Origin of the sequence: Paraburkholderia sp. RL18-085-BIA-A (assembly GCF_046027075.1) — a bacterium.
In the GTDB taxonomy this organism is placed as follows: Bacteria; Pseudomonadota; Gammaproteobacteria; order Burkholderiales; family Burkholderiaceae; genus Paraburkholderia.
The window spans coordinates 1-57671 of the sequence record NZ_JARESU010000027.1 but is presented as its reverse complement, the minus strand read 5'-3'; the positions used below and the strand labels follow the sequence as shown (position 1 = coordinate 57671).

The 57671-nt window shown below is 64.7% G+C and carries 47 protein-coding genes and 2 pseudogenes (1 of these 49 running past the window's edge); 28 read left to right on the top strand and 21 right to left on the bottom strand.

Annotated features, from left to right (window positions below):
- The 10 genes from P0D89_RS19965 to P0D89_RS19920 form a co-directional block, all read left to right on the top strand.
- Positions 1-229: the 3' portion of a DnaJ family domain-containing protein gene (locus tag P0D89_RS19965; protein WP_408357622.1), read on the top strand. 173 nt of this gene lie to the left of the window's left edge; 229 of the gene's 402 nt are visible here — the last part of the coding sequence; its start codon lies beyond the left edge, outside the window; it ends in the stop codon at positions 227-229.
- 248 nt (positions 230-477) lie between these two features.
- Entirely contained in the window at positions 478-1005 is a 528-nt protein-coding gene (gene tadA / locus P0D89_RS19960; protein WP_408357717.1) for a tRNA adenosine(34) deaminase TadA, read from the top strand.
- A 27-nt stretch (positions 1006-1032) separates the two neighbouring features.
- Positions 1033-1959: a muramoyltetrapeptide carboxypeptidase gene (ldcA, locus tag P0D89_RS19955; protein WP_408357623.1), complete on the top strand. Its 927-nt coding sequence runs from the start codon at positions 1033-1035 to the stop codon at positions 1957-1959.
- A 333-nt stretch (positions 1960-2292) separates the two neighbouring features.
- Positions 2293-3033, top strand: coding sequence for a GntR family transcriptional regulator (locus P0D89_RS19950; protein WP_408357624.1), 741 nt, complete (start codon positions 2293-2295; stop codon positions 3031-3033).
- 375 nt (positions 3034-3408) lie between these two features.
- A complete protein-coding gene (locus P0D89_RS19945; protein WP_408357625.1) occupies positions 3409-4890 on the top strand; it encodes an NCS1 family nucleobase:cation symporter-1 in 1482 nt (493 codons plus the stop codon).
- Between the two features lie 26 nt (positions 4891-4916).
- Positions 4917-5792, top strand: coding sequence for an aspartate/glutamate racemase family protein (locus P0D89_RS19940; protein WP_408357626.1), 876 nt, complete (start codon positions 4917-4919; stop codon positions 5790-5792).
- A gap of 255 nt (positions 5793-6047) precedes the next feature.
- Positions 6048-6998: an allantoinase PuuE gene (gene puuE / locus P0D89_RS19935; protein ID WP_408357627.1), complete on the top strand. Its 951-nt coding sequence runs from the start codon at positions 6048-6050 to the stop codon at positions 6996-6998.
- The gene (uraD, locus tag P0D89_RS19930; protein WP_408357628.1) at positions 6995-7516 is read left to right on the top strand and encodes a 2-oxo-4-hydroxy-4-carboxy-5-ureidoimidazoline decarboxylase; all 522 of its coding nucleotides are present in this window, start codon (positions 6995-6997) and stop codon (positions 7514-7516) included. Before puuE ends, uraD begins: the two co-directional genes overlap by 4 nt.
- Before the next feature lie 94 nt (positions 7517-7610).
- Positions 7611-8624 carry an allantoicase gene (alc, locus tag P0D89_RS19925; RefSeq protein ID WP_408357629.1) on the top strand — a complete coding sequence of 338 codons (1014 nt, stop codon included), beginning with the start codon at positions 7611-7613 and terminating at the stop codon, positions 8622-8624.
- Positions 8621-9133, top strand: a complete 513-nt coding sequence (locus P0D89_RS19920; protein WP_408357630.1) for an ureidoglycolate lyase — start codon at positions 8621-8623, stop codon at positions 9131-9133. The genes alc and P0D89_RS19920 overlap by 4 nt, the downstream gene beginning before the upstream one ends.
- A gap of 116 nt (positions 9134-9249) precedes the next feature.
- On the opposite strand, the gene P0D89_RS19915 is transcribed toward P0D89_RS19920, so the two are convergent.
- The 4 genes from P0D89_RS19915 to uraH all read right to left on the bottom strand — a co-directional run bounded on the left by P0D89_RS19915 (position 9250) and on the right by uraH (position 12988).
- Positions 9250-10599 carry a type II toxin-antitoxin system HipA family toxin gene (locus P0D89_RS19915; RefSeq protein ID WP_408357631.1) on the bottom strand — a complete coding sequence of 450 codons (1350 nt, stop codon included), beginning with the start codon at positions 10597-10599 and terminating at the stop codon, positions 9250-9252.
- Positions 10596-10862, bottom strand: coding sequence for a helix-turn-helix domain-containing protein (locus tag P0D89_RS19910; RefSeq protein ID WP_408357632.1), 267 nt, complete (start codon positions 10860-10862; stop codon positions 10596-10598). The genes P0D89_RS19915 and P0D89_RS19910 overlap by 4 nt, the downstream gene beginning before the upstream one ends.
- Positions 10863-11142: 280 nt before the next feature.
- Complete coding sequence (locus P0D89_RS19905; protein WP_408357633.1) at positions 11143-12336, bottom strand: urate hydroxylase PuuD; 1194 nt, start codon at positions 12334-12336, stop codon at positions 11143-11145.
- 298 nt (positions 12337-12634) lie between these two features.
- Positions 12635-12988, bottom strand: a complete 354-nt coding sequence (gene uraH / locus P0D89_RS19900) for a hydroxyisourate hydrolase (RefSeq protein WP_408357634.1) — start codon at positions 12986-12988, stop codon at positions 12635-12637.
- Positions 12989-13538: 550 nt separating this feature from the next.
- Here uraH and P0D89_RS19895 point away from each other — a divergent pair.
- A complete protein-coding gene (locus tag P0D89_RS19895) occupies positions 13539-14933 on the top strand; it encodes an 8-oxoguanine deaminase (RefSeq protein ID WP_408357635.1) in 1395 nt (464 codons plus the stop codon).
- A gap of 90 nt (positions 14934-15023) precedes the next feature.
- Here P0D89_RS19895 and P0D89_RS19890 read toward each other — a convergent pair whose 3' ends face one another.
- The gene (locus tag P0D89_RS19890) at positions 15024-15956 is read right to left on the bottom strand and encodes a LysR substrate-binding domain-containing protein (protein WP_408357636.1); all 933 of its coding nucleotides are present in this window, start codon (positions 15954-15956) and stop codon (positions 15024-15026) included.
- Positions 15957-16206: 250 nt separating this feature from the next.
- On the opposite strand from P0D89_RS19890, the gene P0D89_RS19885 reads away from it, so the two are divergent.
- The 4 genes from P0D89_RS19885 (at position 16207) to P0D89_RS19870 (ending at position 21126) form a co-directional block, all read left to right on the top strand.
- Positions 16207-17808, top strand: coding sequence for an ABC transporter ATP-binding protein (locus P0D89_RS19885; RefSeq protein ID WP_408357637.1), 1602 nt, complete (start codon positions 16207-16209; stop codon positions 17806-17808).
- Positions 17809-17861: 53 nt separating this feature from the next.
- Entirely contained in the window at positions 17862-18968 is a 1107-nt protein-coding gene (locus tag P0D89_RS19880) for an ABC transporter permease (RefSeq protein WP_408357638.1), read from the top strand.
- A gap of 67 nt (positions 18969-19035) precedes the next feature.
- Positions 19036-19965, top strand: a complete 930-nt coding sequence (locus tag P0D89_RS19875; RefSeq protein ID WP_408357639.1) for an ABC transporter permease — start codon at positions 19036-19038, stop codon at positions 19963-19965.
- A gap of 66 nt (positions 19966-20031) precedes the next feature.
- Entirely contained in the window at positions 20032-21126 is a 1095-nt protein-coding gene (locus tag P0D89_RS19870; protein WP_408357640.1) for a BMP family ABC transporter substrate-binding protein, read from the top strand.
- Positions 21127-21277: 151 nt separating this feature from the next.
- On the opposite strand, the gene P0D89_RS19865 is transcribed toward P0D89_RS19870, so the two are convergent.
- Complete coding sequence (locus tag P0D89_RS19865) at positions 21278-21484, bottom strand: dodecin (RefSeq protein WP_408357641.1); 207 nt, start codon at positions 21482-21484, stop codon at positions 21278-21280.
- 210 nt (positions 21485-21694) lie between these two features.
- Here P0D89_RS19865 and P0D89_RS19860 point away from each other — a divergent pair, with 210 nt between their 5' ends.
- The 4 genes from P0D89_RS19860 (at position 21695) to P0D89_RS19845 (ending at position 26473) form a co-directional block, all read left to right on the top strand.
- Complete coding sequence (locus P0D89_RS19860; RefSeq protein ID WP_408357718.1) at positions 21695-22624, top strand: NAD(P)-dependent oxidoreductase; 930 nt, start codon at positions 21695-21697, stop codon at positions 22622-22624.
- 83 nt (positions 22625-22707) lie between these two features.
- Positions 22708-24300 (top strand): ABC-F family ATPase, encoded by a 1593-nt coding sequence (locus tag P0D89_RS19855; protein ID WP_408357642.1) that lies wholly within the window; start codon positions 22708-22710, stop codon positions 24298-24300.
- A 249-nt stretch (positions 24301-24549) separates the two neighbouring features.
- Positions 24550-25740, top strand: a complete 1191-nt coding sequence (locus tag P0D89_RS19850) for an NAD(P)H-dependent flavin oxidoreductase (protein ID WP_408357643.1) — start codon at positions 24550-24552, stop codon at positions 25738-25740.
- A gap of 100 nt (positions 25741-25840) precedes the next feature.
- Positions 25841-26473: an OmpW/AlkL family protein gene (locus P0D89_RS19845; protein WP_408357719.1), complete on the top strand. Its 633-nt coding sequence runs from the start codon at positions 25841-25843 to the stop codon at positions 26471-26473.
- Between the two features lie 140 nt (positions 26474-26613).
- Here the strand turns inward: P0D89_RS19845 and P0D89_RS19840 are convergent, their stop codons facing one another.
- On the bottom strand, positions 26614-26817 hold the full coding sequence (locus P0D89_RS19840; protein WP_408357644.1) for a DUF1289 domain-containing protein: 204 nt from the start codon (positions 26815-26817) through the stop codon (positions 26614-26616).
- Between the two features lie 177 nt (positions 26818-26994).
- Complete coding sequence (locus tag P0D89_RS19835; protein ID WP_408357645.1) at positions 26995-28299, bottom strand: Nramp family divalent metal transporter; 1305 nt, start codon at positions 28297-28299, stop codon at positions 26995-26997.
- A 534-nt stretch (positions 28300-28833) separates the two neighbouring features.
- On the opposite strand from P0D89_RS19835, the gene P0D89_RS19830 reads away from it, so the two are divergent.
- The 4 genes from P0D89_RS19830 (at position 28834) to P0D89_RS19815 (ending at position 32920) form a co-directional block, all read left to right on the top strand.
- A complete protein-coding gene (locus tag P0D89_RS19830; protein WP_408357646.1) occupies positions 28834-29934 on the top strand; it encodes a polyamine ABC transporter substrate-binding protein in 1101 nt (366 codons plus the stop codon).
- Between the two features lie 90 nt (positions 29935-30024).
- The gene (locus tag P0D89_RS19825) at positions 30025-31176 is read left to right on the top strand and encodes an ABC transporter ATP-binding protein (RefSeq protein ID WP_408357647.1); all 1152 of its coding nucleotides are present in this window, start codon (positions 30025-30027) and stop codon (positions 31174-31176) included.
- Positions 31173-32102 (top strand): ABC transporter permease subunit, encoded by a 930-nt coding sequence (locus P0D89_RS19820; RefSeq protein ID WP_408357648.1) that lies wholly within the window; start codon positions 31173-31175, stop codon positions 32100-32102. The genes P0D89_RS19825 and P0D89_RS19820 overlap by 4 nt, the downstream gene beginning before the upstream one ends.
- On the top strand, positions 32102-32920 hold the full coding sequence (locus P0D89_RS19815) for an ABC transporter permease subunit (protein ID WP_408357649.1): 819 nt from the start codon (positions 32102-32104) through the stop codon (positions 32918-32920). The genes P0D89_RS19820 and P0D89_RS19815 overlap by 1 nt, the downstream gene beginning before the upstream one ends.
- Positions 32921-32977: 57 nt before the next feature.
- Here the strand turns inward: P0D89_RS19815 and P0D89_RS19810 are convergent, their stop codons facing one another.
- The gene (locus P0D89_RS19810) at positions 32978-34381 is read right to left on the bottom strand and encodes a methyl-accepting chemotaxis protein (protein WP_408376998.1); all 1404 of its coding nucleotides are present in this window, start codon (positions 34379-34381) and stop codon (positions 32978-32980) included.
- 453 nt (positions 34382-34834) lie between these two features.
- The gene (locus P0D89_RS19805) at positions 34835-36325 is read right to left on the bottom strand and encodes a flavin-containing monooxygenase (RefSeq protein WP_408357650.1); all 1491 of its coding nucleotides are present in this window, start codon (positions 36323-36325) and stop codon (positions 34835-34837) included.
- Positions 36326-36451: 126 nt separating this feature from the next.
- Between P0D89_RS19805 and P0D89_RS19800 the strand changes: the two are divergent.
- Positions 36452-36671 (top strand): annotated as a pseudogene (locus P0D89_RS19800) (TetR family transcriptional regulator); the annotation flags it as partial.
- A 162-nt stretch (positions 36672-36833) separates the two neighbouring features.
- Here P0D89_RS19800 and P0D89_RS19795 read toward each other — a convergent pair.
- The 3 genes from P0D89_RS19795 to P0D89_RS19785 form a co-directional block, all read right to left on the bottom strand.
- The gene (locus tag P0D89_RS19795; protein ID WP_408357651.1) at positions 36834-38024 is read right to left on the bottom strand and encodes a tetratricopeptide repeat protein; all 1191 of its coding nucleotides are present in this window, start codon (positions 38022-38024) and stop codon (positions 36834-36836) included.
- 116 nt (positions 38025-38140) lie between these two features.
- Positions 38141-38821, bottom strand: coding sequence for a PspA/IM30 family protein (locus P0D89_RS19790; RefSeq protein WP_408357652.1), 681 nt, complete (start codon positions 38819-38821; stop codon positions 38141-38143).
- Positions 38822-39318: 497 nt separating this feature from the next.
- On the bottom strand, positions 39319-39960 hold the full coding sequence (locus P0D89_RS19785) for a hypothetical protein (protein WP_408357653.1): 642 nt from the start codon (positions 39958-39960) through the stop codon (positions 39319-39321).
- 505 nt (positions 39961-40465) lie between these two features.
- Here P0D89_RS19785 and P0D89_RS19780 point away from each other — a divergent pair.
- Together P0D89_RS19780 and P0D89_RS19775 are read left to right on the top strand one after the other, a co-directional pair.
- A complete protein-coding gene (locus P0D89_RS19780) occupies positions 40466-42967 on the top strand; it encodes a penicillin-binding protein 1A (protein WP_408357654.1) in 2502 nt (833 codons plus the stop codon).
- A 375-nt stretch (positions 42968-43342) separates the two neighbouring features.
- Positions 43343-44221 carry a lipid A biosynthesis lauroyl acyltransferase gene (locus P0D89_RS19775; protein WP_408357720.1) on the top strand — a complete coding sequence of 293 codons (879 nt, stop codon included), beginning with the start codon at positions 43343-43345 and terminating at the stop codon, positions 44219-44221.
- A gap of 480 nt (positions 44222-44701) precedes the next feature.
- On the opposite strand, the gene P0D89_RS19770 is transcribed toward P0D89_RS19775, so the two are convergent.
- The 3 genes from P0D89_RS19770 to P0D89_RS19760 are packed head-to-tail and all read right to left on the bottom strand — an operon-like array spanning position 44702 to position 50483.
- Entirely contained in the window at positions 44702-46222 is a 1521-nt protein-coding gene (locus tag P0D89_RS19770) for an efflux transporter outer membrane subunit (protein WP_408357655.1), read from the bottom strand.
- Positions 46223-46224: 2 nt separating this feature from the next.
- Entirely contained in the window at positions 46225-49353 is a 3129-nt protein-coding gene (locus P0D89_RS19765; protein ID WP_408376996.1) for an efflux RND transporter permease subunit, read from the bottom strand.
- Positions 49350-50483, bottom strand: a complete 1134-nt coding sequence (locus tag P0D89_RS19760; protein WP_408357657.1) for an efflux RND transporter periplasmic adaptor subunit — start codon at positions 50481-50483, stop codon at positions 49350-49352. The genes P0D89_RS19765 and P0D89_RS19760 overlap by 4 nt, the downstream gene beginning before the upstream one ends.
- A 219-nt stretch (positions 50484-50702) precedes the next feature.
- Here P0D89_RS19760 and P0D89_RS19755 point away from each other — a divergent pair, with 219 nt between their 5' ends.
- Entirely contained in the window at positions 50703-51320 is a 618-nt protein-coding gene (locus P0D89_RS19755) for a TetR/AcrR family transcriptional regulator (RefSeq protein ID WP_408357658.1), read from the top strand.
- 131 nt (positions 51321-51451) lie between these two features.
- Here P0D89_RS19755 and P0D89_RS19750 read toward each other — a convergent pair whose 3' ends face one another.
- Positions 51452-51664 carry a hypothetical protein gene (locus tag P0D89_RS19750; RefSeq protein ID WP_408357659.1) on the bottom strand — a complete coding sequence of 71 codons (213 nt, stop codon included), beginning with the start codon at positions 51662-51664 and terminating at the stop codon, positions 51452-51454.
- 258 nt (positions 51665-51922) lie between these two features.
- Between P0D89_RS19750 and gvmR the strand changes: the two are divergent.
- A pseudogene (gene gvmR / locus P0D89_RS19745) lies at positions 51923-52808 on the top strand (transcriptional regulator GvmR); the annotation flags it as partial.
- Positions 52809-53235: 427 nt separating this feature from the next.
- Here the strand turns inward: gvmR and P0D89_RS19740 are convergent.
- The 4 genes from P0D89_RS19740 to P0D89_RS19725 form a co-directional block, all read right to left on the bottom strand.
- Entirely contained in the window at positions 53236-53466 is a 231-nt protein-coding gene (locus P0D89_RS19740; protein WP_408357660.1) for a DUF2795 domain-containing protein, read from the bottom strand.
- 244 nt (positions 53467-53710) lie between these two features.
- Positions 53711-53965, bottom strand: a complete 255-nt coding sequence (locus tag P0D89_RS19735; protein ID WP_408357661.1) for a hypothetical protein — start codon at positions 53963-53965, stop codon at positions 53711-53713.
- A gap of 360 nt (positions 53966-54325) precedes the next feature.
- Complete coding sequence (locus P0D89_RS19730) at positions 54326-55663, bottom strand: C45 family autoproteolytic acyltransferase/hydrolase (RefSeq protein WP_408376994.1); 1338 nt, start codon at positions 55661-55663, stop codon at positions 54326-54328.
- A gap of 152 nt (positions 55664-55815) precedes the next feature.
- Positions 55816-57549: a ClcB-like voltage-gated chloride channel protein gene (locus P0D89_RS19725; protein ID WP_408357662.1), complete on the bottom strand. Its 1734-nt coding sequence runs from the start codon at positions 57547-57549 to the stop codon at positions 55816-55818.
- Between the last annotated feature and the right edge of the window lie 122 nt (positions 57550-57671).

Sequence of the window (57671 nt, the reverse complement as noted above, 5' to 3'; positions counted from 1 at the left end):
CGCCGTCGAGCAGTTGCGCGCATTGCGCGACCTGCAATCGGAGCTGAATGCCGTGAGCGACCAGGCCACCCGTTGCCGTCTGCAGGCGCGCATGCTGGCGCTCGACATGGCGCTTGAATCGCTGCGTGGCGGCCCGATGGTTTTGCCCCGCGAATATTGCCGGCGAATTGCCGAGCGGCTGTCGGAGCGCGCCGGTAGTCTCAATACGGCAGAAGCGGGTTCGCAGTGAGTGAGCCGTTTGTGCCTGTTATCCATGTTTTGCCGGATATGCCGGATTTGCCAGATGTTGCGCCAGCACGCTGTGCCGCGTCAGGCGCGCCGTCAAGTGGCTCCGGCGCAGCGCCAAACGCACCGGTCTCGCCTGACGCACTCGAATCCCCCTGCGGCGAGGCGGGCGGATCTTCGGCCCACGCCTGCGGCGCGTCTGTCGCTGCCGCGGTCAACGCTCCCACGCCAGTCGATCCGCTTGAGCCCCCCATTATTTCCGAACGCGATCGCCGCTTCATGGCGCTCGCCCAGGCCGCCGCCGAAGAAGCGCGCGCAGCCGGCGAAGTGCCGGTCGGCGCAGTCCTCGTGCGAGGCGAGGAAGTCGTTGCCAGAGGCTTCAATCATCCTATCAGTGCTCACGACCCGTCGGCGCATGCGGAAATGGTCGCGCTGCGCGCCGCCGCGCAAGCCGTCGAGAACTACCGCCTGCCGGGCTGCGAGCTCTACGTGACGCTCGAGCCGTGTCTGATGTGCGCCGGCGCGATCATGCACGCGCGCATTGAGCGTGTCGTGTTCGGCGCGCGCGATCCGAAGACCGGCGCGTGCGGCAGCGTCGTCGATGCATTCGCGAATCCACAGTTGAACCATCACACCACGGTGAGCGGCGGTGTGCTCGAAGCCGAATGCGGCGCCGCGCTCAAATCGTTCTTTGCCGAGCGGCGGCGCGCCATCCGTGAAGCACGCGCGGCGGCATGTGCCGCAGCAAACGGCGAATCCGCGCCCCCCGAGCCGCTCTAAAACAACCCCGTCCAACAGGTCTCGCCAATGACCGTTCATCGCACCTTCGAACTGATCGCGCCGTCCGGGTATCCGCATGACCCCGAGGTGCTGCATCGCGCGTTGCATCGTCTGCATGCGCAAGGCCATCGCGTCAGCGGCGAGGCGGCGGCGAAGCGCCGTTATCAACGCTTCGCCGGCACCGACGGCGAGCGCGCGGCCGATCTGAACCGGCTCGCGGACCCGTCGCGCGAGTTGCCCGACGTGGTGCTGGCGGTGCGCGGTGGTTATGGCGCAGTGCGTATCCTGCACGGACTCGACTACGAAGGGCTGCAAAGGCGGTTGACCGATCAGCCGGTCGCGCTGGTCGGACATAGCGACTTCACCGCGATCCAACTGGCGTTGCTGGCGCGCGCCGGCTTGAAGACGTTCGGCGGGCCGATGCTGATGAGCGATTTCGGCGCGGAGGAACTCAGCGAATTCACCATGCAGCACTTCTGGTCGGCGCTCACGAAGCCGACCCTGACGATTGCCAGCAATACCCCGCAGGCGCAGTCAGTCGACGCGTCGGGCGTGTTGTGGGGCGGTAACCTGGCGGTGGTGGCGTCGCTGATAGGCACGCCGTATATGCCGCCGGTGCAGGGCGGCATCCTGTTTGTCGAGGATGTCAACGAGCAGCCGTTCCGGATCGAACGGATGATTTATCAGTTGCACCTGTCAGGCATCCTCGCGCAGCAGCAGGCGCTCGTGCTGGGCGACTTTTCAGGCGGCAAGACCTACGACTACGACAACGGCTACGGCCTGCCCGCGATGATCGAGCAGGTGAGGTCGCTGGTCGGGATCCCGGTCGTCACGGGTTTGCAGTTCGGGCATATGCCCAACATGCTGACGTTGCCGGTGGGTGCGGACGCGCACCTCGTCGCCGACACGCATGGGTTCAAGCTGAGTTTGTCCAACTATCCGTGTCTGGGTTGAACTGGCGGCTACACTGCTGAACGGCCAGAGGAAGCGAAGCGGGCGTTGCCCGCTTTCTTCACCTTCTGAAAACGCAACTAACGGTCAAGTATCTCAAACTGCTCACAAGCAGAACGTGCGGTGAAGGTCTCCCATTTTGTTGACAAAACCAACCTCCAATAGACAGCTTGCGCATCACCTAATTAAACTGCTATTGAAGCGCCACAAGGCCGACGGCACACCCTGCCGCACCGCCAGCCGCGCCTCTCCCTGAAGATTGTCGAAATTCGAGATAAAAATTGTTGACAATCTTTATGTCCGTCCTATGATGACCAACATACCGAGACGCCAATCATGTCCGACACCGATCCAGCCGCCGCGAACAGTTCGAAGCCCGAAGCGATTGCCGAGCGCATCCGCGCCGCAATCCTCGAGCACCGGCTCGCACCCGGCGCCAAGCTGACCGAAGCGCAGTTGTGCGAAGTATTCGGCGTGAAGCGCGGCCCGATCCGCCAGGCGCTCGCGCAACTGGCGACCGACCACCTCGTCGATCTCGAACCGAATCGCGGTGCGTTCGTCGCGAGTCCGTCGCTGCAGGAAGTGCACGAGGTGTTCGAAATGCGCCGCATCATCGAACTCGCGGTGGTCGAAAAGATTTGCAGTGGTCACGGCATGCGGCGTTTGAAGAGCATCGGCAGCATGATCGGGCGTGAGCGCAAGGCGTTCGAAACACGTGATTTTCCGGCGTGGATCCGTCTGTCTGGCGAGTTTCACACCGAGTTGGCCGGGCTCGCCGGCAACACCGTGCTGTGCGATTGCCTGAGCGGACTGGTTGCCCGCTCGACGCTGATCTCTGCGTTGTACGAATCGCTCGGACGCAGCCCTTGCTCGTTCGAAGACCATGAAGCCATTCTCGCCGCGCTCGACGCCGGCGATGCGAAAGAGGCGGCGGCACTGATGTCGCGCCATCTGCAAAGCGTCGAGTTGAAGATGCTGGACCGCCCCGCACGTGGCGCGGCGGATCTCCATGAAGTGTTCGGCACCCTGAGCGGGGCGTCGAAAGATGCATCCAAAACCGGGTCCACAGCGGGCTGAGGCAGGCAGCAAGCGCGGACACGCGCAAATGCGCTGGCAAGCGCAAATCGGCGCGTGCCCACTCGCGGTGCGCGCTGCACTGAATTGAACTGAACCGAATCAGGCGTCGCAAGGCGGCTCGGCATGAGCGCTGCCGGCTTGCGTACGCACGTCCGTCGCCACGCGACCGACTTCGAGCAGCAACGCATCGCCGGGAATCCGCGGCGGCCGGCGATGCGATAACCACAAGTACTTCAGTACGGAGACACCCGCGGCACGGTCCACGCAGATGGCGCCGGCTTCCTCGATCCCGAACGGGCGAGGAGGGCGCGGCTGGCATGGCCGGTGCAACGTCCTTCGATGCGCTATCGACGGTCCCTATCTCAAGGAGGAATCATGGCTCAGTTCAGTGCAGCGCCCGGCAGTCCCTCGATGTCCACTTACGCCGACGGCGGCGCGCAGGCCGATCCGTCCATGCCCGCAGGCTACAGCGAGCGGCTCTACAACGCGGACCTCGCGCCGCTGCGTGATCAAACCTGGGGCGCCTACAACATCTTCGCGTTCTGGATGTCGGACGTGCACAGCGTGGGCGGCTATGTGTTCGCGGGCAGTCTGTTCGCGCTCGGCCTGACGAGCTGGCAGGTGCTGATCGCGCTGCTGGTCGGCATCACGATCGTCAACCTGCTGTGCAACCTGATCGCCAAGCCGAGCCAGGCGAACGGCGTGCCGTATCCGGTGGCGTGCCGCGCCACTTTCGGCGTGCTCGGCGCGAATATTCCCGCGGTGATTCGCGGCCTGATCGCGGTCGCGTGGTACGGCATTCAGACCTATCTGGCGTCGAGCGCGCTGGTGATCGTGGTACTCAAGTTCGTACCGTCGCTGTTGCCGTATGCGGATCTTCATCACCACGGCTTCATGGGCCTGTCGACGCTCGGCTGGGCCGGCTTCATGCTGCTGTGGGTGTTGCAGGCGCTGGTGTTCTGGCATGGTATGGAAACCATCAAGAAGTTCATCGACTTCGCCGGTCCGGCGGTCTACGTAGTGATGTTCATTCTGGCGGGCTACATGGTGTATCGCGCGGGGTGGCGCAACATCGGCATCAACCTGGGCGGCGTCAAATATCATGGCATGCAGGTGGTACCGGTGATGATCACGGCGATCTCGCTGGTGGTGTCGTACTTCTCCGGCCCGATGCTGAATTTCGGCGACTTTTCGCGCTACGGCAAAAGCTTTCGCAGCGTGAGGCGCGGCAACTTCTGGGGTCTGCCGGTCAACTTCCTCGCTTTCTCGCTGGTGACGGTGATCACGACCGCGGCCACGCTGCCGGTATTCGGCGAGCTGATCACGGACCCGGTCGAAACCGTCGGGCACATCGACTATCCGACCGCAGTCATCCTCGGCGCGTTGACCTTCACGATTGCGACGATCGGCATCAACATCGTCGCGAATTTCGTGTCGCCGGCATTCGACTTCTCGAACGTGGCGCCGCGCCTGATCAGCTGGCGCGCGGGCGGGATGCTCGCGGCGGTTGCGTCGATTTTCATCACGCCGTGGAATCTGTTCAACAACCCGGCCGTGATCCACTACACGCTCGATGTGCTCGGCAGCTTCATCGGACCTTTGTACGGGGTCCTGATCGTCGACTACTATCTCGTGAAGCGCCAGAAGATCGTGCTCGATGATCTGTACACGGTCGCGCCGACCGGCTCGTACTGGTATCGCAACGGCGTCAACTACCGGGCCGTGGCCGCGTTGCTGCCGGCCGCGCTGATCGCGGTGGTTTGCGTGATGACGCCGGCGCTCGACGGGATGGCGAATTTCTCATGGTTCATCGGTGCGGGTCTCGGCGCGCTGTTCTATCGCGCTCTCGCACGCTGAGTCCCGTTGCCGCAACAGGAGTTCTTATGCGCATCAAACTGATCAACCCGAATACGACCCAGCGCATGACCGAGGCGATGGGCCGCTGCGCTCGCGAAGTCGCCGCGCCCGGCACCGAAGTGATCGCGGTGAATCCGACCATGGGGCCGCCGTCGATCGAAGGCTATTACGACGAAGCGCTCGCCACGCCGGGCTTACTGGCCGAAGTCGCCGCGGGCGAGCGCGAGGGCTGCGACGGCTACGTGATCGCCTGCTTTGGCGATCCCGGTTTGTACGCGGCGCGCGAACTGGCGCGCGGCCCGGTGATCGGCATCGCGGAAGCGGCGATGCATGCGGCGAGTGTGCTGGCGCCGGGCTTCTCAGTGGTGACGACGCTCGCGCGCACCTGCGGGATGGCGTGGCATCTCGCCGAGCGCTACGGTATGAAGCGGTTTTGCCGCAACGTCCGCGCGACCGACGTCGCCGTGCTCGATCTCGACAAGCCAGGGTCGGCGGCGCGCCGCATCATTCTCGACGAATGTCGGCGCGCGCTTGCCGAGGACGGGTCGGATGCGATCGTGCTCGGTTGCGCGGGCATGGCCGAGTTGTGCGCGGAGATCGAGGACGCGCTCGGCGCGCCGGTGATCGAAGGCGTGACGGCCGCCGTGAAGTGGACCGAGGCGCTGGTCGCGCTGCGTCTGTCGACGGCCAAGCGCGGCGATTACGCGCGGCCGCTCGCCAAGCGCTACGACGGCGCGCTGGCGTCGTTCAGCCCGAGCGGGGCGGATCTGAATCCGCTGCCGCCGCGCGGCGGCGCCGACGCGTCTGCGGCGGTCGCGCAGGACGGCGCCGGCGGCACGCAGACCGTCGATCGGCTGCGGGTAAACACTGCCGAACCGGGGCAGTACATACATTCGGTCTGACACGCACTATCTGCCCGGGTGTATGGGCGCACCCGGGCGTTTTCGCTACACTGGTCCAACTCGACGCGAGTGCCGGCCGGGCCTCTTTGCCGAGGGTCCTGACGGGTTTGCAGCCCGCGCGGGCTCAGGCGCACCCGGCACCCAGGCTCAAGCAAGGCTCACGTGTTTGTCACCTGAGCGCCACATAAGCAGCACATGAGTGGCAAATGAGCGCCACGCGATTCTTACGTACCGTCACCACGCATTCGTCAAACCATGCCACTCGATTCGAACTACCCACGCGATCTGATCGGCTACGGCCGCCACCCGGTGCACGCCAACTGGCCGGGTCGAGCACGGGTCGCGGTGCAATTCGTCCTGAACTACGAAGAGGGCGGTGAAAATTGCGTGCTGCACGGCGATCCAGGCTCGGAGCAGTTTCTGTCGGAGATCGTCGGCGCGGCGTCCTTTCCGGCTCGCCACATGAGCATGGAGTCGATCTACGAATACGGCTCGCGCGCGGGCGTGTGGCGCATCCTGCGCGAATTTGAAAAGCGCAAGCTGCCGCTCACGGTGTTCGGCGTCGGCATGGCGATCGAACGGCATCCGGAAGTGGCGCGCGCGTTCGTCGAACTCGGTCATGAGATCGCGTGCCACGGCTATCGCTGGATTCACTATCAGGATGTGTCGCCGGAGCAGGAAGCCGAACACATGCGCCTCGGCATGGAAGCGATCGAACGCGTGACCGGCGAGCGGCCGCTCGGCTGGTACACCGGCCGCGACAGTCCGAACACGCATCGTCTGGTCGCCGAATACGGCGGCTTCCTGTACGACTCGGATTACTACGGCGACGATCTGCCGTTCTGGATGGACGTCGAGGTCAAAGGCGGGGCGAAGGTGCCGCAACTGATCGTGCCGTACACGCTCGACACCAACGACATGCGCTTCGCGAGCCCGCAGGGCTTCAACACCGCGGACCACTTCTTCACCTATCTGCGCGACGCTTTCGACGTGCTCTACGAAGAAGGCGACCAGGCGCCGAAGATGCTGTCGGTCGGCATGCATTGCCGCCTCCTCGGGCGTCCGGGGCGTTTTCGCGCGCTGCAGCGTTTTCTCGACCATATCGAACAGCACGATCGCGTGTGGGTCACGCGGCGCGTCGATATCGCGCGGCACTGGCGCGAACATCATCCTTACCAACAAGACAACCGCGAGGCGGCGGCATGAAGGCGATGCAATACACTCTGGATCAACTCAACAGCATTTCGGCCGACGCGTTCGTCGCGGCGCTGTCGGGTATTTTCGAGCACTCGCCCTGGGTCGCGGAAATTGCCGCGCGGCAACGGCCGTTTGCCAGCATCGACGAGCTGCATCGCAAGATGTCGGGCATCGTCGAAACGGCGGGCGACGATAAGCAACTGGCATTGATCAACGCGCACCCGGAGCTTGCCGGCAAGGCCGCGGTGCGCGGCGAGCTGACCGCCGAATCGACGCGCGAGCAAAGTGGCGCGGGGCTCGCGCAGTGCACGCAGGAAGAGTTCGACAAGCTGCTCGCGCTGAACAGCGCGTATCGCGCGAAGTTCGGCTTCCCGTTCATTCTCGCGGTGCGCGGCTATGACCGCCACGGCATCATCGCGAACTTCGAGGCGCGAGTGAACAACAGCCGTACCGACGAACTGCGCGCGAGCCTCGATCAGATCTACCGCATCGCACGTTTCCGGCTCGACGATCTGATCGACGCGTAGGCATCCGGCGCGTATCGGGCACGCATCACGCACGCGTCCCCGACCCCGCACGGAAACGTTTTTCCAGCACCAACATATATCAAGGACGACTAAGATGGCACTCCCGATTCTCGATCCCAACGCACCGGAATTCACGCGCCGCTATGTGAACCTGGCGGACCCGCGTCTGGGCGCGCAGGCGCTCGCGGCCAGCGACGATTTCTTCGCCCCGAAGGAACGCATGCTGAATCCGGAGCCGGCCGTCTTTATTCCCGGCAAGTACGACGACAACGGCAAGTGGATGGACGGCTGGGAAACCCGCCGCAAGCGCGCCACCGGCTACGACTGGTGCGTCGTGATGCTGGCGCGTCCGGGCGTAATCAAGGGGCTCGACCTCGATACCAGCCACTTCACGGGCAACTTCCCGCCGGCGGCATCGGTGGAGGCCGCGCGCGTGGTGGACGGCACGCCGAACCAGGCGACGCAATGGACCGAGGTCGTGCCGTCGACCACCTTGCAGGGCAATAGTCACCACTACGTCGAAGTCAACGACGCGAACGCGTACACGCACTTGCGCGTGAACATTTATCCGGACGGCGGCATTGCGCGTCTGCGTGTGTACGGTCAGCCGCAGGTCGACTGGGCCGGCGCGAGCCGCACCGAGCAGTTCGATCTGGCCGCGATGGAGAACGGCGCGTATCTGGTCGCGGCGAACAATCAGCACTTCGGCGCGGCGTCGACGATCCTGATGCCGGGCCGCGGCGTGAACATGGGCGACGGCTGGGAAACGCGCCGCCGTCGCGAGCCGGGCAACGACTGGGCGATCGTCGCGCTGGCGCAGCCGGGCGTGATCAGGAAGATCGAAGTCGATACGGCTCACTTCAAGGGCAATTATCCTGACCGCTGCTCCATCCAGGCCGCGTATGTGACGGGGGGCACCGACAGCTCGCTGGTCACGCAGGCGATGTTCTGGCCGGTGCTGCTCGGCGAGCAGAAGCTGCAGATGGACAAGCAGCATTACTTCGAAAGCGAGATCGCGGCGCTCGGTCCGGTCACGCATGTGCGCTTTAACATCATTCCGGACGGCGGTGTGTCGCGTCTGCGTCTGTGGGGCACGCTCGAATCATGAAAACGCTCGCCATCGAACCGCTGACGAAGGAAGCGTTCGCCGCGTTCGGCGACGTGATCGAACTCGAAGGCGCGAAGCAGATTCCGATCAACCTCGGCACGACGATCCGCTTTCACGATCTCGCGAAGGTGGATGTGACCGACGAAGACGGTCGCACGCTCGTGAACCTGTTTCGCGGCCAGCCGCGCACGCTGCCGTTCGAAGTGAAGATGCTCGAACGTCATCCGCTCGGCAGCCAGGCGTTCGTGCCGCTGAACGACAAGCCGTATCTGGTCGTGGTGGCGCCGGCGGGCGAGCTGGACGCGTCGCAGATTCGCGCATTTGTCACGAGCGGCTGGCAGGGCGTCAACTATGCGAAGGGCGTGTGGCACCATCCGCTGATCGCGTTGGGGGACGTGAGCGACTTTATCGTCGTCGATCGCGGCGGCGACGGGCTCAACCTGAATGAGCAGGATCTGGCCGAGTCGCTATGGCTCACCGAAGATGCGTTGAGCGCGGTCGCGGTCTGAGGCTGGCGGCTTCGTCGTAGCAAGCTTGCGTTGACGAACAAAAAGCCCATGGTGCATGCCATGGGCTTTTGTATTTGGGGACCTTCAAAGAGCAACGCGGGACCGTGCTTCAGTTATTAGCCGCGCTTGCCGAGCAGCGGTGAACGTCCAACCACTTCACGTGCCCGTTCAGGCGGCTCGGGATCGGAAAAGCCCGCGGCTTCGATCGCCGGTTTGAGTCCCTTGAATTGCAGGCTTTTTTTCGGTGAGCGCAACGACGCCATGCCGTCGTTCCACGCGTGCAGCATGTGTTTCGCAACCGTGCGCCACTGAGTTTCGTTACGCGCCGCTTCGATCATTTCATGGCCGACCGCGACGGCCGAATCGCACAGCGCTTCGACCATCTGCGCATACTGCCGCGGCGCGATGCCCATGCGCGTGTTGAAAAAACGCTCCAGCGTTTTGCCGGCCGCCCAGGTCTTGCGGCCGTCGATCGGCAGGCCCGGCGGGTTGGCCGCGAAACGCGGATAGGCCTGCGTCGTGACGATGTCGTAGACGGGCGTGAACGCCACGTCGTCGACCGACGTATAAAACAGCGCAACGTTCTTCGTATGGCAGTCCGCATTGCGCACGACGTAGTTCGTCAGCAGATGCCAGCCGAACCGCTGGAGTTGCTCGCGCATGCGGTCGCGATCGAGCAGGTACGCTCTGGCGGCGTTGAGCATTTTCTCGCTGGTCGAATTGTATTTTTCGTGCGGCGGCAAACCCAGCAGCCCGCACATGTCTTCAACGCCATACGCCGGCAGTCCTTCTCGATCCACGTCGAAGCGCTCGACGATCAGCGCCCGGCCATCGTCCGACATTTGCGTGCGCGCCACCGGCGCGACGCCGAGCCGTTCGAGTACGCGCATCGAATAGAACTCGTTGAAGCCGAGAAACGGCGTGCTGTCGTCCGAGCCTTTGACGATGTGATGGCTTGTCCGGATGGTCGGTTTGCCGAGCGGCGTCGGCGCAGCGGCGCCGGATGCGGCTTCCTGCGGCGCGATGAATTTCGGCACGACGCCCGAGATGGCCGCGCGCGCATATTCGCGTACCAGCTGCGCGAAATGTTCGGTGGTGTTGTCGCCGTGCAGGATGTCCTTTACGTCGAGCGCCTGCAGTTCGGTGCCCGGTGTGACGCCTTCGGGTGTCACGGTGACGCGGCCGATCCCCATTGCGCCGACCACGGCGAGCAGCGAGAGGTCGGTGCCGTCGAGCAACGGGCCGAACTGCTCGCGGATCAGATTCAGCAGATAACCCTCAGGCAGGTTCTGCCGGAAGAACGGATGCAGGTCGCGCGGCCAGCGCCAGGCTTCCTCGCGCACGGGCATGGTGAGGCTGACGAAGTCGGCCGGGCGCGCGTCGGCGTTGTATTTGAGGACGTAGTCGTCGCGCTCGCGAAACAGCGTGGCGACGGTCTTGCCCCGCACCTGGACGTCGAGCCTCATGGGTTCGCCTCCGGGCTGCGTTGTTCAGCGAGGATGTCTTCGAGCGTGCGCCCGTGTCCATGTGCGACGAACTTGAGGTCGTAGCCCGCCGCTTCGAGCAGACGCACCAGCACGGACACGCTCATGTCGTTTCTGGCAAGTGTTTCCATGCGCGCGACGGTGGTGCGCGCGACGCCGGCGCGGCGGGCCAGTTCTTCCTGCGACAGGTTGTTTTCGCGCCGCAGCGCTTTCAGCATGTCCGATACGTCGGCGAGATTCGTCATTTGTAGCCCCAAGGCGTCAGTTTTGACGGATTGCAGTCTTATTGTAGCCCATGAGACACAAAATGATGAGGCGATATTGTGTCCCAGAGGCTACATTTTGTGCATTTCAGAAGATTTTTGTAGCCCTTGGGCGACAAATCGCCCCTCGCGCGTCTTCAACGACAACGTCCGCTGGACGGCCGAAAAAAAACGGGCTTGCCGCTTGCGCGAAAAGCCCGCTTCATCCTGCTGCGTCGCCGGCAAGCCGGACCTCGAGTCCGGCCGGCACGCCTACTTACCCTTATTTCACCGCGCCGCCTTCGAACCATGCGGCGATCTTCATCCGTTCGTCGTCGGTCATGTGGGTGACGTTGCCGAGCGGCATCGCCTTCAACGTCACCGCCTGCTGATAGATCCGCTGCGCGTTCTGCGAGATCTCGTCCGGCGTATCCAGCAGCACGCCGGCCGGCGCGCTGCCCATCATCGTCGGATGCGCGGAGTGGCAAGCCACGCAGCGCTGTTGCAGTACCGGCGCGATGTCGGCCACCTTGACCGACGGCGCGTTCGCGGCCTGCGCTTGCGGCACGATCGGCTTGGGCATGGTCCAGAAGAGCGCGCCGAACATCAGCGCGATGCCGACCAGCGGCAGATACCACAGCACCTGACCACGGTGGCGCATCACGAAGAACTGGCGGATCAGCGCGCCGGCCAGCATGATGACCAGCAGCACGGCCCAGTTGTACGGATGCGTGTAGGTCATCGCGTAGTGGTTCGACAGCATCGCGAACACCACCGGCAACGTGAAATACGTGTTGTGCACCGAGCGTTGCTTGCCGCGCTTGCCGTAGATCGGGTTGGGCGTGTCGCCCTTGAGCATCGCGTCGACCATCTTGCGCTGGCCGGGAATGATCACGAAGAACACGTTGGCGGACATGATCGTCGCCAGCATCGCGCCCATGATCAGGTAGGCCGCGCGGCCCGCGAAGATATGGCAGGCGAGCCACGCCGCGATCAGCACGTACACGCCGACGCAGATGCCGAGCACCTTGTCCTTGTTGCCGAGGATGCGGCACAGCGAGTCGTACACGATCCAGCCGGCCGCGAGAAAGCCGAGCGCCGACGCGACGGCGACCACCGGACCCATGTCGAGCACGTTCTTGTCGATCAGATACGTGGATGGCGAGAACAGATAGAGCACGGTGAACAGGCCGAAACCCGACAGCCACGTGGTGTACGACGGCCATTTCGACCAGTGCAGATCATCCGGCATTTCCGGCGGCGCGACGGTGTACTTCTGCATGTTGTAGAAGCCGCCGCCGTGCACATGCCACAGTTCGCCGAACACGCCTCGCCGGCGCTGGTTCGGGTCGAGCGGCGGTTTCAGGCTGTTGTCGAGCGCGACGAAGTAAAACGACTCGCCGATCCACGCAATCGCGACGATGACATGGAACCAGCGGATCGCCAGGTTCAACCAGTCGGTAATAAAGCCTTCCATGAAACTCCTCCACTTCTGATTCGTTGTACGCGTGGCGACGTACGGCGCCTGGGCGGACCCGGTTGATGGGGCTCAAACCGGCACAGCATCACCGCGCCGACTGCGGGTTCAAGGACGCGGCGCGCTCATTTCGCACGGCGTCGTTCTTTTAATGGATCTCAGGTTCGGGTCGCTTCGCTTCGGTTCAGGTCGCGCGGTCGATTGCGTTTCGCGGGGGGCTCGGGGCTGTTTGCGGTTTTTTGCCATCAGCCGCGAGCCTCCGCGCAATGCAATCGAGCGCGTCCTGCGCGTTCGTCGCCTAGCTGCCTCGATACGTGCTGTACGACCACGGCGACACCAGCAGCGGCACGTGATAATGCGCAGCGGCATCGGCCACGCCGAAGCGCAGCACCACACGGTCGACGAAACGCGGCTGGGGCACCTTCGTGCCGATCGACGCGAAGTAGTCGCCCGCGCCGAACACCAGTTCGTATTCGCCCGCCACGAGCGCGTCGCCTTCCAGCAGCGGCTCGTCGCAGCGGCCGTCGTCATTGGTGACGGTGGTTTTGAGCGCGCGGCGCGTGTCGCCCGCGAGCGCGAAGAGTTCGACCTTGATGCCCGCGCCGGGACGGCCGTTCGCGGTGTCGAGCACATGGGTAGTGAGCTTTCCCATTCGCAATTTTCCTTGTGTGTTTGCGAGGTTTCGGCGGCAGCCCGATCCAGATACGTTTGCGGCGGATCGAGGCTCCACGTCAGTGGCTACATACCCGTCGGCGAATTGAAGCGAGCGCCGTGGCAACCATTGTAAGAAGGTTGCTCCGTTCAGCGCGCGCGAGATAGGAAAGATAATACCTGGCACATGACGGACAGCCTGTTGAAAGCCTCAGCGAATCGATTCGTTCCAATATTGAATCCGTTTCGATCGTAGCGGCGCCAAAAAAGGCCCACTATATCGGCGGCGTGAAGTTGGGTATCGCATTGGCGCGAGTTGCCACGCTTATTTTGGCCGTCGAAGGTTACACCTGTGCGCCGCGCAGACGAGCCGGAAGCGGTTCGAAGGCGGCACACGCGCCCCGAAGGAAGCCCCCTCGGGGCTCCCGAAGACGGCGCAACGCGCTGGGTAACCGGGCCAACGGCGTTCGACGGGACGCGACGGCACGGTTGACGTGCCGTCACATCGCGTTCGAACGACTTTGCACGCAAGCATGACAGCGGAGAAACGAATGACGATGGAACAGGCGGCGCAACAGCCGGGTAAGAAGAAAACGATGCTGGTCAAGCACGCCGACGTGCTGGTCACGATGGACGGCGCCCGGCGCGAATTGCGCGACGGCGGTCTATATATCGAGGACAACCGCATCGTCGCGGTCGGACCGACGGCGCAATTGCCGCAAACGGCCGACGAAGTGCTGGACATGCGTGGGCACCTGGTGATCCCCGGTCTGGTGAACACGCACCACCACATGTATCAGAGCCTTACGCGCGCGATTCCCGCCGCGCAGAACGCCGAGTTGTTCGGCTGGCTCACCAGCCTGTACAAGGTGTGGGCGAACCTCACGCCGGAGATGATCGAAGTCTCGACGCTGACGGCGATGGCCGAGCTGCTGCTGTCGGGTTGCACGACCTCGAGCGACCATCTGTATATCTATCCGAACGGCAGCCGGCTCGACGACAGCATCGCCGCGGCGCGCCGGATCGGCATGCGCTTTCACGCGGCGCGCGGCAGCATGAGCGTGGGGCAGAAGGACGGCGGCCTGCCGCCGGATTCGGTGGTCGAGCGTGAAGCGGACATCCTGAAGGACACCCAGCGGCTGATCGAGACGTATCACGACGAAGGGCGCTACGCGATGCTGCGCGTGGTGGTCGCGCCATGCTCGCCGTTCTCGGTGAGCCGCGACCTGATGCGCGAGTCGGCGGTGATGGCGCGCCAGTACGGCGTATCGCTGCATACGCACCTCGCCGAGAACGTCAACGACATCGCGTACAGCCGCGAGAAGTTCGGCATGACGCCGGCGGAGTATGCGGAAGATCTCGGCTGGGTCGGCCACGATGTGTGGCACGCGCACTGCGTGCAACTCGACGACGCCGGCATCGAACTGTTCGCGCGCACCGGCACCGGCGTCGCGCACTGTCCGTGTTCGAACATGCGGCTCGCGTCGGGCATCGCGCCGGTCAGGCGGATGCGGCTCGCGGGCGTGCCAGTGGGGCTGGGCGTCGACGGTTCGGCTTCGAACGACGGCGCGCAGATGGTGGCCGAAGTGCGTCAGGCGCTGCTGTTGCAGCGCGTCGGTTTCGGGCCGGATGCGATGACCGCGCGCGAGGCCCTGGAAATCGCGACGCTAGGCGGCGCGAAGGTGCTCAACCGCGACGACATCGGCGCGCTTGCGCCCGGCATGGCGGCGGACTTCGTGTCGTTCGATTTGCGTCAACCGCTCTTTGCCGGCGCGCTGCACGACCCGGTCGCGGCGCTGGTCTTCTGCGCGCCGTCGCAAGTGAGTTATAGCGTGATCGGCGGCAAGGTGGTCGTGAAGGACGGGCAGTTGACGACGCTCGAGCTCGGACCGGTCATCGAGCAGCACAACCGGCTGGCGAAAACGCTTTACGAAGCGGCGGCGTAACAGGGAAAAGCGGGAGCACAGAGCCGGGTTGCGGGCGGCCGTGCCATCGTCATGCACGGCATGGCCGCCCGCAACCGGCGGTGAAAAGCGTCAAGGCTTGTCGATCAGCGTTTTGGTCGCTTCGGCGACCAGGCTGCGCAGCCAGCGCACTTCATCGGAGTAATGCACGCGCTCGTGCCACAGCTGGTAGTACTGCATCGGCGGAAAATCGAGCGGGGCGGGCACCACGGTGAGTGGCAGGAATTTGGCGTAGTAATCGGCAAAGAGGCGCGTGGTCGTGAAGATCAGATCGGACTTGATCAGCACGTACGGCGCGAGATTGAAGTACGGCAACGTGACGACCACGTGACGCTTTAATCGCTCGCGCGCGAGATGCACGTCGATCGCGCCGCGCTGGCCCACCGAGTAAGGAGTCGGCGCGAGATGCGGCGCATTCAGATACTGGTCGAGCGTGAGGCCGCCGCGTTTGGCGAACGGATGCGTGTTGCTCATCAGGCAGACGATCTGATCGACGAACAGGTTCGACAGGTGCAACTGCTCCGGCGGCTCCGGCCAGTTGCCGACCACGATGTCGAGCTTGCCGTCCTCGAGGGCGAGTTCGTAGTCGAATGCGGGGCCCAGCGAGTGAAATTCGAGCGTCGCGTTCGGCGCGGCCAGGCGAAAGCGTTCGACCACCGTCGGCACGAACAGCACGTTCAGGTAGTCGGGGCAGCCGATCCGGTAGCAGCGGATCGACGTGGCCGGATCGAAGTTGTGCTGCTGGAACTTGATGCGTTCGATTTCGCGCAGCGCGTTCTGCACCGGTTCGAGCAGACGCAGGCCGTATTCCGTCGGCACCATGCCCGATTTGCCGCGCACCAGCAGCGGGTCGCCGGTGATGTCGCGCAAACGGCGCAGCGCCGCGCTGATCGCGGGTTGCGATTGATTCAGTTTGACGGCCGCGCGGGTGACGCTGCGTTCCATCAACAAGGTGTGCAAGACGCGCAGTAGGTACGTATCGATCGCCTCGCGTTGCTGGCTCATGACTTCTCCAAGTTATATGTTCTGGCTGATCGAACGGGCGTGGGGGCATATGGCTTTTAATATGAACGAAAAACCGCGTCAAGGGTGGCATACCCGCAGAGCACGCTGTGGCGCGGGTTTGCGGGAATTTTGGCGGCTCGACTGAGCGGGTCGAATTGGGTATTGTCATCCGGTTGTGGTGACGGATCATCCGCCGCGAAGGTGGATGGACGCGTCGTAACCGGCAGTCACTGACGTACTACGGAATCACATGAGCGACTCTTCTTATAGCGACGGCGCCGCCGCGCAGCCGGCGCCCAGGCCGGAACAGGCGGCGCCCCGGCTGATGCTCCTGGGCATCGCCAAACAGTATCCGGCCGTGCGAGCCAACGACGACGTCACGTTGATCGTCGCGCCGGGTGAAATCCATGCAGTGCTCGGCGAAAACGGTGCCGGCAAAAGCACGCTGATGAAGATCATCTACGGCGCGGTGCGGCCCGATGCCGGCGAGATTCGCTGGGAAGGCGAGGCGGTCGAGATCGCGAGCCCGGCGGCCGCGCGCAAGCTCGGCATCGGCATGGTGTTCCAGCATTTTTCGCTGTTCGAGACGCTCACGGTCGGCGAAAACATCGCGCTCGCACTCGACGAACCGTTCGATCTGAAGACGCTCTCGAAACGGATTCGCGAAGTGTCGGCCGACTACGGTCTCGACATCGATCCGCAGCGTCACGTGCATAGCCTGACGGTGGGCGAGCGGCAACGCGTCGAGATCGTGCGCTGCCTGTTGCAGAACCCGCGCCTCCTGATCATGGACGAGCCGACCTCCGTGCTGACGCCGCAAGCGGTGCGCAAGCTGTTCGCGACGCTGCGCCGGCTGGCGGCCGAAGGCTGCAGCATTCTCTACATCAGCCACAAGCTCGACGAAATCCAGGAGCTGTGCGACACCGCCACGGTGATGCGCGGCGGCCGCGTGACCGGTCATGTGAAGCCGAAGGGCGAGACGCATGCATCGCTCGCGCAATTGATGGTCGGCCATTCGCTGCCCGATTACACGCGGCGCGAACACAATCCCGGCGCCGTGCTGCTCGACGTGAAGCAGCTGTCGGTGGCAAGCGACGACCCGTTCGGCACCTCGCTGCGCGACGTGTCTTTCGGCGTGCATGCCGGCGAGATTTTCGGCATCGCGGGGGTGTCGGGCAACGGCCAGGCGGAACTGCTGTCGGCGCTGTCGGGCGAAAAACGCGGCGCGCGCGCCGACGCGGTGACGATTTGCGGCAAGCCGGCCGGGCGCCTGGGCGCGGGCGGCCGGCGCGCACTCGGCTTCGGCTTCGTGCCCGAGGAGCGCCTCGGTCGCGGCGCGGTGCCGGCGATGTCGCTGTCGGAAAACGCGCTGCTCACCGCGCACCGTCAGCAGATGGTGAGCTCGGGCTGGATCAAGGCGGGCGCGATGCGCGCGTTCGCCAAGCGATGCATCGATGCCTTCGACGTGCGTTGCGGGGGCCCGGAAGCGCTCGCGCAGAGTCTGTCCGGCGGCAATCTGCAGAAATACATCATGGGCCGCGAGATTCTGCAGGCGCCCAAGGTGCTGGTGGTCGCGCAACCCACGTGGGGCGTCGACGTCGGCGCGGCGGCGTTCATCCGCCAGCAGCTGCTCGATCTGGCGGCGCGCGGCGTCGCGATTCTGGTGATCTCGGAGGAACTGGAAGAGCTGTTCGACATCTGCGATCGCATCGCGGTGCTCGCCGGCGGCCGGCTCTCGCCGGTGCGCGCGACGGGCGCGACCAATGCCGAGGAAATCGGCCGCTGGATGGCGGGCCTGTTCGGTGGCCGCGAGGGCGCGGCGCCGTCGGCGGAACAGCCGGCGCACGCGTGAATCGCGCGAGGCTCGATCATTAGAACCAGAACCCCATAAATCACACGCTCCCCATGATTCTTCCCTATCGACTCGAAGCACGCGCGACGCCCTCGCGCACGATGCAGTTCGCCGTGCCGCTGATCGCCGCGCTGCTCACGCTCGCGATCGGCTTTCTGATCTTCAGCCTCGTGGGCCGCGATCCGCTGCAGGCGATGCACGCGTTTTTCATCGAACCGCTGTCCAGCGTGAACGGCTGGTCCGAACTGCTGCTGAAGGCGTCGCCGTTGTGCCTGATCGGCCTCGGCCTCGCGATCGGCTATCGCGCCAACGTCTGGAACATCGGCGCCGAAGGGCAGATGCTGCTCGGCGGCATCGCCGCGAGCGGCGTCGCGATCTACTTCGATCAGGCGACCGGCTGGTGGATCCTGCCGACCATGATGATCGCCGGCGTGCTCGGCGGCATGGCGTGGGCGGCGATTCCCGCGCTGTTGAAGAGCCGCTTCAACACCAACGAGATTCTCGTCAGCCTGATGCTCACGTATGTGGCCACGCAGCTGCTGATCTATCTGGTGAGCGGTCCGTGGCGCGATCCGCAGGGCATGAACTTCCCGCTTTCGGAAATGTTCAGCGGTGACGCGCTCTATCCGACGCTATACGGCGACTGGCACTGGAAATGGCTGCGCGGCACGCGGCTGAATGCGTCGGTGTTCATCACGCTGATGGCGATTCCGCTCGTGTGGCTCTTCATGCGTAAGAGCTTCGCGGGCTACCGGATGAACGTCGGCGGACTCGCGCCGCTCGCCGCGCGCTATGCGGGCTTCTCCGACAAGAAAACCATCTGGACGTCGCTGCTGATCAGCGGCGGCCTCGCGGGCCTCGCCGGGATGGGCGAGATCGCCGGTCCGATCGGCCAGTTGCAGGCGACGTGGTCGCCGGGCTACGGCTTCACTGCGATCATCGTCGTGTTCGTCGGGCGGCTGCATCCGGTCGGCATCGTGCTCGCGAGTCTGCTGATGGCGTTGCTGTATCTCGGCGGCGAAGCGGTGCAGACCTCGATGCAATTGCCGCAGGCGCTCTCCGGCGTGTTCCAGGGGTTGCTGCTGTTCTGCCTGCTGGGCGCCGACCTGTTCGTGAACTACCGGGTGCGCCGCCGAACGCTCGCCGCCGCGGCTCATTGACCCGGTCAATGAGCCGGCCACTGAGCGTCTCACCGACATTCGATTACTGATTTTCCGCCGGATCTCCATGGACATTCAACAAGCCAGCGCGCTCACCTCGAGCGCCGTCACCGCCGCGATCCCGCTGATGTTCGCGGGCGCGGGCGAACTCGTCACCGAGAAATCGGGCGTCCTCAACCTCGGCGTCGAAGGGATGATGCTGATGGGCGCAGTGACCGGCTACGCGGTCACGTCGATCAGCGGCAGCCCGTGGCTGGGCGTGCTCGCCGCGATCGCAGCCGGTCTCGCAATGGCGCTGCTATTCGCGTTTCTCACGCTGACCATGCTCGCCAACCAGGTCGCCACCGGCCTCTCGCTGACGATCTTCGGCATCGGTCTGTCCGCGTATGTCGGCAAGCCGTACACGTCGGCCGCAGTGCGCGCGACCATCGACACATGGGCCATACCCGGTCTCTCGAAGATCCCCGTTCTCGGGACGGCGTTCTTCAGCCTCACGCCGCTCGATTATCTGGCGTTCCTGATGTTCGCGGTGATCGGCTGGTTTCTGTACCGCACGCGCGCCGGACTGGTGCTGCGTTCGGTCGGCGAATCGCCGCAGGTCGCGCACTCGGTGGGCTTTCCGGTGGTCGGCGTGCGCTACGGCGCGGTGGCCTTCGGCGGCGGCATGGCCGGGCTCGCGGGCGGGTATTACTCGATCGTCAATCTGCATCTGTGGCAGGAAAATCTCACGTCCGGCCGCGGCTGGATCGCGCTCGCGCTGGTCGTGTTCGCGACGTGGCGGCCAGGGCGCCTGCTGATCGGCGCACTGCTGTTCGGCGCGGTGACCGGCCTGCAGTTTTACGCACAGGCGATCGGCGTGCCGGTGCCAACGCAATTCCTCGCGATGCTGCCGTACGTCGCGACGGTCGTCGTACTGGTGCTGATCTCGCACAATCCGAACACCATCCGCCTGAATGCACCTGCCTCGCTGGGCAAGCCGTTTTTCTCGGCGGGCTGATTGACTACCGATTGATCAGGCATCGACCACACGTTTCAGCCATTCGCTAACACCACAGGACCCAACATGAAGAGAAGAAATCTGCTGACCGCTTTCGCATGGGGCGCGGCCTCGCTCGCGCTCGCCGCGCCGCTCGCGCAAACCGCGCAGGCCGCCGACGCGCCGGGTGTCGCGTTCGTCTATCTCGGCAATCCGGGAGACGCCGGCTGGACCTTCGCGCACGACCAGGGCTCGAAGGAAGCGGAAGCGAAGTTCGGCAACAAGATCAAGATCACGCGTGTCGAGAACGTGCCGGAATCGGCCGACTCGGAGCGCGTGTTCCGCGATCTGGCGAACAAGGGCAACAAGATCATCATCGGCACGAGCTTCGGCTTTCAGGACTTCCAGTTGAAGGTCGCGAAGGATTTCCCGGATACCGTGTTCCTGCACGCGACCGGCTACAAGAAGGCGCCGAACTTCGGCACCTACGACGTGCGCATGTACCAGGGCGCGTATCTGGCCGGCGTCGCAGCGGGCTATGTGACCAAGACCAACACGCTCGGCTTCGTCGCGTCGGTGCCGATTCCCGAAGTGATCCGCAACATCAATGCGTACACGCTCGGCGCGCGCTCGGTGAATCCGAAGGTGCACACGAAGGTCATCTGGATCAACAGCTGGTTCGATCCGGGCAAGGAAAAGCAGGCGGCTGAAACCCTGATCGGCCAGGGCGCCGACGTGCTGCTGCAAAACACCGATTCGAGCGCGACGCTCGCCACTGCGTCGGAAAAACACGTGCACGCGTTCGGCTGGGATTCGGACATGAAGAAATTCGGTCCCGATGCGCATCTCGGCTCGGTGGTCGCGCATTGGGGCGTCTACTACACGGCGGCGATCCAGCAGGTGCTCGACGGCAAGTGGAAGAACGACCCGGTGTGGTGGGGCATTCCGCAGAAGGCCGTCAATCTGGAAGACCTGAACACGTCGGCGATCTCGGCTGACGCGCAGAAGCAGGTCGCCGCCAGGCGCGATGAACTGGCGAGCGGCAAGTGGGATGTGTTCACCGGCCCGCTCAAGGATCAGTCCGGCGCGGTGAAGGTGCCGGCCGGCAAGACCCTGACCGACCCGGAACTGCAACGTCTGAACTGGTATGTGGAAGGCGTGGACGGTTCGTTGCCGAAGTAACCGATGCCGATCAGCCAACGCTGAACGACTCATGATCGACCAGGCGGCGGCCTCAGCAACCGCTGCTTTGAGGAGCTGCGCCCAGTACGGACGCAGCTTTTTTTCGCCACGAATGACGTGCTGACGCGTCGACAAGCGCTGCCGCCGTGCGTCACTCGATCCGCAAGCCGACCTTGATCGTCACCTGCCAGTAGGTCACCTTGTCGTCTTCGATCTGGCCCCGTGTTTCCGTGACCTCGAACCAGTGCAGGTTACGCAGTGTCTTCGACGCTTTGGCGATCGCGGTTTTGACGGCGTCGTCGCTCGACACGGTCGACGAGCCGGTCAACTCGATCTGTTTGTAGACGTGCTCTGACATGAACTTCCTCCTTTGGTCTTCGTTGGTGTCCAGAAAGTATAGGCAACCCGCGACGCGACGCCTGCCCATTGCACTCGCGACGGCTGACGCACATCGTGTGCCCGGTATGCCGTGACCGTGACGGCATGCGGCCGTTATCATGTCCGCGCAACTCAATCTGACAGCCGACGAGGTTCGAAAGTGGAAATTGGTTTTTGCGGTCCCGGCCTGATGGGCGCACCGATGATCAGGCATCTGCTGCGCGCGGGGCACGCCGTGCATGTGTGGAACCGCACGCGGGCCAAGGCCGAGGCGCTGGAGGCGGATGGCGCGAGCGTGGTCGATACGCCGCGCGAGCTGGCCGGGCGCTGCGACACGGTGCTGCTGTGCGTCGCGGATGCGGCGGCGGTGGAAGAGACGGTGTTCGGCGCAGCGGGGCTTTTGAGCGCAGGCTCCGCCGCGTCGGGTCGGTTGCGCTGGATCGTCGACCACTCCAGCATTCCGCCGGCCGCCACGCGCGCGTTCGCGCAGCGCGCGGTGGCGTTTGCGGCTTCATTTGGGGGTCCGTCCGCGCCCGCAGTGGCTCGCGACGCTACCGGCACCGACGCCGCGCGCATCGGCTGGATCGACGCGCCGGTGTCGGGCGGCGTCGCGGGCGCGCACGCCGGCACGCTGGCGGTGATGGCCGGCGGCGCCGCGGCCGATGTCGACGCCGTCAAGCCGCTGCTCGACGCCTACGCATCGCGGGTCACACATATGGGCGAGGTCGGCGCGGGGCAAACCGCGAAGCTGTGCAACCAGACCATCGTCACCGCGACGGTGGCGGCGATTGCCGAGGCGGTGAGCCTCGCGCAGCGCAGCGGCCTCGACGCCGCGAAACTCACCGAGGGTCTCGCCGGCGGCTGGGCCGACTCGGTGCTGCTGCAGACCTTCGTGCCGCGCATGACCCAGAGCGGCCTCGCGCCGATCGGCGCGTTGCGCACCTTCCAGAAGGACGTCGACACGGTCGCGGCCGCCGCGTACGAGACCGGCACGCCGATGCCGCTGTCGTCGACGGTCCAGCAACTGCTGCGCCTGGGCGCGGCGATGGGGCTCGCCGAGGCCGACCTGTCGGCCTTCATCGACGTTCTGCAGACGCCGCGTGGTGCCGCTGGCGGGTAGCGCAAGGTGCGTGCGGGTTGAAATCGAGATAACCTGCTAAAATATTCGGTTTTTCGCCGATATCACATTCAAAGGGACGCGCCGTGCTGTCTACCGCCAATATCACCATGCAATTCGGGCCGAAGCCCCTCTTCGAGAACATTTCGGTCAAATTCGGGGAAGGGAACCGCTACGGCCTGATCGGTGCGAACGGCTGCGGCAAATCCACCTTCATGAAAATTCTGGGCAGCGACCTCGAGCCGAGCTCGGGCAACGTAATGCTCGAGCCGAACGTGCGCCTCGGTAAGCTGCGCCAGGATCAGTTCGCATACGAAGACGTGCGCGTGCTCGACGTCGTGATGATGGGCCACACCGAAATGTGGGCCGCGATGACCGAGCGCGACGCGATCTACGCGAACCCCGACGCCACCGACGACGACTACATGCATGCCGCCGAACTCGAAGCGAAGTTCGCCGAGTTCGACGGCTATACCGCCGAAGCGCGCGCGGGCGAGCTGCTGCTCGGCATCGGCATCGCGATCGAGGACCACAATGGCCCGATGAGCAACGTGGCGCCGGGCTGGAAGCTGCGCGTGCTGCTCGCGCAGGCGCTGTTCTCGAAGCCGGACGTGCTGCTGCTGGACGAGCCGACCAACAACCTGGACATCAACTCGATCCGTTGGCTGGAAGACGTGCTCAACCAGTACAACTCGACGATGATCATCATCTCGCACGACCGGCACTTCCTGAACCAGGTCTGCACGCACATGGCCGACATGGACTACGGCACGCTGAAGGTCTATCCGGGCAACTACGACGACTACATGCTCGCCAGCACGCAGGCGCGCGAGCGTCAGCAGAACGCCAACGCGAAGGCGAAGGAGCGTGTCGCCGACCTGCAGGACTTCGTGCGCCGCTTCTCGGCGAACAAGTCGAAGGCGCGTCAGGCCACCAGCCGTCTGAAGATGATCGACAAGATCAAGATCGAGGAATTCAAGCCGTCGTCGCGGCAAAACCCGTTCATCCGCTTCGAGTACGAGAAGAAGCTGCACAACATCGCGGTGGTGGCCGAGAAGATCTCGAAGAAGTACGAGCGCACCATCTTCAACGACTTCAGCGTCAGCGTGCAGCCGGGCGAGCGGATCGCGATCATCGGCGAGAACGGCGCGGGCAAGACCACGCTGCTGCGCTCGCTGCTTGGCAAGCTCACGCTCGATCACGGCACCGTGAAGTGGGCGGAGAACGCGAACGTCGGTTACATGCCGCAAGATACGTACGAAGAGTTTCCGGACGACGTCACGCTGATGGACTGGATCGACGGCTACCGCCAGGAAGGTGACGACGAGCAGATGGTGCGTGGCACGCTCGGCCGCCTGCTGTTCAACGCCGACGACATTCGCAAGTCGGTCAAGGTGCTCTCGGGTGGCGAGAAGGGCCGCATGATCTGGGGCAAGCTGATGCTGGGCCGCCACAACGTGCTGATGATGGACGAGCCGACCAACCACATGGACATGGAGTCGATCGAGTCGCTGCAGATCGCGCTCGACAAGTTCGAAGGCACGCTGATTTTCGTGTCGCACGACCGCGAGTTCGTGAGCGGGCTGGCCAATCGCATTATCGAAGTGAAGACCAATGGCACGCTGAACGACTTCGGCGGGAACTATGAGGACTTCCTGTTGAGCCAGGGCGTGCAATAAGCGTCCTCGACGCACACGCTGCCCGGCTTACGCAGCAGTCGCACTACACCGCAAAGCCCGCTTCTTCGAAGCGGGCTTTTTTGATTGCCCGCCCAAACGTGCATGGCATTCAAGATCCGCTTCATATGACCGGCATCAACCAAACGATGTGCGCGCCCCATTCATTCTCCACCGCCTTGACCTGACGCAAAGCAGTCCGCGCCCGACAGCCGATCATCAACGGCTTGAAAATTCGTCATCGGGCCGGTCATGCTCAACACTCACTCCTTCCCGCCGCTGATGATCCGCGGCCGCTCGCTGCTGCCGGTCGTGCAAGGCGGCATGGGCGTAGGCATCTCAGCCCACCGGCTGGCCGGCAGCGTCGCCCGTGAGGGTGCGCTCGGCACCATCGCCAGCATCGATCTGCGCCACCATCATCGCGACCTCGTCGAGCTGTGCCGCCAGTCGCCCGACACGGCGACGCTCGAACAGGCCAACCTGATCGCGCTGGAGCGCGAAATCCGCGCGGCCAGAGCCGTCAGCGAAGGGCACGGGATGATCGCCGTCAACGTGATGAAGGCGCTCAGCGCGCAGGCGGACTATGTGCGCGTGGCCTGCGAGAGCGGCGCCGATGCGATCGTGATGGGCGCGGGCCTGCCTCTCGATCTGCCGGACATGACCGAAGGCCGCGACATCGCGCTGATCCCGATCCTGTCGGATAGCCGCGGCGTCTCGCTCGTGCTGAAGAAGTGGATGAAGAAGGGCCGCTTGCCCGACGCGGTCGTGATCGAACATCCGGCGCACGCGGGTGGACATCTCGGTGTCGGCAATCTCGCCGACATGCATGACCGGCGCTTCGACTTCCTGCGGATCCTCGAAGAGCTCGAAACCGTGTTCGCATCGCTCGGCCTGAAGCGCCGGGACGTGCCGGTAATCGTCGCGGGCGGCATCAACAGTCACGCGGCCGTGCGCGAGCTGCTGAACGCGGGCGCGAACGGCGTGCAGCTCGGCACGCCGTTCGCCGTCACCGAGGAGGGCGATGCGCATCCGAACTTCAAGCGCGTGCTGGCCGACGCGACGCCTGACGACATCGTCGAATTCGTCAGCGTGACGGGGCTGCCCGCGCGCGCCGTGAAAACGCCGTGGCTGATGCGCTATCTGCGCCATGAAGCGAAGATCCGCGAGAAGGTCGGCGCGCTCAAGCACGCGTGCCCGACCGCGCTCGAATGCCTGAGCGTGTGCGGCTGGCGCGACGGGGTCGAGAAGTTCGGCCACTTCTGCATCGACACACGGCTCGCCGCGGCCTTGCGAGGCGACGTAGCCAACGGCCTGTTTTTTCGCGGCCGCGAAGCGTTGCCGTTCGGCACCGCGATTCGCAGCGTCCACGATCTGCTCGAACTGCTGCTGACCGGCGCGACGCGGCCGGCTGTCGCAGGGCGATGGTCGTTCTCGCTGGGTTGATACGGGGCAACGCGCTGCCTGACGGGAACTTCGACAATCTCCGCGCGAAATCGACCATTCATCACACGGGGAAGCACATGAAGTACTCGTTCAGAAAAAAATCCAGGCCGCCGCTGTTGCAGCGAGCCTGCTATGCGCGGCGGCGCTCGCGCCGCACGCGCACGCCGCCGGCGACGACGCGCTGAGCGGCATCCACGCAGGCGACGTGCTGGTGCGTCTGCGCGCGATCAGCATCGTGCCGAACGTGGACACCAGCCACACGCTGTCGGCGCTCACCGTGGGTGTCAACAACGCCATCGTGCCTGAGCTGGATCTGACCTACATGATTCGCGACGACCTGGGCGTCGAGCTGATTCTCGCCACGTCGCGCCATCAGGTGACGTCGAGCCTCGGCGGTCTGGGCGGCGTGAACGTGTTGCCGCCCACGCTGCTGCTGCAATATCACTTCAACCACGCGGGGCGCATTCGGCCGTATCTCGGTGCCGGTCTCAACTACACGCTGTTCTATAACAACGGGCTGAACGCGGGCGGTCAGCCAATCTCCATCAGCAATGACAGCTTCGGCCCCGCGTTGCAGGCCGGTCTGGACGTGCAGGTCACCAGGTCGCTGTTCGTCAATGCGGACATCAAGAAAATCTGGATGCACACGGATGCGTCGCTCGGCGACCAGCCGCTCGGCCGGCTGAGCATTGATCCGGTGGTCGTCGGTCTGGGCGTGGGGATGCGGTTCTGATTGGCGCGCGGCGCGAGCCGCGCTCGCCATGCAAAACGCCGGGGGGCAGCTCAGTTTCAGCTGCACCCTCGGCGGTTTTTGTCGCTTGCCGTTTTGAGGCGCAGCGCCCGTATCCATCGATAGGGGCGCTGCGCGAAAGACTACAGCCTGTCGTTCTGAAAGCGCATGGCCGTGCCTTCCCGCTCGATGCGCAGCCACACGGCGCGCTTTTCCTCGTCGCTCAGGAACACCCAGTTGGACACTTCGGCGGCGGTGCGGCCGCAGCCTTTGCAAACCTCGTCGAATAGCGTGGAGCACACGCCGATGCACGGACTGTCGGGAAGATCGTGGAGATTCGATGCCATCGGAAACCTTGGAGCGGAGAAGCGAAGTCCCGCTATGTTAACCGATGCGCGCACGGTGCGCGGAGGCGAGCAGCAGGGCCGAGATTCGAGTGTGCGTTGTTCGTGCGCGGTCAGCGGCAAGCGGCGGATCTTCCATAGACGGCCACGCGCCGGCAAGGTCGAGCCACGCGCCAAACACTACACGCCGAACGCCAGTTGCCACAGCAACGCCCCATTCAGCACCACGATGAACCCAGCGCACAGCCACGCCACCGCGAGCGGCACGCCGCGCACGCGCCAGCCGTGCATCAGGTCGGCGTTCGACGTGGAGCGGATCAACGGCACGACCGCGAGCGGCAATTGCAGGCTCAACACCACCTGGCTCGCCACCAGCAACTGGTTGGAGCCATGCTGGCCGAATAGCGCGACCGCGAACAGCGCCGGCCCGATCGCCAGCGCGCGCGTGAGCAGCGCACGCTTCCAGCGCGGCAGCCGGATCTGCAGGAAGCCTTCCATCACCGCCTGACCGGCCAGCGTGCCGGTGACCGTCGCACTCAGCCCGCACGCCAGCAGCGCCGCCGCGAACAGGATGCTGGCCCAGCGTGTGCCGACGAGCGGTGCGATCAGGCGGTGGGCGTCGGCGAGATCGGTCACGTCGCGATGGCCGCTTGCGTAGAACACCGCGGCGGCCACGATCAGCAGCGCGGCGTTGATCACGAAGGCAAACGAAAGCGATGCGAAGGTATCGATGTTGACCACCTGCAACGCGGCCTTGATCTGCGCGTCGCTGCCTTCGGGCGCGTGATGCTTGACGAGCGCCGAGTGCAGATAGAGGTTGTGCGGCATCACCGTCGCGCCGACTATGCCCGCCGCCAGCCACAGCATGCCCGCGTTGCGCAGCAACTCGACGCTCGGCGCGGTGCCGGCCAGCGCGGCGTGCCAGTCGGGCCGCGCGAGCGCCAGCTGAACCACGAAGCACAGGCCGACGAAGCCGATCAGCGCCGCGATCACCGCTTCGAGCTTGCGGCCGCCTTTCTGCTGGAGCGCGAGCAGGGCGAACGTGCAGACCGCCGACATCAGCACGCCGACTGTCAGCGACACCCCGAGCAGCAATTGCAGCGCGACGGCGCTGCCCACCACCTCGGCGACGTCGCACGCGATGATCGCGACTTCGCTGGTCAGCCACAGGAACAGGGTGCCGCGCCGGCCGGTACGCTCGCGGCAGATTTGCGCGAGATCGCGCCCGGTCACGACGCCCAGGCGCGACGACAGCCATTGCAGCAGCATCGCCATCAGGCTCGACAGCAGCACCATGCCGAGCAGGCGGTAGCCGTAGCCCGCGCCGGCGCCGAGCGCGGTCGCCCAGTTGCCGGGGTCGATATAGCCGACCGCGATCAACGCGCCCGCGCCGACGAACGAAAACCAGTGCGCAGGACGCGTCGGCCCGCCGTCCGGCAGACGCCGGCGGCGGTTGGGTCGCAGCGCGAACGGGTTGGTGTTCATCTATGCCTGAGGTTCGAGACCACATCCTCTCGCAAGCCATGTGCCCAGCGTGCGCTGGTGCGCGGCGCGGGCGGCCCGGAGCCGGTGCGGCGCCACAATAGGCGGCGTGGCGGCAGTCAGTCTCCTGACGGCTATTGTGCACCGTCGAACGGCTGGCGGCTCATGCCCGTCTCAGGCGAGGGTGGGAGCAATGCCGTCGGGTCTTGCATGGAGACATCGGCCGCAATCCGTAGGCAAGCACAAGCACATGTACGAGCACGCCACCAACCACCCAAGCCCCCCAACTTGACAACGAGATAACAACACGAGTGCCGCTCGCGTTTTTTTCGGGTAGACACGCGCCGATAACCCGCTAAAATTGCGCGCATTTTCCAATGGTGCGGCTTGAGCTGTACCGTTTGCGCGACAGTCGGGCGTTTTTTTTGGAGCGCGCAATAATTGATGGTAGTTTTCGGGTTTTTCAGGGGAGCCGCGCGCGATGGCGCGGTCTGAGTGACGACGGTCGGCGCGAGCCGGTCAGGATCGGAGAACAGGATGAAAAGACGGGTAGTGGGGCAAGTGGCCGCGCTGATGCTGTGCGCGATGCCATGGTTGACGGCCGCAGCGAAAGATACGCAACTGAACGTGTATAACTGGTCCGATTACATCGCCAAAGACACCATTCCGAACTTCACCAAGCAGTCCGGCGTCCAGGTCAAATACGACAACTACGACAGCGACGACACGCTGCAAGCCAAGCTCCTCACCGGCAATTCCGGCTACGACATCGTCGTGCCGACCAGCAACTACGCCGGCAAGCAGATCGCCGCGGGCATCTTCGAGCCGCTCGACAAGTCGAAGCTGCCGAACCTGAAGTACCTCGACCCGTCGCTGATGGCGCTCGTGGCCGGCGCCGATCCGGGCAACAAGTACACGGTGCCCTGGGCGTACGGCACGACCGGTCTCGCGTACAACGTCACCAAAGTCCAGCAGATTCTCGGCAAGAACACGCCGCTCGACAGCTGGGACATCCTGTTCAAGCCGGAAAACATTTCGAAGCTGAAGGCCTGCGGCGTGTCCGTGCTCGACGCGCCGGACCAGATGTTCGCCGCGGCGCTGCATTACATCGGCAAGGATCCGATGAGTACGAACCCGGCCGACTACCGCGCCGCGCTCGAGATGATGAAGAAGATCCGCCCATACATCACGCAGTTCAACTCGTCGGGCTACATCAACGACCTGGTCGGCGGCGACGTGTGCTTCGCGTACGGCTGGTCGGGCGACGTCGTGATCGCCAAGCATCGCACGGCCGAAGCGAAGAAGCCGTACAAGATCGAGTACTTCATTCCGAAGGGCGGCGCGCCGGTCTGGTTCGACGTGATGGCGATCCCGAAGGATGCGAAGCATAAGGAAGCCGCGCTCGAGTGGATCAACTACATCGAAACGCCGCAGGTGCATGCCGCGATCACCAACTCCGTCTACTACCCGAGCGCGAACCTCGAAGCGCGCAAGTACGTGGACAAGGACGTGGCGAACGACCCGGCCGTGTATCCGCCGCCTGAAGTCATCAAGACCCTGTTCCTGCTCAAGCCACTGCCGCAGGAAATCCAGCGGCTGCAAACGCGGCTGTGGACTGAGTTCAAGTCCGGCCGCTGACTCGCGGCAGCAGAACGGGTAAGCATCATCCTGAAGCCCTCGGTGTTCACCGGGGGCTTTGTTCGTCAAACGCCGGAGTGAAGCAGCATCATGATAAGTAGTGACCAGTCGGGCGCACTGGCCGCGGGCCTGAACGCCGTTACGGGGGACGCCGCGGACCAGTTCATCCAGATCGTCGACGTCGTGAAGAAGTTCGGCGAGACCGTGGCGGTCAAAGGGGTCAATCTGTCGGTGAAGAAGGGCGAGCTGTTCGCGCTGCTCGGCAGTTCGGGCTGCGGCAAGTCGACCTTGCTGCGCATGATGGCGGGGCTCGAGACCGTGACCTCGGGCAAGATCCTGATCGGCGGCGAAGACCTTGCGCAATTGCCGCCGTATCGCCGGCCGGTCAACATGATGTTCCAGTCGTACGCATTGTTTCCGCATATGACGGTGGAGGCCAACGTCGCCTTCGGTCTGAAACAGGAAGGCGTGCGGAAGGCCGAATTGAACGAGCGCGTGCAGACCGCGCTCGAACTCGTGCAGATGGGCCGCTTCGCGAAGCGCAAGCCGCATCAGCTGTCGGGCGGGCAGCAGCAGCGCGTGGCGCTGGCGCGTTCGCTCGTCAAGCGGCCCAAGCTGCTGCTGCTCGACGAGCCGATGTCCGCACTCGACAAGCAGATCCGCCAGCGCACGCAGATAGAGCTGGTCAACATTCTCGACAAGGTCGGCGTGACCTGCATGATGGTCACGCACGATCAGGAAGAGGCGATGACGATGGCGGACCGCCTCGCCGTGATGAGCGAAGGCCAGATCGTGCAACTCGGCACGCCGCATGAAGTGTACGAGTATCCGAACAGCCGCTTTTCGGCGGAGTTCATCGGCTCGACCAATCTGTTCGAAGGCCATACGGTCGAGGACGAACCCGACTACGTGTTCATCGAAACGCCCGACCTGCCGTGCCGTCTGTATGTGAGCCACGGCATCACCGGGCCGCTCGGCATGCCGGTGACCATTTCGGTGCGTCCCGAGCGCATCGCGCTTACGCGCAAGCCGCCCGAAGGCGCGTACAACTGGGGCAAGGGCGTCGTCACGAATGTCGCTTACATGGGCGGCTATTCGCTGTATCACCTGAAGCTCGACGGCGGCAAGACGGTGATCGCGAACGTGACGAGCCTCGCGCTCACCGAGATCGATCCGCCCACGTGGGGCGATGAAGTGTACGTGCGCTGGAGCGCGTCGGCCGGCGTGGTGCTGACGTCATGAAGCGCGTGCTCAATGCGTTCGTCAGCTGGCCGGTGCGGCGCTTTAATCTCACCGGCCGCAGCGCGGTGGTGGCGGGGCCGTTCGTCTGGCTGCTGCTGTTTTTCCTCGTGCCGTTCCTGCTGGTCGTGAAGATCAGCTTCGCCGATTCTCAGCTCGGCATTCCGCCGTACACGCAACTGGTCAACTTCGCGGAAGGCGCGATTCATATCACGCTCGACCTGTCGCATTACGCGTTTCTGCTGACCGACAGCCTCTATTTCGCGACCTATGTGAATTCGGTGGTGGTCGCCGCGATCTCGACCGTGCTGTGTCTGTTGATCGGTTATCCGATGGCGTATTACATCGCGCGTTCGAATCCGGCGAGCCGCAACGTGTTGATGATGGCGGTGATGCTGCCGTTCTGGACGTCGTTCCTGATTCGCGTGTACGCATGGATCGGCATCCTGAAGAACAACGGCTTGCTGAACAACTTCCTGATGTCGATCGGGCTGATCCATTCGCCGATCGAGCTGTATCACACGAACACCGCGGTCTATATCGGCATGGTGTATTCGTACCTGCCGTTTCTCGTGATGCCGCTGTACGCGCATCTGGTGAAGATGGACCTGACCCTGCTCGAAGCCGCGTACGACCTCGGCGCGAAGCCGTGGAAGGCATTCTGGCAGATCACGTTGCCGTTGTCGAAGAACGGCATCATCGCCGGTTGTCTGCTGGTGTTCATCCCGGCAGTGGGCGAATACGTGATTCCTGAACTGCTGGGTGGCGCGAACACGCTGATGATCGGCCGCGTGATGTGGAATGAGTTCTTCGACAACGCCGACTGGCCGATGGCCTCCGCGGTGACGTGCGCGATGGTGTTGCTGCTGCTGGTGCCGATGGCCTTGTTCCAGCACGCGCAAGCGAAGGCGATGGAGGAAAGGCGCTGATGAAGCCGAACCGGATTTTGCAGTTGATTGCCCTGGGGATCGGGTTTCTGTTTCTGTACATCCCGATCGTGAGCCTGGTGGTGTATTCGTTCAACGAGTCGCAGCTGGTCACCGTGTGGACGCGCTTTTCGACGCGCTGGTACGCGGCGCTGCTGCGCGATGACGAACTGATCGCGGCGGCCTGGCTGTCGTTGCGGATCGGCTTGCTGACGGCGTTCGCGTCGGTGATCATCGGTACGTGGGCCGGTTTCGTGCTCGCGCGCATGGGACGGTTCCGCGGCTTCACGTTGTATACCGGCATGATCAACGCACCGCTGGTGATTCCCGAGGTGATTCAGGGCATCTCGTTGCTGCTGCTGTTCATCGAAATGGCGAAGTGGTTGGGGTGGCCGGCGGGGCGCGGCATTTTCACGATCTGGATCGGGCACGTGATGCTGTGCATTTCGTATGTCGCGATCATCGTGCAATCGCGCGTGAAGGAGCTGCACCCTTCGCTCGAAGAAGCCGCGCTCGACCTCGGCGCCACGCCGCTGCGCGTGTTCTTCTTCATCACGGTGCCGCTGATTTCGCAGGCGCTGGTGTCCGGCTGGCTGCTGTCGTTCACGTTGTCGATCGACGATCTGGTGCTGTCCGCGTTCCTGTCCGGTCCCGGTTCGACGACGCTGCCGCTGGTGGTGTTCTCGCGCGTTCGGCTCGGGCTGAACCCGGAAATGAATGCGCTCGCGACGCTGTTCATCGCGGTCGTGACGGTTGGCGTGGTGGCGGCCAACTACTTCATGCAGCGCGCGGAGCGCAGGCGTGCTGTGATGGCGGTCTAAACCGACGTGCGTCGCGTGGACCGCACGTTCAGTGCGGCGCGCGACGCCCGCCCGCGTTCAAACCTTATAGCCAATCCGCACGCTGCCCCAATGCCGTCCGCCGACGAATACCGGCGCCGACGCATCCTTCATCAGCACGAACTGGCCGCCGCCCATGTCGCGGCGGTACGTCTGGAGTAAAAACTTCTTTGTATGCGTCGCAGCCGCAATCCCGGTGCGATCGTCGAACATGCGCCGGTTGCGGCAGTTCGCCATGTTCCACACGACGTCGTCGCGCGGCGGCAGCGAGAACTTCAGATTGTGAGTCGGCAGATAACCCCGCGCATCGACCGCGGCGCAGAACGCGACACGCGGATCGAGGTCGAGCAGAGGTTCCTGAATCGCGGGCAGCACGCGGTCCGTGAACGCGGTGAAGCGTGTCAGGAACTGCGGCGGGCTGGTCCCCGCCACCGGCACATAGTGCTGGTCGAACAGGTCTTCGAGCGATACGTCGCCGCGCGCCACCGCCGCTTCGAACAGCTTGCTTACGGCTGCGGCGGCCTGCTGCACCGCTTCGATGAAGCGCGTGTCGTCGGTTTCGACGCCGGTTGCCGCGGTCAGCTCGATCAGCGTCTCGGACACGCCAAGCAGATTGCCCAGACGGTCCTTCGCCTGCACGAAGTTTTCGCTCGAGTCCTCGACGCCGCTCGCCATTTCCAGCACCTGCGCTTCGAGCCCGTCGCACTGCGTTTCGATTTCGCCGGTCAGCGCCGCGATCTGGCCGGCCTCGTTGTTCAGATGCGCGATCGCGTCGCCCGTTGCATGCACGACGTCGCCGATCTTGCGCGTGCCTTCGCGCACGCGATGCGCCCGCGCGGTGTTCACCGAGCCTTCGTTGATCAGCTGTTCGGTCTGCTGCGTGATCTGCGCGAGAGTCGTCTCGATCTGCCCGGTGGCCTGCGCCGTTTTCGCCGACAGGTTCTTCACCTCGGCGGCCACCACCGCGAAGCTCCTGCCGGAGTCGCCGGCGCGGGCGGCTTCGATCGCGGCGTTCAGCGCGAGCAGATGAGTCTGGCGGGCGATCAGCGAGATTTCCTCGGACACGCGGCTTACATGCGCCAACGCGCTGCGCAGCGCGCCGATCTGGCTCTCGATCACCGTCACGCCTTCGACCAGCCTGTGAATGTCGGCGAGTGATGCTTCGAGCGTTTGCTGCGACTGCTGCACGCCGGTCGCGGCTTCGGCCGACACGTTGCTCATTTCGCGCGCGGCCGCGGCAATCCGGTGATTGCCCGCGAGCGTTTGCGCGGCGGACTCGCGCAGCGCCCGGCATACCTGCGCCTGACGCTGCACGCGAGCGGCGACTTCCTCGACGTGGCCCGATACGTCGCAGATCTCGATACCCAGTTTGCCGGCTTGCGCGGCAATATCGCCGACGACCGTGCGCGAACGGGCCGCTCGGCGAAAACTGAAACGCGTCATGGTCGTCTCCTTGATGGCGCGGGTGGGGCGGGGATGTGGGTGTGCGGGCGAGCCACTACCGGCGCGGTCACCCGGCGTCGATGCAGCGTGTTATCCGTGCATTTACGGCACGCTTTCAACCGACTTGATACGGGGTATCCCGCAGTCGTTATCATGTGCGCTCGTATCGAACCGCGGTTCGCAGCCCTTTCTTTTTCTTACCGGCAATCCATGATCGACTCTTTCGCACGCGTTTCGGGCTGGGAACAGCTCTATTACCTGTGGGAGCTGATCGTGCTGATCTGCAAGTTTCTGTGGGGGCTCCTGCGGTTGTTGGGCGGCGGGTGAGCGTGATTGGGCGGGCGAGCGCGGGTCAGGTGAGGGCAGACGTGAAGGCGGGCGGGATTCGCGCGCTGACGCTGCGCGCGGCACGCTGGTGAGGCCGAGGCGCGCGGCGGTGTCAACGCGGCGGTGTCAACGCGCGAAGCGATAATCGCCCGGCCGCACACGCCGGGTGCGTTTGCGAAAGATGAAAGTGAACCCCGGCCACAGCGCGGTGACCTTGCCGCTCTTCGTCTGATACCAGCTATGGCAGCCGCTGACCCACACGGAGCGCTGCATTTCCTTCTGCAGGCGCGCGTTGAAATCACGTTGCACGTCGGGCCGCAGATTCATGGTGCGGGCGTTGCGCTCGCGCAGAACGCGCAGGCAGTCGGCGATGTATTGCACTTGCGACTCGATCATGTAGATCATCGAGTTGTGACCGAGCAAGGTGTTCGGGCCGACGAGCATGAAGAAGTTCGGGAAGTTCGCGATGCTGACGCCGAGGTAGGCCTCGGGGCCGTCGCGCAGCCACATCGCGCCGAGGTCCGCGCCGTCGATTCCAGTCACCTCGAACGGCGCGCCGACGTCGTTGACCTGGAAACCCGTGCCGCAAATGATCGCGTCCGCGCGGCGATGTGCGCCGTCGTCAGTGATGATGCCGTCCGCGACGATTTCGCGGATGCCGGCCGTCACCACGTCGACATTCGGTTGGCTGACTGCGCGATAGTAGTCGCTCGACAGCAGCACGCGCTTGCAGCCGAGCCGGTAGTTCGGCGTGAGCTTCGCGCGCAATGCCGGGTCCTTCACGCAGTGTTCGAGGTAGCTCCGGCTCAACCTCATCGGCAGCGTCATCAGCTTCGGGTTGACCACGAATCCGAGCGCGCGCGATTCGAGCTGCCAGTAGATCGCACTGCGCACGAAGCGCTGCGTAAGCGGCAGATGGCGGAACAGCCAGCGCGCACGCGGAGCGACCGGCTTGTCGGGCTTCGGCATGATCCACGGCGCGGTGCGCTGGAACAGATCGAGGTGCGCGACGCGCGGCTGGATTTGCGGCACGAACTGGATCGCGCTCGCGCCGGTGCCGATCACCGCGACGCGTTTGCCTTCGAGTGCATACGTATGGTCCCAGCGCGCCGAATGAAACAGTTTGCCTTCGAAGCGCTCGAGCCCTGTGAGCCGCGGCATGGCCGGGCGGGACAGCGGACCGCTCGCGGCGATCAGCACATCGGCTTCGCTATATTCGCGCGTGCCGTTCGCGATGATCTCGATGCGCCACAGTTGGCGCACTTCATCGAAACGCGCCGCAGCCACTTTCGCGTTACAGCGCACGTAACGCGCCACCTCATACTTGCGCGCGCAATGCTTCAGATACGCGAGGATTTCCGGCTGGCCGCCGAACGCGCGCGACCACGCCGGATTCGGCTCGAACGAAAACGAATAGAGATGGGAGGGCACATCGCAGGCCGCGCCGGGATAGGTGTTGTCGCGCCACGTGCCGCCGATGTCGCCGGCCGCCTCGTAGACCGTGAACGAGGTGAGGCCCATTTGCTGAAGACGGATCGCCATGCCGAGCCCGGCAAAGCCACTGCCGACAATCGCAATGCGTGGCGCGACGGGCGGGGCAGAGAGGGTTGGCGTCACGGCTGTCTCCGGTACGGGGCGACGGGAGAAAACAGGGGTTTGAACGAGCGCGTCTACATGTGTCTACTCAGTGGCGTAACACGCAGGTAGACAACTGTACGCCTGGCGATAAGAACGTATAAAGCGATGTTGTCAAATGTCGTGCAACTGGAGTTGATGCCCGACGCTGGCGCGTGAGGTCGTCGATGAAGTCTGCACGAAGATCGTGCTGCAACTGTTTCATCTGTCGGCCGAATACATCGACGCGGATGTCGCGCGCCGCGCCGCGCTGGTCGATTACGCGGAACGTTTCATCCTCAGGCGGTTCGCGGGGTCGGTGCTGCTTGCGCAGCATCAGGCGGAGAGGGGGCGTCGGCGCGGGGCTGATGGAAGTCTCGCGAGCCGCCATCTCGTGAAGCGAGTTGGAGTCGGCAAAAAACAGGCTCCGTGAGGAGCCCGTTTTTGAATTGCCGTGTGACTGATGGTCGCTGACTGCCGCATGCCTCATGCGGCGCGATGTCGCCGATGCTCAGGTGTCGGTCCAGCCGCCGGAATCGTCATTGCTGCCCATGTCGACGCCGCCGCCGTTATCGCTCCAGTCGTTCGAGCCCTGGCCAAAGTCGAGACCACCGCCATTGCCGCCGTCGTTGCCGCGGCGACGCGCTTCGTCGTCGACGATCACGTCACGCTCCACCACGCGCTCACGTCCGGAGTTCAGCGCTTCGCCGAGCAGCACGCCCGTGAGCAGGCCGCCCATGCCGCCGCCGAAACCGCCGCCGCCTTGCTGCACGATCACCGGTGGCTGCTGCTGATACGGACCTTGCTGCGGATAGGGCGCTTGCGGCGGATTGCCGAAACGCTCGGCTTCCTGCGCATACGGCGACTGCTGGCTGCCGGCGGCTGGTGCGGCAGCCGGATCGGGCCGCCCATCGGCGCGCGCGCGCAGGCTGCCGATGCGCTGCTCGAATTCGTCGAGCTGATACGGCGGCAGCGGATTCTTGCCGTTCGACAAGGTTTCGACGACGCCGCGCAACTGGTCTTCGGTCGCTTCGACTTCCTTCTCCAGCGCCTCATGACCTGGCGCGGTGGAGAGCTTAACGTCGAGTTTCAGCGAACGCACGGCATTGAGCATCTCGGTCGCGCGCTTCAGTTGCACGCGACGATCGTCGTCGGCGCGCGTATCGTCTTGCGTGCGGGCACGGCGCAGCGTCCAACGCAGCACCAATGCGATCACGCCGATCAGAACGATGATACCGATCCACATACCTACCCCCGGGCCATGCCGTTGTTGCGCTTGCGAGATCATCGCCGACTGTTGCTGCACAGCAGGCGCAGTCTGCTGTACGAACGGATTCGCGGCGCGGCCCGTACTGTTGCCGCCCGCGTCGCCCGCGCGCTCCGCATCCTTGCGGATGCGTGCTTCGGTTTGCGCGAAACGGCCCGGATCGGTGAAACGGATTTGCGGGTCGAGCGTCCTGGCCTGCTGCAGCTGGGCGAGCGCGTCGCCATAGCGGCCTTCGCGATCGAGCACCTGGCTGTACAGATAATGCGCGCGGGCATTGTTCGGGTGCGCCTGCAGCACCTCGCTCAGACCGGTGTCGGCCTGCTGCCAGTTGCCTTGCGACATGGCGGATTCGATCTGCTGAACCGTCGGCACGGCGAACGCCGCGGCCGACACCAGCAGCAACGAAGCGAACGCAGTTGCGAGAAATTTTTTCATTTACGGACCGGGCGCGTGGCGCCCGTCTCCTTCAGTCGTTTGCAGTGGCCGCGCATTGGCGTGGCCGGCATGCCGGACTTCCGCTCGCGGCCGTCCGGCGTGCACTGCCGACGCAATTACTGGGCCGGCGTGTTGATCTGCTTCTTCAACGCTTCCAGGCGTTCTTCGACGGACGGGCCGCGATTCAGATCCGCGAGCTTGTCGTCGAGCGCCTTGCCGCTTTTCACGTCAGCCGAATTCAGACGCGCATCCGAACGCGCATTCGACAACGCCACCTTGTCTTCGAGCTTCTGGAAATCTTCGGAAAGATTCTTGCCGCCGATGCCGCCCAACGCGGTGGCCGCGACGTCTTTCGCCTGAGCGATCTGCTGCTTGGCTTGCAGAATGTTCGAACGGGCGTTCAGGTCGTTGCGGCGGCTGCGCATGTCTTCGATCTGACTCTTGAGCTGCGCGACCGATGGTTCGAGCGTGGTCAGTTCCTTGGTCAGCGCATCGCGTTCGGCTTCGGCGGTGGCTTGCGCGCTGAGCGCTTCGCGGGCGAGCGCTTCGTCGCCGGATTGCAGCGCGCGCTTGGCGCCGTCTTCGTACTTCTTCGCCTTGTCCGCGGCAACATCGCGCTTGCTTTGCTGTGTGGCCACTTGCGCCTGAATCTCGATCAGCGAGTTCTCGGCTTTACCGATGCTTTCGTCGAGTTCGCGCACGATCTGGCGCGAGTCGCGCGACGGATCCTGCACGGAGTCGGCCGCGTCGTTCAGGAGACCTTTGAGCGTGCGCGAAATGCTGTCAAAAAGCGACATGAAAACCTCCAGAGAATGATGTTGGCGCTGCAAAATCCCGCGCGCTTAACTGCTTTCAACCGTTTACTTTACGCCGCTGCGCGCGAAGCTGCGCAACGTTCGGACCGGAGTTCGGGGCACGCTTCCCAATTGCAATAGCGAGCATGCAAATTGTTGTCTGGGAAGTCAGTGGCGGTGGTTTCAAAGGATTAAACGCGACGGGTATAGAGTAGCTGGCGGATATTACACCACGGGCCTTCTTAAAAACGGCTTAAAGGCTGCGATTGCGCAATGGCCCGCGCGGTGTGGCACGGCGCGGCGAAGTGAAGAAAACACGTGAAGTGCTTCTGATTGCGCAACGCGAATAGCGCGCGTGCCAACCGCTTTTACCTGTTGAACAGGTTGCTATTCAAATGCTTGAGCTTGCAATATCGAAAGCAGATTCATTTGAATCAATTTTGATGTAACGACATGCAACCGTTGATTCGCGTTGTGCGCAAAGCGCCTGTCATTTTGCGTCACGCGAAGCGGCCGCCTTCGGTACTCGGGTCGCTGCGGGGATTGTCGTCCTCGCGAGGCGTGTCGACGCGTGGGCGCTTCAGCACGTTGCGCTGTTGCGCCTCGACATCGGGCTGCTGCGGCGTCGAATCTTCACCGTCCGCCGCGCGCGCCGCTGCGACACGCGCGACTGCTTCGGCGGTCGCGGCCGCTTCCAGATCGACTTCGGCGGCGAGGGCGGCCGCCAAACCGGCAGGCAGCAGCGGACCAGGCGCTGCCGCAGGCGCGAGCGGCAGCGCACCGGCAACAGATGCCGATGCGGAACCCGCGCGGGCCGTTGGGCCCGCTGCCGACGCGTCGTCGGCAGACTCGCCGGCGATGTCTGCGTGCGCCTGCAACGCCGCCGGCAAGGTGGCACGCGCGTGCCGCGTGCCGCGCGCTACGCGCTGCAACGCGGCGTTAAGCGCGTCGGGTGCGCGCGGCGCGCGCAGCCGGTCGACGATGCTCGCCGCTTTCACCTGCTCGCTGGTCGCGCCGAAGCTCAACACGGCGCGCCGCATCAGCTCGCTGACGCTAATGCCCAGATTCTCGGCGGTGGCGGTGATCGCGCGTTTCTGCGCGGTCGTCACGAATACGACGATGCGCTCGCTGGGCTTGTTCATGATCGGCTCGCAGTCTTGTTGGCATTGGCGGGTCAAGGCGCGTATCTGACATACGCGGCGCGCGCATCGGTGTCCGCATCAGTGTCGTCACGCGCGCCGAGACCATCATATGACGAGTTGCACGGATGCGGAACGGTCGCGACATGAAAATCCCGTGACATCAACGAGTTGTGGGGTTTGCCGGCCGCTTGTCCACAGGCCTTTGCACATTTTCTGTTGATAACCGGAGGTCACCGGGGGAACACGCCGGGAATTGCACGAAACGACCAGCGCGCGCTGCGCGAAGGGAATTCTTACAAAAAAACTGCCTTGGGGCGGGCCTGATTTCTTTTAAAATACGCTGTTACGTTGCGCCGGACATGGTCCGAGGCGTGCCGTGCGGCCGGCCGGGGGCAAGCGGCAGCGCGGTGTTTTCCGCCTCAGGCTGCGATGCTCGATCACGACCCATGCGCGCGCGACGAGCGCGGGCAGAAAGGCGTTCAGTCATGCGCCCACTATTCCAGTCATGCCAATCATCAAACGACCGCATTCCTCCCATTCTCCGGCCGGTGAAGACCGGGACTCCAACCAACGCACTCCAGGACGCAATGCCGCTTCGCGCGACGCCGAGGCGGGCCGCCGCTCGTTCGGCGCGACGCTCGTCGTCTGGTTCGTCGGGCTGCTCGCGACCATCGCGGTGGTGGGCGCGCTGATCGTCGGCTATGCGCTGGTGGTGATGGGGCCGCAACTGCCGTCGCTCGACGCGCTGACCGACTATCGTCCGAAAGTGCCGCTGCGGGTCTACACCGCCGATCACGTGCTGATCGGCGAATTCGGCGAGGAGCGGCGCAGCCTCGTGCGCTTCCAGGACATTCCCGACCAGATGAAGAAAGCGGTGCTCGCGATCGAGGACTACCGCTTCTACGAACACGGCGGCGTCGACTTCGTGGGCATTCTGCGCGCCGGCTTTGCCGACCTCGCGCACGGCGGCGCGTCGCAGGGCGCGAGCACGATCACGATGCAGGTGGCGCGCAACTTCTTCCTGTCGAGCGAAAAGACCTATACGCGCAAGATTTACGAAATGCTGCTCGCGTACAAGATCGAGCGCGCGCTGACCAAGGACCAGATTCTCGAGCTGTACATGAACCAGATCTATCTGGGCGAGCGCGCGTACGGCTTTGCCGCGGCCGCGCGCGTGTACTTCGGCAAGGATCTGAAAGACATCACGCTGGCGCAAGCGGCAATGCTGGCCGGCCTGCCGAAAGCGCCGTCCGCGTACAACCCGGTGGTCAATCCGAAGCGCGCGAAGATCCGTCAGGAATACATTCTGAAGCGCATGCTCGAGCTGAAGTACATCAGCCAGGAGCAGTACGACCAGGCGGTGAAGGAAGAGATTCACACCAAGAACCCCGGCAACGAATACAGCGTGCACGCGGAGTACATCGCCGAAATGGTCCGGCAGATGATGTACGCGCAGTACAAGGACGAAACCTATACGCGCGGTCTGAACGTCACCACCACGATCGACTCGGCCGACCAGGACGCGGCGTATCGCGCAGTGCGCAAGGGCGTGATGGATTACGAGCGGCGCCACGGCTATCGCGGGCCGGAAGGCTTCGTGCAACTGCCCGAGCCGGGCGACGACCGCGATCAGACCATCGACGACGCGCTCACGGACCACCCGGACAACGGCGAGATCATCGCCGCCGTGGTGACGGACGCGAGTCCGAAGCAGGTGAAGGCGCAACTGGTGGACGGCACCCAGGTGACGATCAGTGGCGACGGCCTGCGTTTCGTCGCGGGCGCACTGAGCGCGCGCGCCACGGCCGCCACGAAGATCAAGCCGGGCTCGATCGTGCGCCTCGTCGCCGACGACAAGGGCAACTGGCAGATCACGCAATTGCCGCAAGTTGAAGGCGCACTCGTGTCGCTCACCCCGCAGGACGGCGCGATCCGCGCGCTGGTCGGCGGCTTCGACTTTAACAAGAACAAGTTCAATCACGTCACGCAGGCATGGCGTCAACCGGGTTCGAGCTTCAAGCCGTTCATCTATTCGGCGGCGCTCGACAAGGGCCTTGGACCGGCGACGATCATCAACGACGCGCCGCTGTACTTCCCCGCGAGCACGCCGGGCGGCGACGCGTGGGAACCGAAGGACGACGATCAGCCGGAAGGTCCGATGCCAATGCGCGTCGCGTTGCAGAAGTCGAAGAACCTGGTGTCGATCCGCATTCTGTCGTTCATCGGCACCAAGTACGCGCAGGACTTCGTCACGCAGCGCTTCGGTTTCGACGCCGACAAGACCCCGCCGTATCTGCCGATGGCGCTCGGCGCTGGGCTCGTCACGCCGCTGCAGTCGGCGGGGGCGTACTCGGTGTTCGCGAACGGCGGCTACCGTATCAATCCGTATCTGATCAGCGAAGTGACGGACGCGCGCGGCGAACCGCTGTCCAAGGCGCAGCCGCTCACGGCCGGGCGCGACGCGCCGCGCACGCTGGAGCCGCGCAACGCGTACATCATGAACAGCCTGTTGCATTCGGTCGCGACTGCCGGCACCGGCGCGGGCACCAATGTGCTGCATCGGTCGGACCTGCAAGGCAAGACGGGTACGACCAACGATGCGAAGGACGGCTGGTTCGCCGGTTATCAGCAGTCGCTGGTGGCGGTCGCGTGGATGGGTTACGACCAGCCGAAGAGCCTCGGCAGCCGCGAATTCGGCGCGCAGCTCGCGTTGCCGATCTGGGTCGAGTATATGCAGCGCGCGCTGCGCGGCGTGCCGCAGGCCGAACCGCAGCAGCCGGACGGCGTGACCACGGTGGACGGCGAACTGTTCTTTACCGACATGACGCCGGGCAACGGCTTCGTCGCCAGCATCGGTCTGGATTCGACGAATCCTTTGGCCGGCACGAGCGATGCAGTTGGCGGCGTGGGACCGGCGGGCATGACGCCGCCGGCGGTGCCGCCGCCGAGCGTGTCGTCGAACGAACGCAAGCAGATCATGGATCTGTTCGAGTCCAACAAGCCTTGATGAATACGCGGCGCGTGCTGGCCATGCGGCCGCACACGCCACGTGAGTTTTTGAAAGGCTAGGGGAAAACGAGGCCCGGCAACGGTTGGCGGCGTTTTTTGGGCGCTCGGGCCAGCAGATTATGTGCCCGCGCTCGGCGGTGTGTTTTAATCACGCCTGCGGTGCTTCTCACCTTGGGTCCAACCCGGACGCCCGATCCTCAAACGGTTTCGGCCGCCAGCACCACAGCGTCTCGCCGCGAGCGAAACGCCGCACTTCAGAACGCGTAGCGCGAGACCCGGTTTGACGCGCGCGCATGTCACTTCGATCGTTGGCAACCCAGGGGTTGCGGCGGCCGGTGTGTTCGTCATCCAGCATCCACCGGGTCCCCGTCTCGTGAAAGGTCGAATTCTCATCTGGCTGACGACGGCTCTGCTGCGCGCGTTCGCTTTGTTGCCCTACGGGGTGGTCGCGCGGATCGGCACTGGCGTCGGCGCGTTGCTGTACCGCATTCCGAGCACGCGCCGGCGCGTCGTGCATACCAATCTGAAGCTTTGCTTCCCGGACATGAGCGACGACGCGCGCGAACGTCTGGCGCGCGCGCACTTCTGCCATGTGATCCGCAGCTATGTCGAGCGCGGGCCGCAATGGTTCGGCAATGCGCAGGCGATTGCGCGCCTCGTCGAAGTGGAGAGTGCGATCGACCTCGCCGACATCCAGTCGCAGCCGACCATTTTCGTCGGCTTCCATTTCGTCGGCATCGAGGCGGGCTGCATGATGTATTCGACGCGCCACCCGGTCGCCTCGCTCTATACGCCGATGTCGAACCTGCTGCTCGACGCGATGGCCAAGCGCCAGCGCGGCCGCTTCGGCACGGAGATGATTCCGCGCAGCGATAGCGTGCGGCGCGCGTTGCGCGTGTTGCGCGAGGGCAAACCGGTGATGCTTGCCGCCGACATGGATTTCGGTTTGCGCGATTCGGTATTCGTGCCGTTTTTCGGCGTGCCGGCGTGCACGCTGACGTCGGTATCGCGGATGGCGCGCGCGGGCAACGCACGGGTAGTGCCGTTCGTGACGGAGGTGCTGCCGGACTATCGCGGCTACAAGCTGACCATTTTCGACGCGCTAAGCGATTTCCCTTCGGACGATGTGTCGGTCGACGCGCGTCGGATTACCGAGTTTCTCGAAACGCAGGTACGACGGATTCCTGATCAATATTATTGGGTGCATAAGCGGTTCAAGAATCGGCCGGCGGGCGAGGCGGGAGTTTATTGAGGGCGGGGCGCGCAGCCGTGGTTTACGGTTGGCAGATCGCGCGTCAGCAAACGCATCTGCACCCGAATCCGTAGCGCGCTCAGACACTTGGTCGGGATCTCCGGGCGTTATCAACAGGTCTATGAACAGAATCTGTGGATAAGCGGCAGTGCGGTCATTGCGTCGCGCTGTGCCCGCAGCGTTCACGTGCCGCTGCATCCACCAGCACCGCGCCTGACAATCCGAATCACTTCAAGCACTTAAGCGCGCAACCCCAAGGTTATCAACAGCCCTCTCCACACAAACTGGGGATAACGTTGAGTGATCCCCACGGCCTGATCGACGCAAACGACGCTCGGCCGACGCTCGTTGATTCATTCCGAGCCTCTCCAACAAAACCCAGCATGTTCAACGTGTTAGACAGCTTGTCAGATAGTTTTCAACAGGCTCGTCAACATTAACTGGGGATAAGTCGGTGAGCTTCCGTATGGAATCCCAGGTTTAGTTCGACGTGCCCGCGTTGGCCGCCGACGTTGAGGATGCCGCAGCGGTACTCGCCGCCGCTTCGACCGGCGGATTGCCCATCGCCTGAAACAGCGCCGCCGTGTCCGTCAATCGCGCGCTCGTGTAGCGGATCTCGTCGAGCTGCGCGTTACGAAACTGCTGCTCGCTCGACCGCGTCGAGGCGATCGGCAGCGCGCCCAGCCGGTAACGTCCCGAAGTCTCTTCGAATATGCCCTGTGCCGAGCGCGCGGCGAGATTCGCCGCATCCAGAGCCTGCGCATCGTGTTCGAGCGCGGCGAGCGTGTCGGCGACGTTCTGGAACGCGGCCAGCACGGTCTGCTTGTACTGCGAGATCGTCGCGTCGTAGGTGTCGTGCGCCGCGCGCTTTTGCGCGAGCAGTGCGCCGCCATGAAACAGCGGCTGCGACAATGAGGCGCCGATGCTCCAGATCGCCCCGGCGCCGGACAGCGCCACCGGCCAGCTAAAGCCGCCTTGTCCCATCGATGCGCTCAGCGACAGGCTCGGGAACATCTGCGCGGTCGCGACGCCGACATCGGCGGCCGCGGCCTTCACGGCGGCGTCGGCGGCCTGAATGTCGGGCCGCGAGCGCAGCAGCTCCGACGGCACCACGACCGGCACCTGTTCGGGCACGTGCAACCGCGCGAGGTCGAGATCGTCCGGCGCGGCATCCGGCGTGCGGCCGAGCAGCACCGCCAGCGCATGACGCGTGGTCAGCCATTGCTGCTTGAGACCCGGCAGGCTCGCGGACAGACTCGCCGCGCTCTGCTGCGCGCTCAACTGATCGGCATGCGAAAGCGCGCCGAGCGCATAGCGGCGCTGCGTGTCGCGCGCCTGGTCGTTGGCGATCGCGACGAGCCGCTCGGTGGTCTCGATCTGCGCATGCAGCGCGGCACTCGTGATGGCCGCTGTCACGATGTTGGCCGCCAGCGCTCGACGCGCCGCGTCGAACTGATACGCCTGCACGTTCACGCGCGCGGCGAGCCCCGCGTTGGCGAGCCGCGCGGCGCCGAACAGGTCGAACGTGTAGTGCGCCTGCAACTGACCGACGAAGACGTTGTACAGAAACGTGTTGGGACCGATCTCGGGGATCGCGAGCGCGCGATTGCGGGTCGCCTGGCCGCCCGCGTCGATGGTCGGCAGCAGCGAACTGCCGACCTGCGCGCGCAACTGCTCGCGCGCGGCGGCAAGGGACTTATCGGTGGCGGCGAGCGTGGGGCTGTTGTGCAGACCTTCGTCGACCAGCGCGTTCAACGCGTCCGACTGATACAGCTTCCACCATTCGGGCACCGGCTTCGCGCCGACCACGAACTGCTGCGTGACGCCTTGCGCGGGCGCGGTCTGCGTCGGCTGCGCCGCGGCGCCGTAGTGCGCCGGCTGCGGCATCGCGGGCGGCTCGCCATTGGGTCCGAACGAGCAGCCGGCGAGCCCGCAGACGAGGGCGAGCGCGCCGAGCCGCGGGTATTGGAAAGATGCGCGCGAGACTGCGAAAGTAGCCACGTTCAATTCCCCGTATGCGTCGCGCCGGACGCGGACGGTGTCTGCGGTTCGCGTTCGTCGCCACGCACCCTGAACGACGCGGCGTACAACGCGGGCAGATAGAACAGCGTGAGGATCGTCGCGCTCGTGATGCCTCCCATCAGCGCGGTCGCCATCGGGCCGAAGAAATTCGAGCGCAGCAACGGAATCAGCGCGAGCACCGCGGCCGCCGCGGTCAGCGTGATCGGCCGGAAGCGCCGCACGGTCGCGCCGACGATCGCGTCGAAACGCTTATGTCCCGACGCGATGTCCTGCTCGATCTGATCGACCAGAATCACCGAGTTGCGCATGATGATGCCGAACATCGCGATCACGCCGAGCATCGCGACGAAGCCGAACGGCTGGCCGAACAGCAGCAGCGTGATGACCACGCCGATCAGCCCGAGCGGCGCGGTCAGCACGACCATCAGCACGCGCGCGAAGCTTTGCAACTGGATCATCAGCAAGGTCAGCACGGCGATCACCATGATCGGAATCTGGGCGTTGATCGACGTCTGGCCCTTGCCGCTTTCCTCGACCGAGCCGCCCACTTCGATCCGGTAGCCGACCGGCAGGGTCGCGCGAATCTCGCTCAGCGCGCGATTCACCGCATGCGTGACGTCGATGCCTTGCGCGCCGTGCGTGACGTCGGACTGCACGGTGATGGTCGGCTGACGGTCGCGCTCCCAGATCACGCCGTATTCGAGATCGTTGCGCAGATGGCCGAGCGTGCCGAGCGGCACGGCGCCGTTCGGCGTGGGCATCGCCAGCGAGGCGAGTTGCGACGGGTCGACCCGCTCCGCGCGCGGCGCGCGCAGATCGACGCTGATCAGCTTGTCGCGTTCGCGATACTGCGTAACGGTGTAGCCGGAGAGCGTCATCGCGAGGAAGCTCGAGATGTCCTCGGAGCTGACGCCGAGTTCGCGCGCGCGTTTCTGATCGACTTCGAAACGCACCGAGCGCTCGGCGGGTTCGTCCCAGTCGAACTGGACATTGTTGGTGCGGCGGTCGGCGCGCATCGTCGCGGCGACGCGCTCGGCGATCGAGCGCACGGTCGCGATGTCGTCGCCGCTCACGCGGAACTGCACCGGATAGCCGACTGGCGGCCCGTTTTCAAGGCGCGACAGGCGTGTGCGGATCGCCGGAAAGTTGTTGCGCAATTCCGGTTCGAGCCACTGCGCGAGCTTCTCGCGATCCTTCACCGACTTCGCGGTGATCACGAACTGCGCGAAGTTCGGTTGCGGCAATTGCTGGTCGAGCGGCAGATAGAAGCGCGGCGCGCCGGTGCCGACGAAGCTCACCGTATGGTCGATTTCCGCGCGGCCCACCAGCACCTTTTCGAGCCGCTGCGCCTGACGCAACGTGGCGTCGAACGATGCGCCTTCGGGCAGGCGCACGTCCACCAGCAACTCGGGACGGTCCGAACTCGGGAAGAACTGCTGCTGCACCAGCGTGAAGCCCGCCAACGCCAGCACGAACAGCCCGACGGTGATCGCCAGCACGACGAAGCGCCGTTCGATGCACCAGCCGACCCAGCCACGCAGACGCTGGTAGAAGCGTGTGTCGTAGATGTCGTGCTCGTGGTCCTCGGCCTCGTGCGCCTGACGCTTTCGCTCGGGCAGCAGGTGATAGCCGAGCAGCGGAATCAGCACCACGGCCGCGAGCCACGATGCGATCAGCGCGATCGCCGACACTTCGAAAATCGAGCGCGTGTACTCGCCGGTGCTCGATTTGGCGAGCGCGATCGGCAGGAAACCGGCGACGGTCACGAGGGTGCCGGTCAGCATCGGAAATGCGGTGCTGGTGTACGCGAAGGCCGCCGCGCGCGTGCGGTTCCAGCCTTGCTCCAGCTTCACCGACATCATCTCGACCGCGATGATCGCGTCGTCGACCAGCAGCCCCAGCGCGAGCACCAGCGTGCCGAGCGACACCTTGTGCAGACCGATGTCGAACACGTTCATGCACAGCGCGGTGACGGCGAGCACCACCGGGATCGAGATCACGACCACCATGCCGGTGCGCACGCCGAGCGATACGAGGCTCACCACCAGCACGATCGCGACGGCTTCGGCGACGGCTTCGAGGAAGTCGTCGACCGAGCGCGCGACCGCGTTCGGCATGCTGGACACTTCGACCAGTTGCAAGCCAGCGGGCAACGCCTTGCGCAACCGCGCCGTCTGCTCGTCGAGTGCCTTGCCGAGGCGGATCACGTCGCCGCCCGGCTGCATCGTCACGCCGATGCCGAGCACCGCCTTGCCACCGAAACGCATCTGCGTGACGACGGGGTCGTCGTAGCCGCGTTTGATCGTCGCGATGTCGCCGAGACGGAAGGTGCGGTTGTTGATGCGGATCAGCGTGTCGGCGAGCGCGGCGACATCCTTGAACTGGCCGGTGGGGCGCACGAACACGCGGTCGTCGGCGGTGGTCAGCGTGCCCGCGGTCGACACGCTGTTCTGCGCGTTGATCGCCTGGCCGAGTTGCTGCGGCGAGATGCCCAGCCGCGTGAGCTGCGTGTTGGCGATCTCGATGTAGATGTGCTGATCGGGGTCGCCGAAGTAATCGACCTTGCCGACGCCCGGCACGCGCAGCAGCACCGTGCGCAACTGGTCCGCGTAATCGTGCAGTTGCGCGGCGGAAAAGCCGTCGCCTTCGAGCGTGTAGATGTTGGTGTAGACGTCGCCGAATTCGTCGTTGAAGAACGGGCCCTGAATGCCCGGCGGCAAGGTCGCCGCGATATCGCCGACTTTCTTGCGCACCTGGTACCAGGTCTCGGGCACGTCGCGCACTGGCGCCGAGTCCTTCATCGTGAAGAACATCTGCGACTCGCCGGGGCGCGAATAGCTGCGCACGAAATCGATGGCGGGCGTCTCCTGCAATTTGCGGCCGATGCGGTCGGTCACCTGTTCCTGCACCTGCCGCGCGGTCGCGCCGGGCCAGAAGGTGCGGATCACCATCACGCGGAACGTGAACGGCGGGTCTTCGGATTGCGCGAGCCGCGTATAGGCGAGGATGCCGAACGCGGTCGCGAGCGCGATCAGGAACACGACCAGCGCCTGGTGACGCAGCGCCCAGGCGGACAGGTTGAAGCGTCCTTCTTCGTGCGCCGTGCTCATGAAGCGAAGTCCTCGGGATGCAGCGGCGCGATGACGTTGACTTTCTCGCCGGCGCTCACGGTATGCACGCCTTGCAGCACGACGCGTTCGCCGTCCTTCAAACCGTCGCTGATCACGATGGTGCGTTCGTTGTAGCGCGTGACCGTCACGGGGCGCAGTTCCAGTGCGTTGTCGGCGGCACGTACGACCCACACGGCCGGCTGCCGGCCTTGGTGGAACAGCGCGGTGACAGGCAGCGTGAACGAGCCGTTTGCCTGCGACGTCGCGAGCGGCGTGACCGGCGTGACATCGGCGGTCATGCCGAGGCGCACGTCCGGGCCCGGATCGTTGAGCGTGAGCCGCGCGCGCCAGGTGCGGCTTTGCGAGTCGGCGACGGGCGACAGTTCGCGCACCCGCGCGGTGAACCTGCGCCCCGGCAGCGCGCCGAGCGTGACATTCGCGCTTTGTCCGAGCGCGAACGCGGCGAGCGCGCTTTCCGGCACGTCGCACAACACGTCGATGTCGCCGCTCCACGCGAGGTTGTAGACGGCCTGACCTGCGGACACGTTCTGCCCGGTGTCGGCCTGTTCCGCCGTGATGACGCCCGCGTGACCGGCGACGAGCGTGGTGTACTCCAACTGGTTCTTCGAGAGCGCCGCCTGCTGCGCGGCCTGATCGCGCTGGCCGAGCGCGGACGCGTAGGCATTGGTGGACTGCTCGAGCTGCGCCGGCGCGATCAGGTTCTCTTTTGCCTGCGCCTGGTCACGGTCGAACTGCTGCTTCGCGAACACGAGGCCGTGCTGCGCCGCTTCGAGTTGCGCCTGCGCGCTGGCCGCATTCTTTTGCGCATCCGCCGGATCGAGCTGGGCGACGACTTGCCCGCTCTTCACCACATCGCCGAGGCGCACCCGCCGCTCGATGATCTTGCCGCCGATGCGAAACGACAGCGGCGTCGAATAGCGCGCCTGCACTTCGCCGGGCAGCGACGCGGCTTGCATCGCATGGCCGTCCGCATGCACGGCGACGGCGACGACCGGGCGCGGCGCGGGCGCGGCCGCTTCTTTCTTCGAACAGGCGGCCAGCGCGACGACGACGGCCAGCGCCACGGCGCATGCCGCGCGGCGCATTTGCCGATGGGACTGCTGGCGCATCGTCGACGATGCGGGAGGACCGGGACGCTTCACAAATACCCCAACTGGAGACGGCGAACGAACACGGCAAGCCGCGGCGGCCCGCCAGCAAAGACCGGCAGACCGGTTCATGCAATCTGCATACGTATCTGACTTTGAATGTTTTTGTGTATTCTAATACACACATGTATTTGAATGTCGATGTAAATTTGAATTCTTTTCGGTGCTAGACTTGCGCCCATGAAACGGCAACGACTGACCCGCGAACAGAGCAAGGACCAGACGCGCGAGCGTCTGCTCGACGCTGCGCAAGCCATTTTTATGAAGAAGGGTTTCGTCGCGGCGAGTGTCGAGGACATCGCCGGGGCGGCAGGCTATACGCGCGGCGCGTTCTATTCGAACTTCCGCAGCAAGAGCGAACTGTTTCTCGAGCTACTGCGGCGTGATCACGAAACGATGCAGGCGAAGTTGCAGGCGATCTTCGAGAACGCCGCCTCGCGCGAAGAGATGGAAGCGCGCGTGCTGCGTTATTACAGCGGCCTGCATCGCGAGAACAAATGTTTCCTGTTGTGGGTCGAGGCGAAGCTGCTCGCGGTGCGCGACGGCCGCTTCCGGGTGCGCTTTAACGCGTTCATGCACGAGAAGCTGGAGCAACTCGCGGCGTATATTCGCGAGTTCTCGGCGCGCGTCGGCACGCCGATGCTGATGGAGCCCGAGCGGCTGGCCATCGGTTTGATGGGCTTGTGCGACGGCGTACAGTTCTTCTACACGGTCGATCCACAGAACGTGCCGACGGAGGTGGCTGAAGCGGTGCTGGCAGGATTTTTCGCGCGCGTGGTGTTCGGGCGCGAAGCGTGATCCGCGCGGCTTGCGCGCGATGACGGCGGCGGAGCGGTTGACTGAGGCCGAACCGCTCCCCGGCCGACGCCGTTGAAACACGGTGCGACCGGCGGGGCGATTCGAAATGCGGATGCGGCAGGTCCGGTGAATCAGTTGTTCGGCAGCGGCGCGCAGATGTCGGCGGCCGGCGACGCGCAGGCCAGCGAATACTCGCCGCTGTAGCGCAAAACTTCCTTGCCGGCATGCAGGACGACCTTGATGTCCGGGCAGCGCTCGTACGCAATGAAAGCCGAGCAGGCCGCGGCGGACCAGCAGACCAGCGAAAACGCGATTTTTTCCAGAAGCTGAAAACGATGTGTCATAGCGGTAATTTCCTTTCGGCCGCTATGTTACCAGCTGATTAAGGGTTTATACCTACTCCGAATTCTCCGCGCGCAACGCAATAGTGTGCTGCGTCAGCGTCGCTAATCTGACTGGAATGTCATGTTCGGGTCAGGGTTGCGACATGTCGGGTCGATACAATCGGATCGTTGGGCAAACCCGCGCGCGCCTTGCCGCGCGGGTCTTCAAAGGCGGCGAGGGTTGCGCCGGCCCGGCTTTACCGAGGCAGGAGTCGTCCCATGAATCAACTGCAGTCGATGCGCGTGTTCGTCAAAGTGGCGGACCTCGGCAGTTTCGTCGGCGCGGCCGGCGCGCTGGACCTTTCCACGGCGGTGGTCACGCGGCATGTGGCCGATCTGGAAGCGCGTCTGGGCACGCGGCTGCTCAACCGGACGACGCGCCGTCTTTCGCTGACCGAGTCCGGCAGGACCTATCTGGAGCGCGTGCGGCACATTCTCGACGACCTCGAAGGCGTCGAGCAGATGGTGGTGGCGCGCAATCACGAGCCGGTCGGCACGTTGCGCATCGTCGCACCGGTGGTGTTCGGGCTGCATAGCCTCGCGCCGGTGGTGCAGTCATACGCGGCGCGCTATCCGGACGTCGTGCCGGATGTCACGCTGGCGGATCGTCACGCCGATCTGGTCGAGGAAGGGTTCGACGTCGGCATTCTGGTCGCGCGGAACATGCGCAGTGCGAGCATCGTCACGCGACGCCTGACTACCGCCTACATGACGGTGTGCGCGACGCCCGCCTATCTGGCGCAGCACGGCACGCCGGCGCGCCCTGAAGATCTGCTGCAGCATCCGTGTCTGAGCCGGCCGTCCGAACAGGGCGGCGAGGAACGGGTGTTCACCGGACCGGGCGGCGGCGAAGTGCGGGTGCGGCCGGTCAATGCGATCGCCGCGAACAATACGGAGATGCTCCGGCAGTTCGCGCTGCTGGGTATGGGCGTGGCGATCCTGCCGAGTTATCTGATCGGCAGGGATCTGGCGTCCGGGCGGCTCGTGCCCTTGCTCGGGGACTACCGTTTGCCGCCGATCGAAATCACGATTGCGTATCCGAGCCGTCTTCATCTGCCGGCGAAGGTGCGGACTTTTATCGATCACCTCGTCGAGCACTTCCAGCCGGCTGGCGTGCCGGTGCGCGGTTCGCGGGTGGTGGCGTCGGCGTACCCTGCGGTCGCTTCATTAGCTGATACGGGCGGCGCGGCGGTGCCGGAATTGACGCGCCGCTTGCCCAGGACGGCGCATGCGCGGAGAACGCGGGTTGTGGAGTCGTCTCCGGTTTGAGGGCGGTTGCGGCGGTCAGCCGGCGCGCCTTTAAACAGCCGGCGGCCGCAGCGCGGATTGTGCTGGGAAGGCGGCTGCGCGCGAGGCGCGGGCCGTGCGGCGAAGGCCGTCGCACGCCAACTGTGCGGGTGCTCCAGGAGCGCTGGACCGCGTGGTTCCAGACAACTATCCGATGCAATAGCCGCAAGCACACGCGAGCGTCCGTCCCCAGTCTCTTCGCATGCCCATGACTCCGGACGCGGCGACGAAATCACCCCACGTGCCTACGCTCCCAGGCCCGGCCCGTAATTGCCGCTGATTAGCCGCGTGACCGACTCGATATCAACGTAATCCTGTTCCGGCATGCCGTCGAGCATCGACAGCACTTCATTGCTCGCGCCGGCTTCGCGCGCGGCGTCGACCAGCGCGTCTTTGTTGGTCGGGAATTGGACTTCGCTGAGGATGTCCGAGATCTGCAGGTCGATCGATTCGCCGGGAATAGCCGAGGCAGTCATGCAATTGCTCCAGTTGGTGCGCGATTGAAATCAGTTGTTGGCGCTTCGAGGGCATGCGGATGCAACGGCACAGAACGACCAGAAAATTGCCGGGCAATACAACGCAACGACAGCGCAGCTACAAAAAATCGCCCGACCCGCTAGCGGTCGTTGCATCCACGCCTGCACGCCGATCAACGCTTCGGTTCAAACTCAAAGCCGGGCACGGACCGCTGGCACCCAATCGCGAGGATACCGGCCGCCGTCAGGTCTGCAAATGTTCGTTCTGCCCCATGAAGCTGCGGTCGAGATGGCGCGACTTCGGCAGCGCAATGTGCTGCCATTGCTGCGGCCGGTTATCGTCCGTGGCCGCGACATCCGGCGCCGGCGGCGCGACGGGTGCGGCGTTGGCGCGTTCAGCGAGGGTACTGGCATTCGTGCCGTCCGGCGCGGTGTGAACCGGCGCGGCGAAGCACGAGGCGGACAGCGTCACCATGGTCAACAGTGTCGAGGTTTTCATCGCCCGACCTCCTAAGCTCATGCGGCGCTGACAGTTGAGCAAACGCTGTGCCGTCCCCGCGTCGAAAGGAAGGCGCAAGCTTCACACGGCATTGCGATGTGCGGCCCGCTCCCACTTACCATCTTAGATGGCAAATCCTGCAACGCGCGCACATTTGCGACAAAACGGTATTGTAGATTTCAGATCTTGCCACGAATGCGCCAAGGCGGCGCGACGCCTGTGCGGGCTGCCGTTGCGGCCATGTCGGCGAGTGCGGAGCGGCGCGATGCTGAGCGGCAGGCGAGAGATGGCAGGCAGCGGGCAGCGAGCAACATACGGGTGCGCTGGTAGCAAACGGCCCGCCAGCGGCAGGCAGCCGCGTTAACGCAGCACGTCGAAACGCGTCCACGGCCACGAAGGCCGGTCGCGCATATAACCGTTGAGCCAGTTCCACTGTGGATGGCGCTTCATGAACGCCTGGGCGTCGAACGGCCGGCCGCACGGATGACCCCAGCGCGCGGTGATCGCCATCTCGCGCGCCATTTCGCTGTCGACCACTTTGCCGTCGTTGGCCCCCCACGGATTGAACGGCCCGTGATCGGTGCCGCCGAAGCGCGCGTCGTCCAGTTCCAGATGACCGCAAATGGTCCGCGAGCACGGGTTGTCGTTGCGATCGAGATAGACGTCGTGATGATCGGCGATCATCTGCTTGGCGAGTTCCACGTCGATCTTGCCGTGATGCATTTCCTCGAGCTGCATGAAGCGCAGGCGCCGCGCGCCGTTCTTGCGCACGTCCGTATAGTCCTCGCCTTCGCCGATGCATTCCTGGTTGCGGATCTTCAGATCGGTCGCGGTGTTATAGCCGCTGTAAAAGCCGTCCTTCGTGGTCTCGAAGCCGGAATAGTGCAGCCCCAGTTCGTAGCGCGCGATCTCGCCGGTCTTCGCATCGCCGAGCAGCCAGCTGTTCGCATAGCCGCCGTTGTTGGCGAGCGCGAACATCTCGCACCATTCGCCGATGCTGTTCGCATACTGCGACGCGCGCCGCGAACGGTAGAACTCCGGTGCGCCCGCCGGGTTATAGCCGGCGAAGTTGGAGATGGTGGTTTCGGTGACCATCAGTCCCGCGGCCGTCACCCAGAAGTCGGTGAGGCTCGAGATGCAGCCCGGCAGGCCCTGCATCAGGATGCGGTTGCCGCGATCCGGCACGATGTCGAACACGACGTTGAACGCGTCGCCCGCGGCGTAGCGGTCCCACGAGTTGTGCGCCATCACGATGCGGCCGTCGCGCGTGGCGTTGCCGGTGGCGATGAACGCGCTGCAATGATGTCCGCGGCGGCCGCGCCACGGCTTCATGCCCAGGTGCGGCCGCTGCTGCGCCGCGTGGCTCGGCCACCAGCTTTGCAGCAGATCCATGTAGCCGTTCCACGCCAGCACTTCGGCGAACGGCAGCTTTGCGCCGTCGGCGATGCCCTGGATTTCGTCGGCGAATTCGGTGTCGAGCTGGTTGGCGAACTGGGCGACCGCGGCGTTGACGAAGGTGTCGAACTCTTCGCCGGTGTCCCACTTCGCGAGATAGCGGGCGGTGCGGATCGCGTTCTGGATTTCGCTGGCGAGCAGCTGCCCGTGCTGTTCGCCGCGATCGTAGGGTTCGCCTTCGATGTGCAGGAAAATCCAGCCTGCCTGGTCGCGGCGCACGGCATCGAGGGACGGTTCGCTCATCTTCGCTCCGATCGAACGGCGGGCGTCACGGTGCGCCCGTCCTGGCGTAACGCGCGCTGCCGGCGCCTTGTGCTTACGCCGCAGCGGTTTCCCCATTGTAGAAAATCTGCGGCGCTTTGCACGGCGCCGCCAGGTTCGCGGGGCGCGGCCGCCTAGTGAGTCGCATTCATGCGGAAATACGCATCGAGCAGCGAGGTCTTGTAGACCACGCCCGCCAGCGTCGGTTGCGCGGCGCTTTCCACAACCGGCAGACGCTCCCCCTGGAACGCGAGGAAGTGCTGCAACGCGACGCCGAGCGACATATCCGGCGTGAGCACGTCGAAGTGCGGCTGCAGATAGTCCGCGGCCGTTTTCGCCGCCGTGTCGCGCTTGTCGAGCAGATCGGACGTGATGTCCTTGAGCGCGACCACGCCGAGAAACGCGCCGGACTGGTTGGCGACGTACAGATACTTCACCGGATATTCGAGGAACACGCGCGTCATGTCCTGCACGCTCGCGTTGGGCAGCACGACGGTTTCGGCGGGACGGATCAGCTCGCGCATCTGCGTGGCGCGCAGGCGCGTGCGCTCCTGTTCCTCGCGATTGCGCCGCAGCGTGATTTCGTACATCGAGGTCTTGGCGATCGCGCGCGAGATGAAATAGGCGACCACGCACGACAGCATCAGCGGCAGCACGACCTGGTAGCTGAGCGTCATCTCGAAGATCATCAGGATCGCCATCAGCGGCGCCTGGGTTGCGCCGGCGAGAAACGCGCCCATGCCGACCATCGCATACGCATAGGGCGCCGAGGTCGCATGCGGCCACAGCGCGTGCATGCCCTGGCCGAACAGCGAGCCGACCGCCGCGCCGACGAACAGGGTAGGCGTGAAGACCCCGCCGACCGCGCCGGAACCCGCCGTGGCCGCGGTCGCCGCGAGCTTGAACACCAGCACGACGACGAGCGCGGTCCACGTCCACGGCGAATGCAGGATCGAGTTGACGACGCTATAGCCGTTGCCCCACACCTCGGGGGTCCAGATGGAGATGATGCCGACCACGAAGCCGCCGAGCGCGAGCCGCACGGGCAGCGGCACCGGCAACTTGCGAAAGGCCGCCTTCGACGCGTCGAGCAGCCGCAGAAACTGCGGCGCCGTCGCGCCGCACAGCGCGCCGAGCGCGACGAACAGCAGCACCTCGACGCCGGTCACCGCCGGAAACACCGGCATCTCGTACGGCGGCTTGTAGCCGGCGAATTCGCGCATCGTGATGTTGGCGACCACCGCCGACACCACCACCGGCCCGAAGCTTTCCATCGCGATCGAGCCGAGCACGATCTCGGTGACGAAGAACGCGCCTGCGATCGGCGCGCTGTACGCGGACGTGATCCCGGCGGCCGCGCCGCAGGCGACCAGCAGACGCAGCCGCGACGGATCGAAATGCACCCAGCGGCCGATCAGCGACGCGGCCAGCGCGGCCAGTTGCACCATCGGTCCTTCCCGGCCGATCGAGCCGCCGCTCGCGATCGTGAACAGCGACGACACGCTTCGCCACAGGCTCAGCCGCACCGGCACGACGCCGTCGCCGATCGCGACCGCTTCCATGTAGTCGACGTGATTGCTCTTGTCGGCGTGGCGCTGCGCGATCAGCAGGAAGAAGCCGGCGATCAGGCCGCCGGCCGCGGGCAGCCAGATGCGCACGGTCCACGGCAAGCTGCGCGCCATTTCGACGAAGCTGCCGGACTTGCCGGCCACCGCCAGTTGCAGCAGCGCGATCGCCTCGCGAAAGGCAATGGTCGCGAACGCGCCGGCGATGCCGACCACCACCGACCAGACCAGCATCGTGTGGGCTTCGGACAGACGGAACAGGTGTTGGGCGCGAGTGCGCAGCTTCAGCAGGAATGAAAGCACGTCGTCGGTACGGGGCGTGAGGGTGGGTTAAGGGCCGCGCACCGCAACAGCAGCGGGGGCCCCCCCCGCCCCGGGGGCGGGGGGGGGGGGGGGGGGGGGGGGGGGGGGGGGGGCGGCGGGGG

Excerpts from the sequence above, each read along its gene's own strand:
- P0D89_RS19860 (WP_408357718.1), top strand. The coding sequence starts at position 21,695 with ATGGGCGCACCGATGATCAGGCATCTGCTGCGCGCGGGGCACGCCGTG.
- P0D89_RS19795 (WP_408357651.1), bottom strand. The coding sequence starts at position 38,024 with ATGAAAAAATTTCTCGCAACTGCGTTCGCTTCGTTGCTGCTGGTGTCG.
- P0D89_RS19950 (WP_408357624.1), top strand. The coding sequence starts at position 2,293 with ATGTCCGACACCGATCCAGCCGCCGCGAACAGTTCGAAGCCCGAAGCG.
- P0D89_RS19850 (WP_408357643.1), top strand. The coding sequence starts at position 24,550 with ATGCTCAACACTCACTCCTTCCCGCCGCTGATGATCCGCGGCCGCTCG.
- P0D89_RS19825 (WP_408357647.1), top strand. The coding sequence starts at position 30,025 with ATGATAAGTAGTGACCAGTCGGGCGCACTGGCCGCGGGCCTGAACGCC.
- P0D89_RS19940 (WP_408357626.1), top strand. The coding sequence starts at position 4,917 with ATGCGCATCAAACTGATCAACCCGAATACGACCCAGCGCATGACCGAG.
- P0D89_RS19920 (WP_408357630.1), top strand. The coding sequence starts at position 8,621 with ATGAAAACGCTCGCCATCGAACCGCTGACGAAGGAAGCGTTCGCCGCG.
- P0D89_RS19880 (WP_408357638.1), top strand. The coding sequence starts at position 17,862 with ATGATTCTTCCCTATCGACTCGAAGCACGCGCGACGCCCTCGCGCACG.
- P0D89_RS19895 (WP_408357635.1), top strand. The coding sequence starts at position 13,539 with ATGACGATGGAACAGGCGGCGCAACAGCCGGGTAAGAAGAAAACGATG.
- P0D89_RS19945 (WP_408357625.1), top strand. The coding sequence starts at position 3,409 with ATGGCTCAGTTCAGTGCAGCGCCCGGCAGTCCCTCGATGTCCACTTAC.
- P0D89_RS19865 (WP_408357641.1), bottom strand. The coding sequence starts at position 21,484 with ATGTCAGAGCACGTCTACAAACAGATCGAGTTGACCGGCTCGTCGACC.
- P0D89_RS19915 (WP_408357631.1), bottom strand. The coding sequence starts at position 10,599 with ATGAGGCTCGACGTCCAGGTGCGGGGCAAGACCGTCGCCACGCTGTTT.
- P0D89_RS19820 (WP_408357648.1), top strand. The coding sequence starts at position 31,173 with ATGAAGCGCGTGCTCAATGCGTTCGTCAGCTGGCCGGTGCGGCGCTTT.
- P0D89_RS19885 (WP_408357637.1), top strand. The coding sequence starts at position 16,207 with ATGAGCGACTCTTCTTATAGCGACGGCGCCGCCGCGCAGCCGGCGCCC.
- P0D89_RS19815 (WP_408357649.1), top strand. The coding sequence starts at position 32,102 with ATGAAGCCGAACCGGATTTTGCAGTTGATTGCCCTGGGGATCGGGTTT.
- P0D89_RS19740 (WP_408357660.1), bottom strand. The coding sequence starts at position 53,466 with ATGACTGCCTCGGCTATTCCCGGCGAATCGATCGACCTGCAGATCTCG.
- P0D89_RS19890 (WP_408357636.1), bottom strand. The coding sequence starts at position 15,956 with ATGAGCCAGCAACGCGAGGCGATCGATACGTACCTACTGCGCGTCTTG.
- P0D89_RS19785 (WP_408357653.1), bottom strand. The coding sequence starts at position 39,960 with ATGAACAAGCCCAGCGAGCGCATCGTCGTATTCGTGACGACCGCGCAG.
- puuE (WP_408357627.1), top strand. The coding sequence starts at position 6,048 with ATGCCACTCGATTCGAACTACCCACGCGATCTGATCGGCTACGGCCGC.
- P0D89_RS19735 (WP_408357661.1), bottom strand. The coding sequence starts at position 53,965 with ATGAAAACCTCGACACTGTTGACCATGGTGACGCTGTCCGCCTCGTGC.
- P0D89_RS19755 (WP_408357658.1), top strand. The coding sequence starts at position 50,703 with ATGAAACGGCAACGACTGACCCGCGAACAGAGCAAGGACCAGACGCGC.
- P0D89_RS19810 (WP_408376998.1), bottom strand. The coding sequence starts at position 34,381 with ATGACGCGTTTCAGTTTTCGCCGAGCGGCCCGTTCGCGCACGGTCGTC.
- P0D89_RS19780 (WP_408357654.1), top strand. The coding sequence starts at position 40,466 with ATGCCAATCATCAAACGACCGCATTCCTCCCATTCTCCGGCCGGTGAA.
- P0D89_RS19760 (WP_408357657.1), bottom strand. The coding sequence starts at position 50,483 with ATGCGCCAGCAGTCCCATCGGCAAATGCGCCGCGCGGCATGCGCCGTG.
- P0D89_RS19905 (WP_408357633.1), bottom strand. The coding sequence starts at position 12,336 with ATGGAAGGCTTTATTACCGACTGGTTGAACCTGGCGATCCGCTGGTTC.
- uraD (WP_408357628.1), top strand. The coding sequence starts at position 6,995 with ATGAAGGCGATGCAATACACTCTGGATCAACTCAACAGCATTTCGGCC.
- P0D89_RS19830 (WP_408357646.1), top strand. The coding sequence starts at position 28,834 with ATGAAAAGACGGGTAGTGGGGCAAGTGGCCGCGCTGATGCTGTGCGCG.
- P0D89_RS19750 (WP_408357659.1), bottom strand. The coding sequence starts at position 51,664 with ATGACACATCGTTTTCAGCTTCTGGAAAAAATCGCGTTTTCGCTGGTC.
- ldcA (WP_408357623.1), top strand. The coding sequence starts at position 1,033 with ATGACCGTTCATCGCACCTTCGAACTGATCGCGCCGTCCGGGTATCCG.
- P0D89_RS19870 (WP_408357640.1), top strand. The coding sequence starts at position 20,032 with ATGAAGAGAAGAAATCTGCTGACCGCTTTCGCATGGGGCGCGGCCTCG.
- P0D89_RS19910 (WP_408357632.1), bottom strand. The coding sequence starts at position 10,862 with ATGACGAATCTCGCCGACGTATCGGACATGCTGAAAGCGCTGCGGCGC.
- P0D89_RS19875 (WP_408357639.1), top strand. The coding sequence starts at position 19,036 with ATGGACATTCAACAAGCCAGCGCGCTCACCTCGAGCGCCGTCACCGCC.
- uraH (WP_408357634.1), bottom strand. The coding sequence starts at position 12,988 with ATGGGAAAGCTCACTACCCATGTGCTCGACACCGCGAACGGCCGTCCC.
- P0D89_RS19730 (WP_408376994.1), bottom strand. The coding sequence starts at position 55,663 with ATGAGCGAACCGTCCCTCGATGCCGTGCGCCGCGACCAGGCAGGCTGG.
- P0D89_RS19840 (WP_408357644.1), bottom strand. The coding sequence starts at position 26,817 with ATGGCATCGAATCTCCACGATCTTCCCGACAGTCCGTGCATCGGCGTG.
- alc (WP_408357629.1), top strand. The coding sequence starts at position 7,611 with ATGGCACTCCCGATTCTCGATCCCAACGCACCGGAATTCACGCGCCGC.
- P0D89_RS19765 (WP_408376996.1), bottom strand. The coding sequence starts at position 49,353 with ATGAGCACGGCGCACGAAGAAGGACGCTTCAACCTGTCCGCCTGGGCG.
- P0D89_RS19835 (WP_408357645.1), bottom strand. The coding sequence starts at position 28,299 with ATGAACACCAACCCGTTCGCGCTGCGACCCAACCGCCGCCGGCGTCTG.
- P0D89_RS19790 (WP_408357652.1), bottom strand. The coding sequence starts at position 38,821 with ATGTCGCTTTTTGACAGCATTTCGCGCACGCTCAAAGGTCTCCTGAAC.